Genomic DNA, 55,829 nt, shown 5'->3' on the forward strand with positions numbered 1-55,829 from the left:
GTCGTCCGGGACCGGCTCGACCCACGTCTCCTCGGGGAGCACCTGGCCCAGGTTCTCGGCCTCCGGCGCCTGCGGTCCGCCGAGGCCCATAGGGCGCTCGCGCCGCTTGCGCGCGCCGAGCGCGTCGAAGCACACGTTCGTCGCGATGCGGTAGAGCCAGGAGCGAAGCGACGAGCGACCTTCGAACCGGTCGTAGGAGCGCCACGCGCGCAGGAACGCCTCCTGCACGGCGTCCTCGGCCTCGAACGACGAGCCGAGCATGCGGTAGCAGTACCCCGTGATCTCCCGGCGGTGTCCGGCGAGGACCGCATCGAGGTCGTCGCGGTCCGGCAGGGGCACGGGGGCGGACGCGCTCGGTTCCGGGTGGAGGCTCGTGGGGGTGGCGAGGTCGGTCATGGTGCTGCCTCTCAGGACTCGATGGTCTCGACGTTCGCGAGGGGTGCCTGCGGGTGGACGCGAGATGCTGCGATCACGCGCGCGGGACCAGAGGAGTGGCCCACCTCACACACGCTACCGCTGCCCTCCGACACGGCACAGGGGGTCAGCGGTCAGTCGTCGAGGTCGAGCTCGAACCACACGGTCTTGCCCGGGGCGCCGTCGAGGGCGTCGACGCCCCAGCGCGAAGCGCAGCGCTCGAGGAACTGCACACCCCGGCCGCCCGTCTCGTCCGGGCGAGGGGACCGGAGCCGGGGGAGGGTCGCCGAGCCGTCCCGCACCGCGACGCGCAGCACGCGGTGCCCCACCTCCAGCTCGGCCTCGACCGGCGCCGCGCCGTGCTGCACGGCGTTGGTCAGCACCTCGCTCGTGAGGAGCATGGCGATGCGGCGGACCGCGGGCGAGACGTCGCAGCTCTCGAGGACGTCGTCCACCCAGCGGCGGGAGGGTCCGATCGCCGACGACACGTGCTCGACCTGCCGCGTCAGGACCGACGGCCGTCCCGGGCCCGGCGGGCGCGCGACCGTGTGCCGCACGCGCAGCGCGAGGACGGCGACGTCGTCGCGCTGGTCGGACACGAGCCGGCGCACGAGGGCGTCGGGGAGCGCGGACGTCGCGGTGGCCGTGTGCTCGGCGAGGGCGGCACGCACGGCGGCGAGCCGCTCCGCGTACGAGGTCCCGCGCCGCTCGACGAGGCCGTCTGTGTAGAGGAGGAGCGTGTCGCCGTGCACGAGGTGGGCGCGGTGGTCGTGTCGCGTGGTCCCCGGCAGCACGCCGAGCATGAGGTCGGCGGGCGCGTCGAGGGTCTCGACGCTGCCGTCGGCCCGCAGCACGAGCGGGGCGGGATGCCCGGCGTTGGACCACGTGACGTCGAACCCGTGCGGAGTGCGGTCGAGCCGCACGACGACCGCCGTCCCGCTCGAGTGCAGCGCGAGACCACGGTTCGCACGGTCCAGGAGCCGGAGCAGGACCGCGGGCGGCTCGTCCTGGCACCACGCGAACGTGCGCAGCATCGAGCGGAGCTGGCCCATCTGGGCCGCGGCCCGCATGTCGTGGCCCGTGACGTCACCGATCATGAGGACGCACGCGTCGTCGTCGAGGACGACCGCGTCGTACCAGTCGCCGCCGACCTGGTCGGTGCGGGTCGCCGACGCGTAGGTAGCGGCCAGCTCCGCGGTGCGCACCGACGGGAGCTCGGTCAGCATCGCCGCCTGGAGCGTCGTCGCGACACGGTGCCGCTCCTCCAGGAGCCGCACGCGGTCGAGCGCGTGCGCCACGTACGACGCGATCGCGGTCTTCGTCTGCACCGCGTCGTCGTCGAACTCGCGCGCCGTCTCCCAGGCCAGGGTGACGACGCCGAGCAGCCGTTCTCCCGCGAGCACGGGCAGGAACGCGCGGGCCTCGACGTCGTCTGCCGCGATGAGGGCCGCGGCCTCGGGCAGCCGCGCGGCGTACTGGGCGTGGTCGCGGAAGAACAGGGGCTCGCGCGTGCGGGCGGCGATCGACGCGCCCCGCTCCGCGTCGACGCGCATCCGGCGGAACGACGCCGGGACGCCCGGCTCCAGGTGATCCAGCGTCGTGTACTCGAGCCGGGTGCCGCTCGCGTCGAGCAGGGCGAGGCCCGCGTAGCGCGCGCCGATCCCGGTGCCGACCGCCGAGAGCCGCTCGGCGACGTCGCGCACCGAGGTCGCGGCGGCGAACGACTCGGAGAGCTCCAGCAGGAGGCGGGACCGCCGGTTGGCCGCGAGCGCGACGCGCTGCATGCGCTTCGCCCGCGCCCGGGCGAGCCGGAGCCGCAGCTCGGACGTGCATGCGGACGCGAGGTCGGCGAGGGTCGCGAGGTCCTCGTCGGACCAGGGGCGCGGCCGTCCGTCGAACGCGCACAGCGACCCGACGGCGCGGCCGTGCGGGTCGAAGATCGGGAAGCCGGCGTAGGACACGACGCCGATGTCGTCGACCGCGCGGAGCGCGGCGAGGTGCGGGACGACCCGTGCGTCCTCGACCACGAGCGGTCGCGCGTCGCTCGTGACGAACTGGCAGAACGTGTGGCTCAGGGGCGTGCGACGTTGGGACTGGTACGGCTCGGGCAGACCGAGCGCGCCGGGCAGCACCGCCTCGTCGTCGAGGACCAGCGTGACCAGCGCCGACGGCACCCCGAGCTGCCGACGCACGAGGCGCGCGAAACGGTCGAACGACTCGTCCGCCACCGGCTCGGCGAGCCCCGCCTGCGCGAGCTCGTGGATCGCCTGGGCGTCGGTCATGGTCCAGTATCACCAGGACGAGGCCGGTCAAACAGTGCAAGCCGCGCCAGCCGGGCGCGGCGAAGGGGTGAAATCGGGAAGAAGGGAACGCCGGGTGGGGGCGCTGCGTGTACCGCTCGTGACACCACGACACGACGGCGGGCGCGGACCCGTGCTCGACGCGCTGCGCGTGGAGGTCGCGGGCCTCGACAGTCCGCTGGACGCTCCCGACCTGCTCACACCGGGCCTCGAGGCGCGCGGCATCGCCGACCCGTGGTCGTCCGACGTCCGGCCGACGGGCGAGGGTCCCCAGGCCGACGCGTGGCGACGGTGCCTGCTCGACGCCACGGACGTCGGCGCGTGCGGCCGCTCCTGAGGCCGGCGGTCACGTGCCCCCGCGCGCCCGGAGGTCTGTGATGGCGTGCTCGGCGCCGTGCGCGTCGAGGTAGGTGCCGCCGCGGACCTCGGGGACGAGGGCGCCGTCGGGCGAGGCCGCGAAGCGGTGGACGAGCGGGTGCCCGGTGGGCACGTCGAGGTCCTGGACCTCCTCGGGCGTGAGGTCGTCCACGAGCACGGACAGCGCGCGCAGCGAGTTGCCGTGCCCGACGACGAGGACCGCCTCGCCCCGGGCGAGGGCCGCGCGGGTCTCGGCCCAGAAGGGGCGCAGCCGCTCGACGACGTCCGCGAGCGACTCGGCGTCGGGGCGCAGGGCGGCGCGCGCGGCGTCGGGCAGGCGCAGCAGGGTGTCGTCGACGAGCGGGCGCGCGGGGTCGTCCGGCGCGAGCGGCGGCGGGCGGTGCAGGTAGGAGCGGCGGTAGCGCCAGTAGGCCGCCTCGCCGTAGTCGCGGCGGACGACGTCGCGCGGCTTGTCCGTGAACGCGCCGTAGTGGCGCTCGACGAGGCGCCACTCGACGGCGAGCGGGGGCGGGCCGGGTAGCGCGTCGGCGACGATCGCGGCCGTCGTCGAGGCGCGCACCAGCGGGGACGTCACGACCCGGCGCGGCGCCAGGGCGGGTTCGCGCGCGACGGCGTCGGCGAGCAGGCGGGCCGCGCGCGCGGCCTCCGCGACCCCGACGTCCGAGAGCGGCACGTCGAGGAGTCCGGTGAAGCGGTCGCCCGCGTTGAACGTGCTCTGGCCGTGGCGCACGAGCACGAGAGTGCCGACTGTCCCGCCGTCCGACGGTCCGGTCGACGCCCTCGGCGACCGGTCGGACGACGAGCCCATCGCGTCAGACCTCGAGCAGCCCGCGCTGGTGCGCGAGCGAGACGGCCTCGGCGCGACCGGACGCGCCGAGCTTGGCCAGGACGTTGGACACGTGCACGCTCACCGTCTTCGCGGAGATGAACAGGCGCTCGCCGATCTGCCGGTTGGTCAGGCCCTGCGCGACGAGCAGCAGGACCTCCTCCTCGCGCTCGGTGAGCACCGCCGTCGTGGACCGCCGGACTCCGGGCAGGTCGAGCCGGCCGCGGCGCCCCAGCGCGCGCACCGCCTCCGCCAGCGGGGCCGCGCCCATCGACTCCGCCTCCTCGAGCGCCTGCGCCGCCTCGATCTCGGCCGCGTTGCGGTCGCCTGCCCCGAGCAGCGCCTGTGCCCAGCGGAAGCGCGAGCGCGCCACCTCGTACCGGTAGCCGTAGTCGAAGAGGCGTGTCGTCTCCTCCCACAGCGCCGGGTCGTCCTCGCCCGTGAGCCGCGAGTGCTCGGCCGCGGCACGCGCGAGCCAGGCGCGCCCCTCGGGCCCCAGGCGACCGCCGCGGGGTCGGCCGCGCTCCGCCGTCGTGCGCGCCGCCTCCAGCAGCTCGTCGCCGCGCGCGACGAGCGCCGCGACCTGCCCGGCACCGGCTGCGCCCTGGAGGCGCGCCGCGTCGGCGGCGTCGGCGAGCGCGGCGAGCGCGAGCGCCGAGATCCAGATGCGGCCGAGGAAGTAGTCGCTCCACGTGCGGCCCAGGTGGTCCACGAGCTCGACGGCGAGCGCGACCGCCTCCTCGTCGCGCCCCGCCCACGTGAGCGCGTCGATCGAGCAGCCGCCGGAGATGAGCGCGATCTGCCCGTCCCGGAACCAGTCCCGCCGCAGGGCCGTGCCCCGGGCGAGCGCGTCGTCGTCGCCGCGCGCCACCGCCGCGTAGAGCTGCACGCAGGAGAGCTGCGGGGCGGACCCCTCCGGCATGGTCTCCCCAGTGGTCTCGGTGGGCGTGAGGTCGCCGAGCACGTAGCGCACGAGGTCGCGGAACAGGCGCAGCTCCACGCCGTACGCGCTCCAGCCGAGCCCGGTCGCGCGCGCCCGGTCGAGGCCGTCGGCCGTCACCTGCAGCGCCTCGTCGATGCGGCCCGCGTAGTAGCGGTTGGCCGCGATGTTGTACCAGCAGCGCAGCTCGGTGAGGATGTCGCCCGCCTCGACGGCGCGCTCCCTGGCCTGGGCGAGCAGCACCGCGGCCCGGTCGTCGTCCGCGACCTCGAGGATCGCCATCGTGGTGAGCACGTCGGCCTCGACGTCGGGGGCGTCGAGCCGGTGCGCGACGTCCAGCGCCTGGGCGGCGACCTCCGCGGCGAGCTCGTCGAGGTCGGCGTTCATCGCGGCGCGCGCCCGCATCGCGAGCGTCCACGCGCGATCGAGCGACGGCGGCTCCTCCGGGAGCACGGCCAGCGCAGCCTCGGTGTGGGCGAGGGTCTCCTCGACCTCCTCCGTGCCGAGCAGGTAGCGGGACAGCACGTGGCGCAGCGACGCCTGGCGCATCGGGTCGCTGGCCGTCCCCTCGACGACCTTCCGGGCGAGCGCGACCGCGCGGTCCGGCTCGCCCGCGCGGCTCGCCGCCCCGGCCGCGGCGAGCGCGACGGTGACGCGGTCCTCGCCGAGGAGGTCCGCGGAGTCGGGCACCGCCTGCCAGAGCGCGAGCACCTGCTCGAGGTGCCGCAGCTCCTCCGCGGGCGCGAGCACGCGCGCGGCCTTGCGGGCGGCGGCGCGCGACGCCGTCAGGGCGGCCGGGAGGTCGTGCGCCGCGAGCGCGTGGTGCGCGCGCAACGCGTGGGACCCGAGCGTGGCGTCGTCGTCGAGCGCGGCGAGGTACGCGCGGTGCACGCCCACGCGCTCGCCCGGCAGCAGGTCGGACGCGACGGCCTCGGCGAGCAGCGCGTGACGGAACACGACCGTGTCGCGCGCGCCGTCGCCCTCGACCGCGAGGACGTGGTGCGCGATCGCCTCGCGCAGCGCCGCGTCGAACGAGCGCCCGGTGGCCGTCTCGCCGTCCACGGCGTCTCGCGCGAGCGCGGCGCGCAGGAGCGGCTCGCTCACCTGGCGCCCGGATACCGACGCAACCCGGACGAGGTGCTGCACGGCCGGGTCGAGCACCTCGAGGCGGGCGCGCAGGACGTCCGCGAGGGACCAGGGCAGCTCGTCGTCGAGGCCCGACTCGACGAGCTCCTCGGCGAAGTACGCGTTGCCCTCGGAGCGCGTCCGGACGGACTCGAACGCGTCGGGCAGCAGGGGAGCGCCCGCGAGCGCGGTGGTGAACTCGCGCAGCTCGCCCTCCGTGAAGGGCGAGAGCTGCACGTGCTCGACGCGCGGGTGTCGCAGCAGCTCCGCGAGCACCGGGCGCAGGGGGTGGCGGCGGTGCAGGTCGTCCGCGCGGTAGCTCGCGACGACGAGCACGTGCTCGGCGCGCAGGCGCGCGACCACGAAGCGCAGGACGTCGCGGCTCGACGGGTCCGCCCAGTGCAGGTCCTCGACGACGAGCACGAGCGGGGCCTCGGCCGTCCCCGACGCGGCGAGCGCGGCCGCGACGCTCTCGAAGAGCTGGAGGCGCTCGCCCTGGCTCTGCTCGTCGTCCGCCGGCGTGCCGGCGTCGAGCAGGCGCGCGAGCGCGGGCCGTGCGGCCACGGTCTCGTCGACCGCGGGGTGCTGGGCGCGCAGCGTCGTCAGCGCCTCGGAGAAGGGGAGGTAGGGGAGGCCGACCTCGCCGAGGTCGACGCAGTGGCTCCAGACGACGGTCGCCCCGCTCCCGGCGGCCAGCTCGGCCGCGCGCGTGAGGAGGCGGGTCTTGCCGACCCCCGCGTCCGCGCCCACGAGCACCACTCCCGGCTCGCCCCGGCGCGCGCGCTCGACCGCCGCGGAGAGCGCGTCGAGCTCGGCGGCGCGAGCCACGAAGGGCGCGCGCGAGGAGGGGCGTGGCACGGCTCCCATCCTCGCAGCGTGCACCGACACGTGACCAGCGGATAGGCCACGGGAGCCCCCGCCGGACACGACGACGCCGCCGACGAGACGGTTCTCGTCGACGGCGTCGGGCGGCGCGGTCACCGCGCCGGGCGGTCGTGGCGCTGACGGCGTCCCCGCCACCAGTGCAGCAGCGAGGGCTCGTCGTGCCGGAAGTCGTCACGCAGGCGCTGCGTGCGGTAGGTGAGATCCGCCTCGAAGGTCGGATCGAACTGTGCGCTCATGGTCGTCCCCGTCTCTGCAGGCACCCTGCCTGTCCGACACTCACGTTCGTCCTGAGCACCGGGCCGTCGCATCGGACGACCGCGCACGGTTCGGGGGAGGGTGCCTTAGGCGGTGCCCGTCCGCGACCCTGAGGCGTCTGAGGTGGGCCGTCGCGACTAAGGCACCCGGACCGCCCGTCGACGCTCGCTCCCGAAATCCGGTGGACGGCATCGACCCGTGGGGACTATCACCAGGGGCATGACGACCCTTGCGCCCTCCTCGTTCGACGTCCGGCCGCTGGAGCAGGAGGACCGCGACCGGGCCCTGGACGTCGTGTGGCGGGCGTTCGGGTGGGGGTACCGGCAGGACTCCGCCGACGACGTCTTCGCCGGCCGGTCGATCGAGGCCGACCGCACCCTCGTCGCGGTCGGCGGCCCGGGCGGGGACGTCGTCGGGACCGCGAGCGCCTACTCGCTGCGGATGACGATGCCCGGCGGGGGTCTGCTGCCCGTCGCGGGAGTGTGGATGGTGACCGTCGCCCCGACGCACCGCCGGCGCGGGGTCATGACGGCGATGATGCGCCGCCAGCTCGCCGACCTCGCGGCCGGGGGCGAGGCGGTGGCCGCGCTCTGGGCGACGGAGGCCGGTGTGTACGGACGCCACGGCTACGGGATCGCGTCGTGGCGCCAGCCCGTCGAGGTCGACCTCTCGCGCGCGGCGTTCACTCCGCACGCCCGCGATCTCGCGGCGCGGTCGTCGGCCCGCCTGCACCTGATGTCGCTGACGAGCGCTCTGCCCCACCTGGCCGCAGTCCACGACGACCTCCTGGGCTCGCGGCCCGGGACGCTCGCGCGCGACGCGGACCGGTGGCAGTTCCTCCTCGGCGGTGGTGACGGGAGGGCGCCGGCCGAGATCGTCGTCGCCCTCGGGCCCGACGGGCCCACCGGGTACGCGGCGTACCGGGTCCGCGAGGGGAAGCCCGGGCTGGTGCCGGCGGGCGTCGTCGCCGTCCAGGAGGTGAGCGCCACGGACCCGGCCACCCACGCACAGCTCTGGCGCTACCTGCTCGACCTCGACCTCATGAGCACGCTGGCGTGCGAGTCGCGCCCCGTGCCGGACCCGCTGGCGCACCTGCTCGCCGACCACCGGCGGATGCACACGCGGCTCGACGAGGCACTGTGGGTCCGCGTCGTCGACGTCGAGCGCGCGCTCGCCGCGCGTGCCTTCGCCGCGCCCGTCGACGTCGTCCTCGAGGTCGCCGACGACGTGGTTCCCGCCAACGCCGGGCGGTGGCACGTCGTCGTCGGCGAGGCGGGCGGCACCGCCGTCGTGCGCCGGACCGACGCGCGGCCCGACCTCTCGCTGGACGTCGCCGACCTGGGAGCGGCCCACCTGGGCGCCACGCCGCTGCACGTCCTCGCGCTGGCCGGGCGCGTCGTCGAGCACACGCCCGGCGCGGTCGCCGCCGCGTCGGCGGCCTGGTCGTGGTCGCCGACCGCGCACACCGCGGAGATCTTCTGAGCCGTCCCGTCCGCCGGACGTGACCGGGGTCACTCCTCCCGTTGCCAACGGCCGGGGCCCGGCGCAGACTGGACGGAGGACCGGACCCGCCTGTGGGGGTGACCTCGTGACCGACACCTACGACATGCTGCCGATGCTGGGCCGTGGCAAGCACCGCAACCCGAAGAAGGGCGCGTGCTTCATGGAGCTCGCGTCCTACCTCGCGGGGGAGCGGTGGAGCGACCATCCACGGTGCACGCACCCGCTGCTCGCGATGCTGGCGCGCGCCGTGAACGACCTCACGGTCGACCCGGAGCGCCCCAAGCTCGCGCCGCTCATCCCGTCCGTCATCGGGCTGACGAGCGACGACCCGCACTGGGACGTGCGTATCTCGCTGCGCGCCGCGGTCGCAGCGCTGCCGATCGCCCCGGCGGACCGGCAGCAGACGCTCGCCGTCGCGATCATCGGCGCCGAGAAGATGCTCGACGTCCTCGACGACCGCCCCGCGGGCACGCTCAGCGCCGAGTCGGCTGACGCGCTCGCGAGCTGTCCGCGCACGGCACGCTGGGCGCAGCGGTTCTGCGAGGGCGCGCGGCTGCGGCCGAGCCGGTTCGTGCGCGACGCCGCGCCGAGCATCATCTCCGCGGCGGTGCAGGGCATCGCCGAGGCGTGCGTGCCCGACCCGGACGAACGGCTGCGCGCGCTGCTCGCCGCGACGATCGACGACTGCCGGGCCTGGGACGACGCCGAGCCCGCGCCGGCGCTCGACCCCGAGTCGTGGGCACCCGTCGTGCGGCCGTCCGCCGTCGGGACCCGGTGAGCCGCCGGTGAGCGTCACGGGGGACGGGCTCGACGAGAGCCTGGGCGCGCAGCTCTGGGCCGCCGTCGACCCGGCCGTCCCGCCCAGCGGCACCGGCTGCGCGGAGTGCGACGCGGACGGCGGGTGGTGGGTCCACCTGCGCCGGTGCGCGACGTGCGGCCACGTGGGGTGCTGCGACACGTCGCCGGCCCAGCACGCGACGGCGCACTTCCAGGAGACCGGTCACCGCCTCATGCGCTCGTTCGAGCCCGGCGAGGACTGGTACTGGGACTACGAGACGTCGCAGGTGCTCGACGGCCCGCACCTCGCGGCGCCGCTCTCGCGCCCTCCGGAGCAGGGATCGCCCGCGCCGGCCGACCGCGTTCCGTCCGACTGGACGTCCCTCATCCACCGCTGACGACCTCGCCCGTCGCCGAACCCGGGGTCGCTCCTCACCTGAGCCGTCGTGTGAGGAGCGACGCCCGGGTTCGGCGTATCTCGGGACCGCGAGGCCCGGTCGGTGATGTGGTGTGCTGTTACCTGTTGTCTTTTTCTGGTGGAAGTTGTTTGATTCTGGGGAGACGTCGTGCGGTGCGCCAAGGAGGGTGACCGCCGGACACGGGTGCCCGGTATGCCGCCGCGTCGGAGCAGTCCCTGGATTCACTCGACGAGGAGGAAGCACGGATGCAGTCCATGACAGCGGTAGCACCCCCACGGGGCAGACCGGCGAGGATGGTCGCCGCGGCGCTGGCTGCCGCACTCACGGTCCCCTTGGCCGTGGCGACGGCGGTCGGGGCGACCGCGACGCCGGCGGCCACGACCACGGACGAGGCGGGCGCGCAGGACGTGGCGGCCCAGGACCTCGCGCTCGACAACGGCCTCAAGGGCGAGTACTTCCTGTCCGGCGGCCCCGGCTGGCCGCTCACCGACCTCAAGGCCACGATCCCCGACCAGCGGATCGAGTTCCCCAACCTGGTCCCGACGTTCGCGGAGCTCACGGGCCGCGGCGAGCGCACGTCAGCGCGCTGGACGGGCCAGATCACGCCCGACTTCAGCGAGGCGTACACGTTCTCCGCGATCGGCGACAACGGCTTCCGGCTGTGGATCGACGACCAGCTCGTCATCGACCACTGGGTCGACGACTGGGACGTCGAGCAGACCTCCGCCCCGGTCCAGCTCCAGGCGGGCCAGGAGTACTCGTTCCGCATGGAGATGTTCCAGAACACGGGTGGCGCGCACCTCCGGTTGCGGTGGCAGAGCCCGTCGCAGGAACGTGAGATCGTGCCGACCGACGCGTTCACCTACCCCGACGACTTCGTCGTCTTCCCCGCGCAGGCCGCGCTCGAGAGCGACGGCACGAGCCTCAACGTGACGTTCCAGGGCGCGGCGGGCGGCGTCGACGAGAGCCTCGTCGACCACCTCAAGGTCCAGGTGGACCAGCTCGCGTGGCCCGTCGCGCAGGTCGCGGCGCAGGGCGACGTCCTGGGCATCACGCTCGCCGAGCCCGTCGACCGCGCGTCGACCGCGCGCCTCGTCTACGACGGCGAGGGCGACCTCACGGTCGGCGGGGAGAAGGTCGGCGCGCTCAACCTGCCGGTCACCAACGGGTCCGACTTCCGGATCCAGACCCCGTGGGCCGACGACTTCGACCCCACCAACCCCCTGCCGGAGTACCCGCGCCCGCAGCTCACGCGCGACGCGTGGCAGAACCTCAACGGCGTCTGGCAGTTCGAGGCGGCGGAGTCCGACGACGCCGTGCCGAGCGGCCGCGACCTCGACGAGGAGATCGTCGTCCCGTACGCGGTCGAGTCCGCGCTCTCGGGCATCGAGCGCCGCGAGGACGACATGTTCTACCGCCGCACCTTCGAGGTGCCGCAGGACTGGGCGGTCGGCAGCGACAACCGCCTGCGCGTCAACTTCGGCGCGGTCGACTACCTCGCCACCGTGTACGTCAACGGCACCGAGGTCGGCACCCACCGCGGCGGGTACGAGTCGTTCTCCGTGGACGTCACCGACGCGCTCGTCGAGGGCTCCGAGCAGGAGCTCGTGGTGCGCGCCGTCGACACGACGGACGGCAGCAACCAGGCCGTCGGCAAGCAGACGCTCAACCCGGGCGGCATCTTCTACACCCCGACGTCGGGCATCTGGCAGACGGTGTGGATGGAGCCGGTCCCGACCGCGGCGATCGACGCCGTCGTCACGACGCCCGACGTCGAGGCCGGCGTCCTCGCGGTGACCGTGCAGTCGGCCTCCGCGTCCGACGACGCCGAGGTGACCGCCGTCGTGCGGGACGCCGAGGGCACCGAGGTCGGCACCGTCACCGGCGCTGCGAACGAGCTGCTCGCGGTCGAGATCCCGGACGCGCACCTGTGGTCGCCCGAGGACCCGTACCTCTACGACGTCGACGTCACCCTCACCGACGGCGAGGGCCAGACGACGAGCACCGACACGGTGGCCTCCTACGCGGGCATGCGCTCGATCGAGGTCGCCGAGGTGGACGGCGTCCAGCGCATCCTGCTGAACGGCGAGAAGACGTTCCTCATGTCGACGCTCGACCAGGGTTACTGGCCGGACGGCATCTACACGCCCGCGTCCGACGAGGCGTACGTGTTCGACCTCCAAGCCCACAAGGACCTCGGGTTCAACACGGTGCGCAAGCACATCAAGGTCGAGCCGGCCCGCTGGTACTACCACGCCGACACGCTGGGTCTCATGGTCTGGCAGGACATCCCGAGCGGCTGGTTCAACAACGGCGACACGAACCCGGCGTCCCGCGTCTTCTGGGAGCAGGAGATGAAGGACGTCATCGACCAGCACCGGTCGGTGCCGTCGATCGTCGGGTGGGTGACCTTCAACGAGGGCTGGGGCGAGTGGAACCTCGGCGACACGGCGCGGATCGGCAACACGATCGACGAGTACGACCCGAGCCGCATCCTCAACACGCACTCCGGCTACAACTGCTGCGCGTCCAAGGGTGACTCCAAGACGGGCGACATCATCGACTGGCACCAGTACACCGGCCCGGCCCTGCCGAAGCCGGACGCCACGCGCGCCGCGATCGACGGCGAGCACGGCGGCTTCTCGATGAGCGTCCCGGGCCACATGTGGCCGGGCGTGTCCGCCAACCCATACGGCGGCGTCGCGAACAGCGAGGCGCTGACCGACGCGTACGTGCAGAACACGGAGAAGCTCGTGCGGCCGGCGCAGTGCTACCTGTCCGGCTCGGTGTACACGGAGATCTCCGACGTCGAGAACGAGCTCAATGGCTTCTACACGTACGACCGCCGCGTGCTCAAGATGGACGCCGCGCGCGTCAAGGACGTCAACGAGCGGGTCGTCGCGGCGGCGAAGCAGGGCTCCGCGCCCGTCGACCCGGGCACCCCGGGCCTGACCGGCACGGGCCGCTGGTCGTTCGACGAGGGCCAGGGCACCACGGCGGCCGACGGCGTCGGCGACCACGCGGCGTCGGGCACGGGCACGTGGGTCGCCGGTCACGGCGACAGCGGGTCCGCGATCAAGCTCAACGGCACGAACCAGTCGTTCACGACCGAGGGGCCCGTCGTCGACACGACCGGCTCGTACACGATCTCTGCGTGGGCGCAGCTCGACAAGACGCCTGGCGGCGCGTGGTCGACGATCGTCGGCCAGGACTCGTCGCTCGGCTCGAGCGCGTTCTACCTCCAGTACGGCGGCGGCGGCCGGTGGGCCTTCTCCTACGAGGGGGAGCCGCGGGCGGAGTACGTCGTGCAGCCCGTGCTGGGCGACTGGTACCACGTCGTGGGCGTCCGCGACGCGGCCGACCAGAAGCTCAAGCTCTACGTCAACGGTGAGCTCGTCGGCCAGTCCGACGTGTGCGGCGGCACCACGCCGTCCGGCCCGCTGACGATCGGGCGCGGGCAGTGGAGCGGCAACCCCGTCGACTACTGGCCGGGCACGATCGACGACGTGCGCGTCTTCGACCGGGCGCTGTCCGACGCCGAGATCGCCCAGGTCTACGCCGGCGACGACGGCGAGGAGCCGACGCTCGACGTGACGGTCACCGCGCAGACGCGCTGCCTCGCGGGCAAGGCCTACGTGGCCGTGCGCGCGACGAACGGCGAGGACGTCCCCGTGGACGTCACCCTCGCCACGCCGTTCGGGACCAAGGCGTTCACCGCCGTGGCCCCGGGGGCGAACGCGTACCAGTCGTTCGCGGTGCGCGGCACGTCCATCGAGGCGGGCGAGGCGACCGTCACCGCGACGGCCACGGTCGACGGCGAGCCGGTCTCCACGGAGGTCGTCGCGCCGTACGACGCGACCACCTGCGGCTGAGCCGCGAGCCCTGACAGCAGACGCCAGGCCCGCCCCGTCCGGTTCTCCGGGCGGGGCGGGCCCGGGTTGTCGCGCGCGGGTTACGACGGTGGGGCCCGGGTGGTCGTGGCGCGGTGGTTCCACGCGGCGATGGCGCTGTCGAGACGTGCCCGGGCGGCGACGTAGTGGATGAGATCGATGGGCGCGTCGTGGTCGACGACCGAGATGACGCCTTCCATCTCACGTTGGGAAGCGTCGATCTCGCCGACCAGGTCGGTGGAGCGTCGTGGTGGGGTCTCGCGGTCGTCGGTCATGGGGTGCGAGCCGCGTGCGCTAGAGGCGGTGTGCGAGGCGTCGGCGGAGCTGGTGGATGCGGAGGGTGCCGACGACCAGGGCGACGATCCCGACGCCGATCCCCGCGATGAGCAGGGCCAGGGCCAGGGGGACGGAGCCTTGCCAGCCGAGGAACGAGACGAGCACGAGCTGGGTGTTCTGGAGCATGAACACGATGAGCGCGACCAGGACGAGGGCGGCGACACAGAGGCCGACCCAGGTGGCTCCGGTGCGCGTGCGGGGAGTCCTGGTCGGGTTCCCGGAGGTGCGCGAGACGGGGTCTGGCCGCGTCACGCGCGCGGTCGCAGCGGGCTCGCCGTTGGTGGCGGAGCTGAGCGGGGTGGTGGCCATGGTGGCCTCCTAGCGGTTCCGGGCCCGCGCACCTCGGTGGGGGCACGTTCGCCGCGGATGCCCTCACAGTACGCCTCGTACCTGGGAGCCAACCTGGGAGCGGCTGTGCGCGTGACGCCTCGATCCCTACCGGCCCAGGCTGGCGGCCAGGGGGCAGGAGAACGGTTCGCGCGCGCGTCCGGGGACGTCGTTGAGGTACTGGACGACGATCCGGTAGGAGGTGAAGAACCCGACCTCGGTGTAGGTCACGCCGAGCTGGGAGCAGTACTCGCGCACGAGGGGCTGGACGCGCTTCAGGTTCGGGCGCGGCATGCTGGGGAACAGATGGTGCTCGACCTGGCGGTTGAGACCGCCCATGAAGAAGTCGACGACCGGACCGCCGCGGATGTTGCGGGACATGAGGACCTGGCGGCGCAGGAAGTCGACGTCCGCGGTCGCCGGGACGATCGGCATGCCCTTGTGGTTCGGGGCGAACGCGCCCCCGAGCAGGATGCCGAAGACCGCGAGCTGCACGGCCAGGAACGCCGCCGCGACGGTCGGGGGGAGCAGGAGGCCCAGCACCACCAGGTAGAGCGCGAGCCGCACGAGCAGGACCGGGACCTCCACGCCACGGTGCGGCACGGACCGGCGCCCGAGCACCCGGCGCACGCTCGCGACGTGCAGGTGGAGGCCCTCCAGGGCGAGCAGGGGGAAGAAGTACCAGCCCTGCCGGCGTGCCAGCCACCCTCTCCAGCCGTGCCTGCTCGCCATGACCGCGGGCGTGAACGCGATCACGCCCGGTGAGATGTCGGGGTCGTGGCCCTCCTGGTTCGGGGCGGCGTGGTGGGCGTCGTGCTTTGCGGTCCACCAGGCGTGGCTGAGCCCGACGAGCGCGTTCGCGATGATGCGTGCGGTCCAGTCGTTCCAGGCGCGGGACCGGAACACCTGCCGGTGGGAGCTGTCGTGGCCCAGGAACGCGAGCTGGGCGAGCACGAGGGCGAGCACCACGGCCAGCAGGAGCTGCCACCAGGTGTCGCCCACGAGGACGATCCCCGCCCAGACGGCGCCGAACGCGGCGACGGTCAGGACGAGCCGGGTCCAGTAGTAGCCGTACCGCCGGCGCAGCAGGCCGGACTCGCGCACGATCTTCGCCAGCACCGAGTAGTCCCGAGCCGTCGATCGGGCCGCAGGCCGCACGCGGCCCGTCAACGCCAGGGGCTGCCGCGCCTCACTCGAAGCGGACACGGTCGGCCTCGGCCTTCACGCTCGCCGTGCGCAGCACCTCGGCCGCGCGCCACTCGGCCAGCTCGTCGGCCTTGCGCGTCCGCTCGTTCGTGATCGTCTCCTCGACGTCGCGCAGAACCGTCGCGATCTCGTGGGCCAGCCCACCGGAAAGCATGGCGAGGTTCGTGTTCTCGATGAGCAGGCGCCGGTCCTCCACCCGGAGGACGATGCCCGGATACCCGCGGTCGGCGAGCAGCGCGGTGACGGCGGGGAGCTCGAGCAACGCTTGCTCCGGACCAGACACCCGGCGGGAGAACACAGCGGTCACGGTGTACAGCTGGGGCTCGGCCTCGGTGCCGAGCTCGCGCGGCAGCGCGGTGTCCAGGACCCCCCGCAACTCCAGCGCGGTGTCCTGCACCCGCCCGAAAGAGGTGGGGGTAGGGGTGGTGGTGCTCATGGCGTCGTCCGATCCTCGGAACCGGCGGGCCGGCTCGCGTCCGCTGCCGTCGCGGCAGTCGGTGAGGCGCCAGGCGCCCCACTCAAGGAGATCGGTTCATCCTCCAGGTCGGGTTCATAACCCCCGTCATCGTCCCACCGCGCACCCGAGGTCTCCTCGTCCGGGGCATCCATCTCGCCCGGCGTCCGAGAGCCATCTCGATCGGCGTCACGTGGGCCGATCCGGCGATCAACCACACTTCGACACTACACCGGCAAGGGTTGCTCGCAGCGTGCGCCAGGGTCGTCGAGCAGCGAGTGGGAGGATGGGCAGATGGCGCTGACCGAGTTCCTGCTCGCCCGGATCGACGAGGACGAAGCAGCGTGCGCGAGCCTCGAGGACGAGTCGGGGCCACCGACGCCGTGGTCACGGTCGCGGCTGCTGACCGAGTGCGCGGTGAGACGGCGCATCATCACCCTCGCGTACGAGGCCACCGGGTACGACATGACCGCCGACCTCGAGCGGGGCAGCAACGACCGCGCCGAGAGCGGCATCGCCTTCGTCGGCGACCGCATCCTGCGGGCACTCGCCACGCCCTACGCCCAGCACCCGGACTTCGACCCTGCCTGGCGCACCTGACGACTCACCCACCGACCCCGACCCCCTTCGCGTGGCGAGCGGGCCCCGCACGGCGCATCGTCGGTAGCGCGGCCACGTGTCGCGGGGAATGCCGGTCGTGAAGCAGCCCGCTACCGGCGTGCCTCCCGACCCGGACGACGTACCGCGACCGCCAAGGGTCGAGAAGACAAGCCGAGAGCGTGGTCCGCCATGACCGTCATCGAGAAGTGGATCACCGTCGACTGCCCAGGCTGCGGCGGCCCCGCTCGTGCCCGCGTGCTGCACATCGTCGCCTGGGGATCGATCCCGGGAACCCGGATCCCGCACCGGGTCAGCATCCTGTGCCAGTACCACTGCTCGGTCACTCGTGACGAGGCGGCATCGGCCGTGCTGGTCTGCCCCGAGTGTCGGTCGCACGTCGCCTCGGTGTGATGTCCAGGGGGGTTGGTCAGCCAGCTGACCAACCCCCCTGAACACCACACCTAGGCCGCGAAGGTCGCCCACACGGTCTTGACCGTATCGGTGCGGTACCACCCGACGTCCAGCGAGAGCTGGCGGGCCATGTGGAGACCGACGCCGCCGGCACCGGGGATGCGGCGCCCGGCGTAGACCGGCTCGTGCGAGACGTCGTGGTCGGCGACCTCGAGGAGGAACCGGTCGTCGGTGCGGGCGAGCCGCACGATCGTCGGCGGCAGCCCGTGACGCAGTGCGTTGGTCGCGAGCTCCGACGCGATGAGGACGAGCGTGTCAGGGGTGGCGGACAGCCGCCCGGTCGTGACCACGCCCTCTGCCTCCAGGGCCTGGACCACTCCGGAACGGAGGGCCGAGAGCCCCTGGGTCGTGCTCAGCACCCACTCCCGGACGGGGCGGTAGCCCTCAGGCGGGTGGGAGGTGGTGAGCTCGTCGTCGTCGGTCGGGACGGCGATGGTCGGCAGGTCGTCCATGGAGCCCCCCGGTCGGTCGGTGCCCGTCAGGCGTTGCGTCGGTTCCCCTTGGTGACCGCGCCGTAGATCCCGAGCGTGATCAGCGAGCCGAGGATCGCGAGGAGCCAGGTCCGGAAGTCGCCGAGGTCACCCAGCGCCGTGCCGAAGAAGACCGAGCCGAGCCACCCACCGAGCAGCGCCCCGAGGATGCCCAGCAGGATCGTGATGATCAGCGAGCCCGTCTGCTTCCCCGGCAGCACCGCACGCGCGATGAGACCGGCGACGAGACCGAGGACGATGTACGCGAGCCAACCCATGGATTTCTCCTTTTTGTCTGCTGTGCGAGTTTTGCCCCCAGATCTGCCAGCATGGCAGGGACCGTCGCGGCTCGCACGCGGACGGCCCTCGCCGCTACGACGCGTCGGGCAGGCCCGTCGCCACGGGGGGATCGCCGGCCGTCGTGCGGAAGGAGTCGAGCCAGCGGTCGAACTCCGCCGCGATCTCGTCCGGGTGCATGCGCAGCGTCTCGGCAGGGCTGCGGGACTCGCGTCCGGCGACATAAAGCTGTCGGACCATCTCGGTCGTGGGTGTCCACGCTCTCATCGGGTGTCCTGTCCAGGGGTGGCGGGAGGGGGAACGCGCTGCTCAGCCGGCCGAGCGCTCGAGCGGAGGGTCAGGCTCCGGGGCCTCCGCCGCGGTCTCGACGAGCTCGACGAGATCGAGCGCCCCGCTGAACTCGAGCAGCTGGAGCACGTGCCCCGGCGTGCGCAGGAGCCGGGGGCGGTACCCCGTCCGCGTCCCCATGAGGACGAGGTGGAGTCCACCGGAGTCCATGAACGTGACCCGCGAGAGGTCGATGGTCCACGGTCGCTGGCCGATCGCCGCGGCGAGGCGCTCCTTGACCGCGTGGGCGACGGAGAAGTCGATCTCTCCCCACATCACCCAGTGCCGCGCGTCGTCCTCGACCTGGACGCCTCCGGTCACTCCGTCCTCCATCGTGGAAGGTCTCCCGTCTCGTGAGCGGGACGACGATACGTGCGACTCGGGTCGCTCGCCCCCTGGGGCCGCCCTGCCGTTCGTCCGATGCCCGGGGCGGTCGCGTCGTCGACCCCGGCGGCGCCGTCCTCACCCCCTCCGAGCCCCGCGCCGCAGGCGCCTGAGGACGACCGGCCCCGCGCCCCGATCAGGGCGTCGTGGCGCCGGCGACGTTCACCAGCCACCCGACCCCGAACCGGTCGGTGAGCATGCCGAACTCGTCTCCCCACGGCGCGGTCTCCATCGCCATGACCTCCTGCGCGCCGTCGGACAGCGCCGTGAACCAGGCGTGCAGGCGCTCGCGGTCCTCCGGTGCGCCGAAGAGCGCCACCGACGCGTGGTCGGTGAGCGTCGTCCCCGGCGGCACGTCGGACGCCATGAGCGTCCCGACGCCCTCGATCTCGAGCTGGGAGTGCATGACCTTCTTCGCCTGCGCCGGGTCGTCCACCGGGCCGATCGAGTCGTAGGTGCTGACGTCCGGCGCGACGCCGAACACGGTGCCGTAGAACTCGACGGCCGCGCGGGCGTCGCCGTCGAAGTTCAGGTAGGGGCTGAGCTGAACGGCCATGATGGCCTCCTCGTCGAGATGGACCTGACTCCTGTGTGGACGGTCCGGCGCGGCCGGACTGAGCGGTCCCCACCGTCGACCTCGGGTCTCGCGTCGCGGAGGCGCCGGCCGGCGGGCGGCGCCCGTCGGCTAGGGTGTGCGCGGCCCGACGGCGCGGCCACCGGACCGCGGGCGGCTCACCCGCGTGCGGCCCACGGACCGACGAACGCGACAGGGGGACCGGGCGTGCAGCACAACCTCGTCCACGTCTTCGACGTGACGGGCGCGGACCCCGCGCTGCTCGACGACGACCCGACCGTCCGCGGGTGCCTCGACGCGATCGTCCGGCACGCGGGCATGACGCCGCTCGGCGAGGCGTCGCACCGGTTCGAGCCCCAGGGAACCAGCGTCGTGATCCTGCTCGCCGAGTCGCACCTCGCCGTGCACACGTGGCCCGAGCACGGGACCGCCTACGTGACCCTCACGACCTGCCGGGCCCCGGCGTCGGCCACGTTCACCGACGACGTGCGCGCCCTGCTCGCCGACGCGCTGGGCGCGGCCGACGTCGCCGTGCGGAGCCTCGTGTGACCCGGACCCGTCCCCGGCTCGCGCTGCGCGTGGGCGAGGACCTCGTCGGTGCGCCGCCCCACCGCGCGACGCCGCGCGCCGTCGCCGTCCTGTCGACCGTGCACGGCGGCACGACGTTCACGTGGGAGGAGTGGCAGCTCCTCGCCCACGACGGCTCGGACGTCTGGGTCGAGTACGACCACGACACCCGCGACGTCACGCTCCTGCACCCGACCGAGGCGTGGCCGCCGGTCGTCGACCTCTCGGGGCTGCACACCGGGCGCACCCTGGGCCTGCGCCTCGACGGGCGGCAGCACTCGCTCGTCGTGCGCGAGCGCGGCACCGGCCGGGTCGAGCACGTCGAGGGGCAGTTCGCCGAGCCGTTCGTCGTGGGGCAGCAGGTCGAGTACGTCGACCTCTCGGCCCACGGGACGATCGTCTCGATCGAGCGCACGACCGGCCCGCTCGGTCCCGTGACCGCCGTCTACCGCGGACGGCGCATCGACGCCGCGGAGCAGCGTCGCCTCTTCGGGCGCCGCGTCGCGCCGCGCACGCTCCCGGGGGGCCGGTTCGTGGCCTTCGCGGTCGCCGCGGTCGTGCTCGTCGGGCTCGCCGCCTCGTGCACGGCGCGTGCCGCGACGGGTGACGGGGCGTGCACGCCCCGCACCGTCGAGACCGTCGCACCGTCCGGCGAGGTGACCACCACCGAGCAGAGCGGCACGTGCGTGCGCCGCTCCGTGTACGGCGGCGGGGGCGGAGGGCTCGGCAAGTGACCCGCTCGCCCGTCGAACCCCTCGTCGAACCCGTACGCCCGACCGCCCGTCCCACGACCTGACCCCGGGAGACACCGTGATCGCAACCGCCGCCCCGCTGGCGTTCCTCTGGTCCTTCTTCTCGACCATCCTGTACTCGGCGCTCGGCATCGTCCTGCTGCTGGTCACGCTCGTGGTCGCGAACAAGGTGTTCCGCCTCAACCTGCACCGCGAGCTCGTCGACGAGCACAACGTCGCGTTCGGCGTGATGATCGCGGGCCTCGCCGTCGCGATCGGCCTCATCATCGCGGGGACGATCAGCTCCTGACCGTGCTCGACCAGCAGGCGCTCCCGCCCGGCCGACCGCCCGAGGCCGCCGCGGACGGCTCGGGCGACGTCGCGCCCCCGGCCGGGCGGTCCGGCCGAGCGCGCCCGATGGACCGTCCGACGGTCTTCGCCGCCGCGCTGCTCGTCGCGGTCGGCGGCCTCGTCTACGAGCTCATCCTCGGGACGGCGGCCTCGTACCTGTTCGGCGACTCCGTCGTCGCGTTCTCCGTCGCGACCGGGCTCACGCTGTTCGGCATGGGCCTCGGCTCGCTCCTCGCGCCGCGCCTCCAGCGCACCGCGGGGCTGAGCTTCGTCCGCAACGAGCTCGTGCTCTCGCTCCTCGGCGGGACGTCGGTGCTCGCGCTGTTCTGGGCGTACGCGTCGACCGAGCTCGCGTGGGTCGTGTTCGTCGTGCTGTCGCTCGCGATCGGCACGGCGATCGGCGTCGAGATCCCGCTCCTCGTCGCGGTCCTCAAGGAGCAGGGGAGCGAGGGCTCCGTCTCGCTGCTGTCGAAGGTGCTCGCGCTCGACTACTTCGGGGCGCTCGCGGCCTCGCTCCTGTTCCCTTTCCTCCTGCTCCCGTACCTCGGGCTCGTCCGCACAGCGTTCGCGGTCGCGGTGCTCAACGTCGCCGTCGCCGCGTTCATGCTCGCGCGCATGGGCCACCCGCCGCGGTGGACCGCGCTCGCCGCCGTGACGCTCACGGTGCTCCTCGCGGGGTTCGCTGCGTCGTCGTGGCTCGAGACGCGTATCAGCGCGGGGATGTACCAGGACCCGGTCGTGGCGCAGGAGCGCAGCGCCTACCAGCAGGTCGTCGTCACGGAGTACCGCGGCGACACGCGCCTGTACCTCGACAACCAGCTCCAGTTCTCGTCCGTCGACGAGGCTCGCTACCACGAGACCCTCGCGCACGCGGCGATGACGTCCGTCGCCGCGCCCGCGTCCGTCGCGATCCTCGGCGGCGGCGACGGCCTCCTGGCGCGCGAGGTGCTGCGGTACGACTCGGTGCAGGAGGTCACGCTCGTCGACCTCGACCCCGCAGTGACCGACCTCGCGCGCGACAACCGGCTGCTCACCGACCTCAACGAGCACGCGCTCGACGACCCGGGCGTGAGGGTCGTCAACGCCGACGCCTTCCGGTGGGTCGAGGACACGCCGCAGACGTTCGACGTCGTGCTGGTCGACCTCGTCGACCCGTCGACCGAGCGCGTCGCCAAGCTGTACTCGCAGGAGTTCTACGGCATGGTCGCCGCGCACCTGCGGCCGGGCGGCGCGTTCGCGACCCAGGCGACGTCCACCTACTTCACGCCCGACGCGTTCTGGCAGGTCGTGTCCACCGTCCGCGCCGCGGCCCCCGACCGTGCCGTCGTGCCGCTCACGGTCAACGTCCCGTCGTTCGGCGAGTGGGGCTTCGCGCTCTCCCTCCCCGGAGGCGGGGCGGCACCCGGGGCCGGGGAGCCCGACGACGTCCCCGGGCTCTTCGCGCGCACGCCGCTCCCCGCGGGCCTGCGGTTCCACGACGCGGCGTCGCTCGCCGCGACCACGCACCTGCCCGCCGACAACCCGCCGCGCGACCTGCCGCCGTCGACCCTGCTCTCCCCGACCGTGCAGCGCACGTACCAGGAGGACATGCGCGCCTGGCGCTACTGAGCGGGGTGCGCCACCGCCTCCAGGGCGTCGAGCGCCGCGAACGGGTCGCCCGGGCGGGCCGGGTCGGGGCTCGTCGCCACGAGCACGACGCTCGACACCCCGCCCGCGCCGAGCTCGGCGAGCCGGGCGCGGAAGGCGTCCGGGGGTCCGACGACGGCGAGCGCGTCGACCCACGCGTCCGGCATCGCGGCGGCGAACGCCTCGGGGGTGTCGCTCGCGTCGCGCAGGGCGCGGAAGTCGTCGGCGAACGGCAGCGGGTCGATCTGCGCCGACCAGTCGGCCTCGCCCAGGACGGCGAGGTGGGGCCGGACGATCGCACGGGCGGTGGCGACGTCGTCGTGCACCGCGCCGAGCGAGAACGCGACGACGCGGTGCTCCGCCGGGGCGGCGTCGCCCGCGCTCGCCCGCCCGGCGTCGATCGCGGCACGCGCGACGGCGAGGTACTCCGGGGTCACGGGCATGTCGAGGATCGTCCCGTCGGCGACGCGGCCCGAGACCTCGAGCGAGCGCGGGCCGCGCACCCCGGCGAGCACCGGCGGCGGTGAGGCGGGCGGCGCGTGCAGCGCGACGTCGTCGACCGTCACGTACCGGCCGGAGACGGTGACGCGCTCGCCGTGCAGCAGCGCGCGCACGGCCGACGTCGTCTCCTCGAGCATCGCGAGCGGGCTCGCGGGCCAGACGCCGATCTGCCGCATCCACGCGGGCATGCCGTGCCCGAGGCCCAGGTGCAGACGGCCGGGGTGCAGCGCGGCGAGGGTCGCGACCTCCATCGCGGCGGTCGACGGCGCGCGCGTCGCGGCGGGGAGGATCCCGATGCCGACGGTGAGGCGCTGCGTCGCGGCGAGGACGGTCGCGGCCTGCGCGATCCCGCCGTGGAACGTCAGGTCCTCGACGACCCACACCTCGTCGAGGCCCACCTCCTCGGCGCGGCGCGCGAACGCCACGATCTGGTCGGCGGGCAGCTCGCGCGGCAGGATCACGCCGAGCGCGGGGGTCGTCGAGGTCGCCATACCGCGACCGTACTCTGACAGCGCTCCCACCTGCGAGGTCGCCCGGACGACCGCCCGGAAAGCCCTGGCCTCGCCCGGGGGGTGGCGCCTACCGTCGAGGCATGACCGCGCTCGACGACGACGCCCTGGCCGCCCTCGACACCCACCTGCGAGCGGCGGCCGACGCCGACGCGTTCTCCGGCGTCGTGCGGATCGAGCGTGACGGCGACCCGCTGTTCGAGCGCGCGTACGGCGTCGCGTCGCGCCGGTGGGGCGTGCCCGTCCGCACGAGCACGCGGTTCGACGTCGCGTCCGTGACCAAGCTGTTCACCGCCGTCGCGGTGCTCCAGCAGGTCGGGGAGGGGCGGCTCGGGCTCGACGACCGCATCCACGACCACGTCGACCTCGCCGGCACGACGGTCCCGCGCGAGGTGACGCTCCGGCACCTGCTCACCCACACGTCCGGCATCGCGGACGACGCCGACGAGGAGGCGGGCGAGTCGTACGAGGCGCTGTGGGTCGACCGGCCGAGCTACTCCGTGACGCGGACGGCCGACTTCCTCCCCGGCTTCGTCCACAAGGAGCCGAACTTCCCGCCGGGGGAGGGGTGCCGGTACTGCAACGTCGGCTTCGTGCTCGCCGGGCTCGCGCTGGAGACCGTCACCGGGACCACGTACCGCGAGTACGTACGCGAGCACGTCTTCGCGCGGGCAGGCATGGACCGCTCCGGGTTCTTCCGCATGGACGAGGCCGAGCCCGACGTCGCGGAGGGCTGGGAGCCCGTCCACGAGGGCCCGGAGGACGAGGGGCCCGTCACCGGATGGCGGCAGAACATCTACTCGTACCCGCCCGTCGGCTCGCCCGACGGCGGCGCGCACGTCACCGCGCACGACCTCGCCCGGTTCTGGGCCGCGGTCCGCGGCGGCGAGCTCCTGCCGCCCGACCTCACGCGCGCGTTCCTCACCCCGCAGGTCAAGCACGACGACGGCGACACGGACGAGACGGACGGCAAGGACGCTGAAGGCGTGGAGCGGGCTGCGAGCGTGCACTACGGGTTCGGGCTCGAGTTCGAGCTCCTCGCCGACGGGTCCGTGCGCTCCGCGTACAAGGAGGGGATCAACACCGGGTCGAGCGCGATGCTGCGCCACTACCCGGGCGCGGGCGGATCCGGCCCGGACGCTCTCCCGCCGGCCGGGGCGCCCGGGGTGACGGTCGTCGTCGTCTCCAACGGCGAGGCAGGCGCCTGGGACCCGGTCCGACGGATCGACGCGCTCCTCATGGGGTGAGCGAGGGACAGCCCGGACACGACGCGTGGCGTGCAAACGTTGGTCGCCATTCGGCGTAACCTTCCGGGGTGACGAGTCGAGGACACCAGCCGCCGGTGCTGTCGGACGTGGCACAGCTCGCCGGAGTGAGCATCTCGACCGTCTCGAGGGTGCTCACGGGGCGTACCCCCGTGAGCCCTCGGCTCAGGGACAAGGTGCAGGCGGCGGTCTCGGAGCTCGGCTACCGGCCCAACGCGGCGGCACAGACGCTCGTCAGCGGACGTCGCTCGACGGTGGCGGTCCTCGCGAGGAACACGCTGCGGTACGGCTACGCCGCCACCCTCCAGGGCATCGAGGAGGCCGCGCGGGCGGCGGGGTACGTGGTGTCGATCGCCGTCGTGGAGTCCGAGGCGCCGCGCGACCTCGATCGCGCGGTCGACCTCGTCCTGTCGCAGTCCCTGGCGGGAGCGATCGTCGTGGAGTTCGACTCGCTCGGCGTGCGCACGCTCGAGTCGTTGCCGGACGCGCTGCCCGTCGTCGCGGCGGCCGGTGCCCGGCGCCGGCCGGGTCCGCGACCGCACGCGTTCCTCGACGACCAGGCGGGAGGCGAGGAGGCGACGCGCTACCTCCTGGGACTGGGGCACCGCACCGTGCACCATGTGGCGATCCCGTCGACACGTCCGCGCAGCGGTCGGACCTGGGGCTGGCGTCGTGCGCTCGAGAGCGCGGGCGTCGAACGGCCCGACGTGCTCCAGGCGAGCTATGACCCGGACTCCGGGTACGAGGCCGGGCTGGTGCTCGCGGCAGACCCGGCCGTCACCGCCGTGCTGTGCGGCAACGACGAGCTCGCCATCGGCGTCATGCGCGCACTCACGGAGCAGGGTCGGCGCGTGCCCGAGGACGTCAGCGTGGTCGGCTTCGACGACCAGCCGTTCGCGCGCATGTGGAGCCCGCCCCTCACCACGGTCGCCCAGGACTTCGTCGACCTCGGACGCCGGACGTTCGGGATGCTCGCGCGCTGGGTGGAGACGGGCGAGCGCCCGGAGGACAGCGCTGCCAGGCCGGAGCTGGTCGTCCGCGAGAGCGCTGCGCCGCCGCGCGCCTGACGCCGTGCCACCCGGCGCCTGACGCCGCCCCGCCGCGCGCAGTCGCCCGGCGGACGCGCCGCCGCCCCTCGCTCCCGAGGAGCATTTTCTGACCAACGTTTGCAGAACGCGGGATGTGTGCGCTAACTTCTGACCAACGTTTGCAGGAACCCGCGCTGGTGCGGGGCGACGAGGGAGTGCGCGTACGTGGTGAGCACAACGGTGGCCGAGGACGTCCGGGACGCGGACGGGACCCATGCCTGGCCTCGAGTGGTGCGTCTGGCGGCGGCGGGTGCGGCCGTCGTCCTCCTCCTCCCCGAGGACGGTCTCCCCGAGGTGCTGCACTGGGGCGCCGACATCGGGGACAGCCCGGAGGACCTCGAGGACCTGGAGCGGGCGACGCGCCCGGTGCTCGCGACGAACGGCGTCGACCGCGGCGTGCGCGTCGCTCTGCTGCCGGAGTCCTGGACGGGCTGGACCGGGACGCCGGGTCTCTCCGGTCACCGGGCCGGTGCGAGCTGGTCGCCTCGGTTCCGTCCGACGCGGATCGACGTGGACGAGCGCGAGCAGGGCGGCTCGGTCGTCGTCCAGGCGCACGACGCGACCGCGGGCCTGCGCCTCGGGCTGGAGCTGGAGCTCCTTCCCGCGGGTCTGCTCCGGCTGCGCGGGCGGGTGACCAACGTCGCGGACCGGCCGTACACCCTCGACGGCCTGCGCCTCGCCCTGCCGGTCCCCACGAAGGCGGACGAGCTCCTCGACCTCGCCGGGCGCTGGGCGAAGGAGCGGGTCCCGCAGCGCTCCCCGTTCGTCGTCGGCTCCCACGTCCGCGAGGGCCGGCACGGCCGGACCGGCGCGGACGCGGCGACGGTGCTCGTCGCGGGCGAGCCCGGCTTCGGCTTCGAGTCGGGAGAGGCGTGGGGGGTCCACGTGGCCTTCAGCGGCAACCACGTCGTGTCCGCCGAGCGGACCTTCGACGGGCGCAGGCTCCTCCTGGGCGGCGAGCTGCTGCTGCCCGGCGAGGTCGAGCTCGCCCCGGAGGAGTCGTACACGGGACCGTGGATCTACGCGAGCCACGCGGACGGGCTGGACGCGCTCGCCGCGCGGTTCCACGACCACCTGCGCGCGCGCCCCCAGCACCCCCGCTCCGCACGGCCGGTCGTCATGAACGTGTGGGAGGCCGTCTACTTCCACCACGACCTCGACCGGCTCAAGCAGCTTGCCGACCTTGCCGCGGAGGTGGGGGTAGAGCGGTTCGTGCTCGATGACGGGTGGTTCGGCGGGCGTCGTGACGACGCCACCGGCCTCGGCGACTGGACCGTCTCCGAGGAGGTCTGGGGCGACGGGCGCTTCACCGAGCTCGTCCGGCACGTCAAGGGGCTCGGGATGGAGTTCGGGCTCTGGTTCGAGCCCGAGATGGTGAACGCCGACTCCGACCTCGCCCGGCGGCACCCCGAGTGGATCCTCCAGGTCGAGGGCCGGCTCCCCGTCGAGGCGCGTCACCAGCAGGTGCTCGACCTGTCGCACCCGGGGGCGTACGAACACGTGCTGTCCAGCGTCGTCGCCGTCGTCCGCGAGCACGGGGTCGACTTCGTCAAGTGGGACCACAACCGCGACCTCGTCGACGCAGGGTCGACGCGCACCGGCCGCGCCGGGGTCCACGAGCAGACGCTCGCGGCGTACCGCCTCATCGACGAGATCCGGGCGCAGTGCCCGGGGCTGGAGATCGAGTCCTGCTCGTCCGGCGGCGCCCGGGTCGACCTCGAGATCCTCGAGCGGACCGATCGGGTGTGGGCGTCGGACTGCATCGACGCCCACGAGCGCCAGCAGATCCAGCGGTGGACGGCGCAGCTCCTGCCGCCCGAGCTGGTCGGCAGCCACGTCGGGGCGGACCGGGCGCACACGACGGGCCGCCGTCTCGACCTCTCGTTCCGCGCCGCGACCGCGGTCTTCGGGCACTTCGGCATCGAGTGGGACCTCTCGGAGGCCGGCGAGGCGGAGCGCGCGGAGCTCGCCGGCTGGGTCGACTACTACAAGCAGGTGCGGCACCTCGTGCACACGGGACGCGTGGTGCGCCGGTCGCTCGAGGGCGGTGACCTGTGGCTCCACGGCGCGGTGAGCCCGGACCGCACGGAGGCGCTGTACGGGCTCACGCTCCGCGAGCGCCACGTCACCTGGCCCGTGGGCCGGGTACGGCTGCCCGGCCTGGACCCTGACGCGACGTACCTCGTCCGCCCGTCCGGCCCGGCCGTCGTCCGGGTCGACGACCCGCGCACCGCCCCCACCTGGTGGGCGGACGGACTACGGCTGAGCGGCGCGGCGCTCGGCTCCGTCGGGATCAGCGTCCCGGCGCTCGACCCGGACCAGGCGGTGCTGATCCACGTGGAGGTGGAGAGATGAGCACGGAGACGAGCACGCGGCCGGCAGCCCCGGCCCGGGCGGCGCGGCGGCGGTCGCAGGAGGTGCGGAACCTCCCGGCGGCGCTGCTGTTCGTGCTGCCCGCAGGCATCGGGTTCCTCGTGTTCTTCCTGTGGCCGACGCTCCGGGGGATCTGGCTGAGCTTCACCGACTCGACGGCGTTCAACACGGGCGGCTTCGTCGGGCTGGAGAACTACCAGCGGATGATCGCGGACCCGGTCTTCTGGAACGCCTTCAAGGTGACCATCTGGTACGTCCTGCTCAACATCGGGATCCAGACCGTGCTCGCCGTGGTGGTGGCGGTGCTCATGCACCGGCTCACGCAGTCCATGGCGATCCGCGGCATCATCCTCACCCCGTACCTCGTGTCCAACGTCGTCGCGGCGATGCTCTTCCTGATGCTGCTCGACTACCAGCTCGGGTTCGTGAACGAGCTGGTCGAGACGCTCGGCGGCGACCGCATCATGTTCTTCGGCAACCAGTCCCTCGTGATCCCCACGATCGCCCTGGTGAACGTCTGGCGGCACCTCGGGTACACGGCGCTGCTGCTCTTCGCCGGGCTGCAGACGATCCCGGAGAACCTCTACGAGGCGGGCCGCGTGGACGGCGCGTCCGAGCTGCGCATGTTCCGCTCGATCACGATGCCGCTCCTGCGTCCCTACCTGGGCCTCGTGCTCATCGTCACGATGATCGGCTCGTTCCAGGTCTTCGACACGGTGTCGGTCGCGACCCAGGGCGGGCCGGCGAACGCCTCGAACGTCATCCAGTACTACATCTACCAGGTCGCCTTCAGCCGCGGGTACGACTTCGGGTACGCGTCGGCCATGTCGGTCGCTCTGCTCGTGGTGCTCGCCGTGATCGCGGTCGTCCAGTTCCGGCTCACCCGGGCCAACCAGAACGACATGGCGTGAGGTTCCGATGACCACCACCGCTCCTGCACCCGTCGCGGCACCGCCCGGACAGGCCCCCACCGAGGCGACGACGCGTCGTCGCCGGCCCCGGACCACCCCGGGCCGTGTCCTCGGCTGGGTCGTGCTCGTGCTCCTCATGATCGTGACGATCTTCCCGTTCTACTGGATGTTGCGGACGGCGCTGTCCACCAACGCGGCACTCCCCGGAGGCGCCGCCGACCCGCTGCCCGTCGGGTTCAGCTGGGAGGGCTTCCGCCGCGCGCTCGGGCTCGCCACGGCGCAGGAGTCGCTCGCCGACGGCGGGTCCGGCGCCTCGATGGACTTCCCGCGGTACCTGCTGAACTCCGTCGTCGTCGCGACGCTCGTCACCGTGTGCCAGGTCTTCTTCTCCGCGATGGCCGCGTACGCGTTCGCGCGGCTGCGGTGGCCCGGGCGAGACGTCGTCTACGCGGTCTTCCTCGCCGGGCTGATGGTCCCGACCATCTTCACGCTCCTGCCGAACTTCCTCCTGGTGCGCGACCTCGGCCTGCTCGACACGCTGCCGGGGATCGCGCTCCCGACGATGCTCATGACCCCGTTCGCGGTGTTCTTCCTCCGGCAGTTCTTCGCCGGGATCAGCTTCGAGATCGAGGAGGCCGCGAAGCTCGACGGCGCCGGCCGGTTCAGGACGTTCTTCACGATCGTCCTGCCCATGGCGTCGCCCGCCGTGGTGACCCTCGCGGTCCTCACGTACATCACGGCGTGGAACGACTATCTGTGGCCGCTGCTCGTGAGCCAGTCCGACGACTCACGAGTGCTCACCCTCGCGCTGGGGATCTTCCGGGCGCAGTCCCCCCAGGCGTCTCCGGACTGGGCCGGCCTGATGGCGGCGACGCTGCTCGCTGCGCTGCCGATGCTCCTGCTCTTCCTCGCGTTCGCGAAGAGGATCGTCAACTCGATCGGCTTCACGGGAATCAAGTAGCCGCTCGTCACCAGGGGGCTCACGGGTACGGCGGCCGTCGGACCCGACAACCATTCCGCACCATCGACGCGGATGTCTGCGAAAGGGAACAACGATGCGCAAGTCTGTCCACGTCGCGGTGGCAGGATCCCTGGTCCTCGCCCTCGGCGCCTGCTCCTCGGGAGGCGGCTCGGGCTCGGGCGGCTCCGGCGACGAGATCTCCTACTGGCTCTGGGACTCGAACCAGGTGCCCGCCTACCAGGCGTGCGCCGCGGCGTTCTCGGAGGAGAACCCGGACGTCTCGGTCAAGATCGAGCAGTTCGCCTGGGACGACTACTGGACGAAGCTCACGGCCTCGTTCGTCGGCGGCTCGGGCCCGGACGTCTTCGTGGACCACCTCTCGAAGTACGGCGAGTTCGCCTCGCAGGGCCAGATCGTCGCCCTCGACGAGCTGGTCGAGAAGGACTCGGTGGACACCACGATCTACGCCGAGGGTCTCATCGACCCGTGGCGGTACGCCGACGGCTCGCTGTACGGCCTCCCGAAGGACTGGGACACGACGGCCTTCTTCTACAACGAGGCGCTCGTCGCCGACGCCGGCTACACGGCGGACGACCTGTGGGCGGCCGACTGGAACCCGGACGACGGCGGCACGTTCGAGCAGATCGTCGCGCACCTCACGGTGGACGCGAACGGTGTGCGTGGTGACGAGGCCGGGTTCGACAAGTCGAACGTCGCGGTCTACGGCCTGGGCATCAACCCGAACTTCGAGGAGACGGGCCAGATGCAGTGGGCCAACTTCACGGGCTCGCTGGACTGGGACTACCTCGACGAGAACCCGTGGGGTACGCGCTACAACTTCGACGACCCGGAGTTCCAGAAGGCGGTCGACTGGTTCTACGGCCTCGCGGACAAGGGCTACGCGCCCGCGGCAGGGGTGTTCTCCGAGGAGACGCTGACCCAGGTGGGTTCCGGGAAGGTCGCCATGGGCACCAACGGCTCCTGGGCGACCGGGACCTTCAAGGCGCTCGAGGGCGTCGAGGTCGGTATCGCGCCCGGGCCGGTCGGTCCGACGGGTGACCGCGCGTCCGTGTTCAACGGGGTCGCCGACTCGATCAGCGCGTCGTCGAAGAAGCTGGACGCGGCCTGGGAGTGGGTCCAGTTCCTCGGCTCCAGCGCGTGCCAGGACATCGTCGCCGAGCACGCCGTCGTCTTCCCCGCGATCCCGGAGTCCGCGGACAAGGCGCTGGCCGCGTTCGAGGCGAAGGGCTGGGACGTCTCGGCGTTCTTCAGCTACCGCGAGGAGGGTCGCACGTTCCTCCCGCCGATCACGGTCCGCGCCGGCGAGGTGAACGCCATCGCGTCGGTCGCGTTCGAGGACATCGCTCTCGGCAACAAGGACGCGTCGTCCCTGACGGAGGCGAACGAGCAGATCAACGCGGTCCTGGCGGACTGAGCACCAGCACGGACGGTGGGCGCGGCGCCCCGTGCCGCGCCCACCGTCCGCTCGGGGCGGTCGCACCGGCCGTCCCCCGGTTTCGACAGCACGAAGGAGTGTGGACAGATGCAAGGCAAGAGAACGGACGGCGGGCGCACGGTGCTCCGCCGGCTCACGGCAGGACTGACTGCGTCCCTGGTCGCCGCTACCGGAGCGGTGACCGTGCTGCCCGGTGCAGCGGCCGCCGAGGACGTCGAGGTCCTCGCGGTCGACCTGTCGGCGTCGACGGGCGCGGTGCAGGGCGGAGCGTCAGGCATGCTCTACGGCCTGGGCGACGACGGCGTGCCCACCGACGCGATCATCGCGGGTGCGCACCCGACGAACGTCACCCAGAAGGCGCCCCACGGGGCCCAGCACCCCAACGGGGATCCGCTCGACGTCGAGCGCTCGCTGTTCGAGAACGGGGGCGACTACCTGATGGTGAACATCCAGGACTACTACCCCGACTGGGCCTACAACGGCGGCAAGCGCCCCGAGGACTTCGACACCTACCTCGACATCGTCCGCACCGTCGTGACGAGCATCGTCGAGGAGTCGGACTACCCCGAGCGGTACGTCTTCACGCCGTTCAACGAGCCCGACGGCATCAACTGGTACGGCGACTGGAACGTCATGCGGGACACCTTCCTCGCTGACTGGAAGGCCGCGTACGAGACCATCAAGGAGATCTACCCGGAGGCGAAGATCGCCGGGCCGGGTGACGCCTGGTGGCACGGGACCAGCACCCGGCAGATCCTCACCTACGCCAAGGCGAACGACGTCCTGCCGGACATGTGGACCTGGCACGAGCTCGGTGTCGAGAACCTCGCCACGTTCCGCTCGCACCTCGCGGAGTTCCGTCAGATCGAGCGGGAGGTCGGGGTCGGCCCGCTCCCGGTGAACATCACCGAGTACGCGATGCGTCGTGACATGGGCGTCCCGGGCCAGCTGGTGCAGTGGATCTCGATGTTCGAGGACGAGAAGGTCGACGCGCAGACGGCGTACTGGACGTTCGCGGGCAACCTCAACGACAACATGGCCAAGAACAACGGCGCGAACGGTGCCTGGTGGCTGCTGAAGTGGTACGGCGACCTCACGGGCGAGACCGTGGAGCTCACGCCGCCGGCGCTGAACAAGGTCGACACGCTGCAGGGCATCGCGGCCCTGGACGAGGAGAAGCGCCAGGCGACGGTCCTGTTCGGCGGTGGCTCCAAGGACGTCCGCCTCGACGTGTCGGGGATCGACGCCGAGGTGCTCGGCGACGAGGTCGACGTCCAGGTGCGGCGTGCGGAGTTCACCGGGCAGGAGGGCGAGGCGCTGGCGCCGCCGGTCGTGGTGGCCGAGCGCGTCGCGGTGGTCGACGGTGCGGTGCAGGTCGTGGTCCCGAACCGCGACCGTCACTCGGCGTACCAGGTCGTGGTGACGCCGGTCCTCGACGAGGCGCCGGTCGTCGACGCCACGTGGAGGCAGCGCGTCGAGGCGGAGTCGACCCGGCTGTCCGGTCTGACCGTGGTGGACCGTCCGGCCGGGGACGCGTGGACGTTCGCGGCCTCGGGTGCCAAGGACGTGCGCGGCTTCACGTCGGCGGGGGCGTCGGCGTCGTGGACGGTCGACGTCCCGACGACGGGCACGTACCGCCTGGGTGTCATCGCAGGAGTGAACGGGCCGAACGTGGGGCCCGGCTCGCACGCGCTGTTCGTCGACGGAGCCCAGGCGGGCACGATCCGCTACGAGGCCGGGTTCTCGGACTCCTACCGCGGCAAGGCCGAGGTCCTGGTGGAGCTCCAGGCGGGCGCGCGCGAGCTGTCGGTGCGGGCGAGCGCCGACGGGTCCACGGTCCTCCCGGGCGCGAACGTGACCCTCGACCGGTTCGACCTTGAGCGCGTCGACGGTCCGGACACCTCGACCTACCCGGCGAACCTCGCCCGCCTGTCCGGTGCGACGGTCTCCTACGACGCCGGCACGGCCGGGCGCGTGGAGGTCGCGGGTGACGGCTCGGCGACGTTCTACGTGGCCGCTCGCGAGACGGGGTACTACGACGTGGCGCTGGACTACTCGGCGGACACGGCGACCACGGTGGGCCTGCGGCTCAACGGTCGTGAGGTGGCCGGTCTCGCGGCGGACGCCGCGGGCGAGCGCACCTCGACGGCCCGGGTGCACCTCGCGAAGGGCATCACGGAGCTTACGGTCACCTCGCCCGAGGGCATCGCGCTCGGGTCGCTGACCACCACGCGGGCCGCCGAGTCGGACGCGACGGTCACGACGGTCGAGGCCGAGGACGTGCTCCAGCTCGCGGGTGGTGCACGCCTGGAGTCGGTGTCGCAGCCGACCGACGTGTCGGGACGGCAGGTCTCCTGGCTGGGCGGCAGCGCGCAGAGCGTCGCCGTGTGGCCGCGCGCCGAGGGTGTGGGCGCGGGTCAGTACGACCTCGTGGTGCGGTACGCGAACGCGGAGAAGAACACCGGGCACGCGTACAACACCGACGTCATCACGCGCTTCCTCGACGTGAGCGAGGCCGGGGCCGGCACCACGCGCGGCGCCTTCCGGCACAACTACTCGTGGAAGGGCTTCTGGACCCACACGGTCGCCCTGGACCTGACCACGGACGACGGCGCCCTGACGCTGGGCAACGCGACGGGCTGGGCCCCGAACCTGGACACGCTCGCCCTGGCGCCGCTCGTGCTGGACGTGACCAACTCCGGTGCCTCCGCTGGCGTCGCGCTGGACGTCCAGGTCCAGCCGCGCTGCCTGGCCGGCAAGGCCTACCTCGCGGTACGCGCGACGAACCAGGAGCAGTCCGCCGTCGACATCTCGGTCGCCACGGCGTTCGGCACCCGCGAGTTCGCCGCGGTCGGCCCCGAGCGCTCCGGCTACCAGTCGTTCGCCACGCGCGCGGCCCGGCTCGAGGCGGGCAGCGTCACGGTGACGGGCGCGACGGACGGGCGTGACGGTCGGTACGACGTCGCGTACGACGCGCTCGACTGCGACTGACCGGCCGGCTCCCCGGCGTCAGCCACGTCGCTCGGGCCTCGCGCATGAACGAGGCGAGGCCCGAGCGGCGGGCTCCAGTCGGCTGCGCGTCCAGCACCCCGATACCAGGCACGACAGCACCGTCGAGGAGGCCGCCATGACGACCGACCGGCGACCCGCCCCCGTGCAGGGGGAGCAGAGCAGCGAGCGGCTGCTCGGGACGGTGCGCAGGGAACGCATCGCCACGGCCGTGCGCGTCCGTGGCGTCGTCACGGTCGCCGACCTGGTCCGTGACCTCGGGGTGTCCGACATGACCGTCCGCCGGGATCTCGCGGTCCTCGCGGACCGTGGCGTGCTGCACAGGGTGCACGGGGGCGCGACGTCCGCCCGCGGCCCGTTCTCGGCGCTGGGTGCGCGCCCGAGCGTCCCCCGCACGAGCAACGACGCGCGCGCCGAGGCCGCGGTGCGGCTGATCGAGCCCGGCGGAGTCGTCGCGCTCGGGCCCGGACCGGCCACCAGGCTCCTCGCGGAACGCATCGTGGCAGACCCGCGGCTGCGGCCCCTCACCGTCCTGACGAGCTCCACGGCGGTCGCGCGCGTGGTGGACACGGCGAGAGACGGCCGGCTGACGGCGATCCTCTCCGGCGGCACGCGCACCGCGTCCGACGCGCTCGTCGGCCCGCTGGCACGGCGGGCGTTCGGCTCGCTCCCCAGCACGCTCGCGTTCGTCGACGTCTTCCGGATCTCCTCCGCCACCGGGTTGGCGGACCGGGGCCGCGAGGAGGCCGACGTCAGCCGGGCGATGGTGCGCAGCGCGGCCCGGGTCGTGGTCCTCGCAGGCCGTGCGGCCTGGCGCCCTGGGGGACGGCACCCGTTCGCGGTGCTGGACGAGGTCGACGTCCTCGTCACGGACGACTCGGCGCCCGCCGCCGAGCGCGAGCGGGCCGGGTCCGCCGTCGGGCACCTGCTGGTAGCCCGTACCGACCGCGCCCGGCACGCTCGACCCGACCCCGTCCGCGGATGAGCCGGCCGGGCGGGGAGCTCCGTGCTCCTGGTGTCGCCGACCGCCCGAGCGGGACCGGGGAGCTCTGGCTGGGGGCGGGCCGGCCTGCGCTCGGTCTCGCCTGGTCGGCGGGCACACCGGTGCGCGCGCGGGCGGGCCGCCCCAGTTCGTCCGGGGGTACCGCGTTGCAGCCGCTCGTCGAACTGCTCGCCGTCGGTCACGGGCGGGTGCGCAACAACCTCCGCACCACGGCGACCGCCGTCGGGTCCCGGCTGAGGTACGTGCGCCACGACGACGACCAGGACGGTCCGTGGCGGTGCGTGCGCGTGGTCCAGCGGGACCCCGTCTCCAACCTCGAGGTGGAGTCGGTCCTGAGGGTGCGCCGCGGCGGTGCGTCCGTGCGGGTGAGCACCCGGGTGCGCAACCGGGGTGAGGGCGTCGTCCACGTCCAGGCGGTGTCGTCGATGATGCTGGGCTCCCCGGTGGGCGACGCGGCCGTGGAGGACGTCGACGCGATCGAGGGAGCGAGCGAGTGGCTCGGTGAGAACCGGTGGACCACGACGCCGCTGCGGTCCCAGACGGCGCTCCCGTGGCTGGACCTCGGCGCGCACGGGCCGCAGGACGGCCGTGGCGCCCGCGCCTTGGTGAGCAGGGGCGCGTGGTCGTCGGGCGAGCACGTCCCGGCGGGCGTGCTCGTCGCACGCACGACGGGGTGCGCCGTCGCCTGGCAGGTGGAGCACGACGGGCCGTGGCGCGTCGAGCTCGACGAGCGCGTCGCGCCCGACGGAAGCCCCATGCTCGTCCTGGGCCTGCTCGGCCCGACCGACGCCGACCACGCCTGGCTCCGGTCGTTGGCACCGGGGGAGGAGCTCACCGCGATCCCCGTGTCCCTGGCCTTCTCGGACGAGGGCTGGCAGGGCGCGGTCGCGGAGATGACGCGCCACCGGCGGGCGTCCCGGGGCCCGGCCCGGGCACCGGGAGCCGTCGTGTTCAACGACTACATGAACACGCTCATGGGCGATCCGACGACCGAGCGGCTGCTGCCGCTCGTCGACGCGGCTGCGCGCGCGGAGGCCGACTACTTCTGCATCGACGCCGGGTGGTACGCGGACGGGGACGACTGGTGGGACGCCGTCGGGGCGTGGACGCCGTCCCACGCCCGATTCCCCGGCGGTGGGCTACGCCGCGTCCTGGACCACGTCCGCGCCGCGGGGCTGCGGCCGGGCCTGTGGCTCGAGCCGGAGGTCGTCGGCGTGCGCAGCCCGCTCGCCCGGTCCCTTCCGCCCGAGGCGTTCCTGCAGCGACGCGGTGTGCGGGTCGTCGAGCACGGCCGACACCTGCTCGACCTGCGGCACCCTGCGTCGCGCGCCCACCTCGACGAGGTGGTCGACCGCCTCGTCACGGACCTCGGCGTCGAGTACCTCAAGCTCGACCACAACGTCACGCCGGGGGCGGGGACGGACCTCGCCGCCGACAGCCCGGGCGACGGACTGCTCCAGCACGCACGCGCCCATCACGCGTGGCTCGACGCGCTGCTCGCGCGGCACCCTCGGCTCGTGCTGGAGAACTGCGCCTCGGGCGCGATGCGTGCGGACCAGTCGCTGCTCGGACGCACCGAGCTCCAGTCCACGTCGGACCAGCAGAACGCCCTCCTGTACCCGCCGATCGCCGCAGGAGCCCTCATGTCCGTCCTCCCGGAGCAGGCCGCGAACTGGGCGTACCCGCAGCCCGGGATGAGCGACGAGGAGGCGGTCTTCACCCTCGTCACCGGGCTGTCGGGACGGCTGTACCTGTCGGGGCACCTCGACCGGACGAGCGATCGATGCCTCGCGCTCGTCGCGGAGGCCGTGCGCGCGTCGCGCGCGTGGGACGACGCGGCACGCGCGAGCGTCCCGGTGTGGCCCCTGGGACTGCCCGCGTGGGACGACGAGTGGGTCGTGGTCGGGCGGTCGTCGGCGACCGAGACGGTGGTCGCCGCCTGGTACCGCGGCGAGGGCGAGGGCACGGTCACGCTCGACCTCCCGTGCACGCACGTCGAGGTCGCCTTTCCCGCGCGGCAGCCGCGGCCCTGGAGCATCGAGGTCACGAACGACGGCGTCCGGCTGCGCACCGGTGGCGCGGGCCCGAGCGCGCGCCTGCTGCGCGCCGTCCACGAGTCCTCCACAGTCTCTCGATCCCCCGCGCCCCCGCGCCCGTGGGGGCTCACGTAAGGTCGTGGACCATGCCCGCCGGACTGCTCCTCGCCCTGCCCGCCGCCCCGACGGCAGAGCCGGCCCTCGACGGCGTCGCCGGGTGGGCCGTGAATCTCATGGAGACGCTCGGCCCGGTCGGCGCCGCCATCGCGATCGCGCTCGAGAACCTGTTCCCGCCCCTGCCGAGCGAGGTCATCCTGCCCCTCGCGGGCTTCACCGCGAGCCAGGGCAGCTTCGGCCTCGTCGAGGCCATCCTGTGGACGACGGCCGGGTCGATCGTCGGGGCACTGGCCCTGTACCTCGTCGGGGCGCTCGTCGGGCGCGAGCGCACGCGCTGGATCGCGGAGCGGCTGCCGCTCGTCAAGGTCGCGGACGTCGACCGCACCGAGCAGTTCTTCCTCAAGCACGGCGGCGCGACCGTCTTCTTCGGCCGCTTCATCCCGATCTTCCGCAGCCTCATCTCGATCCCGGCCGGGGTCGAGCGCATGCCGCTGTGGAAGTTCACCGCGCTCACCGCCGCGGGCAGCGCGGTGTGGAACACGATCTTCGTCTACGCCGGGTACGCGCTCGGCGAGCAGTGGCACGTCGTGGAGGAGTACGCCGGCGTGCTCCAGAAGGTCGTCATCGCGGTCGTCGCGGCCGCGGTCGTGTGGTTCGTCGTGACGCGCGTCTGGCGCTGGGTGCACGACGACGAGCGACCCGCCCACGCGCGCGGCGGACGGTCGTCGTCGCCCGCGCGCGACGACGCCTGATGCTCCCCGCCTGCTGACGGACGCGACGCCAAGCCTCGGGCGCGCGTCGTCGTCGCGTCCCGAGGTCGGCCGCCCGCGCGGTCGGGCCGGGCCTGACGGATGATCGGAGCGTGCCCGACGAGACCCCCCGCCCGAGCGCGCCGCCGAGCCAGTTCCCGAGCGCGTCGTCCGGCGCGTCCCGGGACGCGCCGGACGCCGCGCTCGTCGCGACGGGGCGGCACTCCCCGCTCGCGGCCCAGCGGCACCGCGTCCGGGTGCGCCGGGTCGCCGCGACCGTCGTCGTGGTGCTCGCGGTCCTCTCGCTCGCGGGCCTCGTGGCGCGCCGGCTCTGGGTCCACCTGACGGTCTTCCAGGACTTCCTCCCGGGCGTCGAGGCGAGCAGCCGCGCGTCGAGCATCCTGCTCGCGGCCGTCGTCCTGCTCCTCACGGCGCGCGGCCTGCGCAACGGCCACCGGCTGTCGTGGATCGTGACGTGCGCGGTGCTCGGCCTGACGGCCGTCGCGCACCTGCTGCACCATCGCCACGCGCTGCCTGCGGTCGTCGTGCTGCTCGCCGTCGGGTGGCTGCTCACGCAGTGGCGCGCGTTCCCCGTCCTGCCCACGCGGCGCGCGGTGCGTCGGGCGGTGCTGCTCCTCGTCGCGATCGGGGTCGCGCTCGTCCTCGTCGTGGTCGCGGTCGCCGTGGTGCTCGCGGCGCGCGACGCGGGCGACGCCGAGCTCGAGACGGCGGCCCGCGCGCTCGCCGCGGTCGCGACGGTGCTCAACCTCGTGCTCGTGGTGCTCGTGCTCTGGTGGCTGCTCTCGCCGCGGTCGCCCAGGCCCGCGACGCCGGCGGAGCACCTCGCCGAGCGGGAGAAGGCGCGCGCGGTCGTCGCCGCGCACGGGGGCGGCACGCTCGACTACTTCGCCCTGCGCGACGACAAGGACTGGTTCTTCGTCGGACACGGCGTCGTCGCGCACTCGGTCCGCAACGGCGTGTGCCTCGTCTCTCCCGACCCGGTCTGCCCGCCGGCCGAGCGCGAGCTCGTCTGGGCGGAGTTCCTCGACCACGTGGGGCGCAACGGGTGGAAGGTCGCGGTCGTCGCGGCGGGGGAGCCGTGGCTGCCCGTGTACGAGGCGTCGGGCCTGCTGCCCGTCTACCTCGGCGACGAGGCGACCGTCGACTGCCCGTCGTTCACCCTCGAGGGCAAGGCCCACAAGTCGCTGCGCCAGGCCGTGAACCGCGTGGCGCGCGCCGGCTACACGACGACCTTCCACGACCCGACGTCCCTCGACCCCGTGCTGCGCGACGAGATCGCCGCGATGAGCGACGAGTCCCGGCGCGGCGAGGACGAGCGCGGGTTCTCCATGACGCTCTCGCGCCTGTTCGACCCGCACGACGCCGGCCTCATGCTCTCCGTCACCCGGTCGGCCGAGGGACGCGTGGACGCGTTCTGCCAGTGGGTGCCCGCGAGCGACATCGACGGCTGGTCGCTCGACGTCATGCGCCGCCGCCTCGACGTCCCCGACCTGCCGAACGGCCTCGTGGACGCGACGATCGTCGCGACCATCGCGGAGCTCGTCGCGCGGGGCCAGCGCGGGCTGGGGCTCAACTTCGCCGTCCTGCGCGAGCTCATGGACGGCGAGCGCGACTCGCGGCTCGACCAGCTCGTGCGGCCGGTCGTCAAGAAGTTCTCCGAGGGCACGCAGGTGGAGACGCTCGCGACGTTCAACGACAAGTTCGACCCGGGCTGGACGCACCGCTACGTCGTGCTCGACTCGGCGGAGCAGGCCGCGGCGCAGGCGCTCGTCATGGCCGGGGCGGAGGGGGTCACGGAGATCCCCGTGATCGGCCGGTTCCTGCGCGGGGTGGGTGCCGCGCCGTCGGAGCCCGCTCCCGGTGCCGCGACGCGCGGGACCGCCGACGGGGCGGCTCCGTGATCCTGTCCCTGCTCGCCGCCGTCGCCGCGAGCGTCCTGTACGCGGTGAGCACGATCATGCAGGCCGTCGCGACGCGGCGCGCCCACGGCCTCGCGGCCGTCGCGCAGCCGCTCGTCATCGGCGGGCTCGTGGTCGACGGCGTCGCCTGGCTCCTCTCGCTGCTCGCCCTCGACCACCTCCCGCTGTTCGTCGTGCAGGCCGTCGTCGCGGCCTCGCTCGTCGTCGTCGTCCTGCTCGCGCGGCTCGTGCTCGGCGCGACGCTGCGCCGCACGGACCTCGTGGCGATGGGCGTCGTGGTGGTCGGGCTCGTCGTGCTCGCGCTCGCCGCGGGGGAGCAGCCCGCGACGCACCCGCCGGCGGGGTTCGCGACGTGGGTCAACGTCGCCGGGGCCGCCGTCGCCGTGGGTACGGCCGCCGCCTACCGGCGCGGGCACCCCGTCCTCCTCGCCGTGCTCGGCGGCCTCGGCTACTCGGTCGCCGCGGTCGCGGCGCGCGGCGCCCACGCGTCCGGCGACCTGCTCGACACGGTGCTCCAGCCGCTCGCCGTCGCGATCGTCCTCGGCGGCGTCGCGGGCGCGCTCGCCTACCTGCGCGCGCTCGAGCGCGGCGCCGTGGGCACGGTCGCCGCGACCGTGTCCGTCCTCGAGGTGCTCGTCCCCGGGATCGTCGGGCTCGCGGTGCTCGGCGACGTCGTGCGGTCGGGCTGGGCGGTTCCCGCCGTCGTCGCGACGCTCGCCGCGGTCGGCGGCTGCGTCGTCCTCGCGACGAGCCCGGCGAACGCCGCCGCGGAGGAGTCGGCCCCTGCTGCCGCGACCCCGGAGACGACCTAGGGTGGGCCGGGTCGACCCGCCGAACCCGGGGTCGCTCCCCACCCGGGCGACCTCCCGAGGAGCCGTCCCGGGTTCGGCACCGAGGCAGGAGCACGATGCGCACACCCCTGGACGTCCTCACGCTCGACGAACTGCGCCGTCGGACGTCGGTGAAGTGGCGGGCGTTCGAGCCTGACGTGCTGCCGCTGTTCGTCGCGGAGATGGACGTCGCGCCGTGCGAGGCGGTGGTCGACGCCGTGACCGCGGCCCTGCGCGCGGGCGACACCGGGTACGACGTCGGCACCGCCTACGGCGACGCGTACGCGCGGTTCGCGGAGCGTCGGTGGGGCTGGTCGTTCGACGCCTCGACGTCACGGACCCTTCCCGACGTGATGCTCGCGATCGTCGAGGTGCTGCGCGTGCTCACGGCCCCGGGGGACGCTGTCGTCGTGAACCCGCCGGTCTACCCGCCGTTCTACGGCTTCACCGCGAACGAGGGACGGCGGGTCGTCGACGCCCCGCTCGGCGCCGAGGGGCGGCTCGACCTCGACGCGCTCGAGCGTGCGTTCGCCGACGCGACGGGCGTCGCCGCGAACGGGAGCGGCCCCGGGAGCGGGCGCCGCGCCGTCTGGCTCGTGTGCAACCCGCAGAACCCCACCGGGACGACGCACACGCACGCCGAGCTCGAGGCCGGGCTCGCCCTCGCCGGCCGGTACGGGGTACGCGTCGTCGCGGACGAGATCCACGCGCCGCTCACCCGCCCCGGGCTCGACGGACGCCCCGCGACGACCCACACGCCGCTCCTCGCCGTCCCGGGGTCGGAGCACGCCGTGGCGATCGTCTCGGCGTCCAAGGCCTGGAACCTCCCGGGCCTCAAGGCCGCCGCCGCGGTCGCCGGACCGGGTGCCGCCGACGACCTGCGGCGGATCCCCGAGGAGGCGAGCCACGGCGTGCAGCACGTGTCGGTGCTGGCGCACGTCGCGGCGCTCGACCACGGCGAGGCGTGGCTCGACGCCGTCCTCGCGGGCGTCGAGCGCAACGCGTGGCTCCTCGCCGACCTCCTCGCGGAGCACCTGCCGCAGGTCGGCTACCGCCCCGGAGAGGCGACCTACCTCGCGTGGCTCGACTGTCGAGGGATCGACGACGTTCCCTCCTCCGACGGCGTCCCGGCGCCTGCGCAGGACCCGCGCGGCTGGTTCCTCGACCGGGCGCGGGTCGCGCTGGAGGACGGGCGCCGGTTCGGCCCCGGCGGCGCGGGGCACGTGCGCCTCAACCTCGCGACCGGCGTCGACGTCCTCACGGAGGCGGTCGAGCGCATGGGGGAGTCGGTGCGCGCGGCGGTCTGATCGCGACGTGCCGGCCGCCGGGACGCAAGCACCCGATGACTCCGCGCCGCCCGACCGGTCGGCACACCGACCGACGACCCACCACCCTCCGGAGGACCGCATGCCGTTCGATCCCGTCGCCCTCGACCGCACCTTCACCGCGCCCGTCGGCGTCGACGTCAAGGGCGACACCTGGCCCTGCGTCGAGGTGCCCGACGCGCGGGAGATCTTCGGCTCGCTCCGGTCCGTGCGGGTCGACGCGACCGTCGACGACGTGCCCCTGCGGAACGTCGGGCTGATGCCGACCGGCTCCGGCGGCCTGATGCTGTCGCTCAACGCGGCCGTGCGCAAGCGCCTCGGCAAGGACGTCGGCGACACCGTCACCGTCCGTCTCGAGCGCCGCCTGAGCTGAGGCAAGGCCGCCCCGGCCACGCCCCGCACGGCGCCGACCCAGCGGGTCGCCGGGTCGCACGGGATGGGCAGTGCTCCCCATCGCGGCGGACGTCCGTGCCGCGTAGCGTCGGCGTGCGACCGTCCAGACGCGGCTGTCGACACGTGCGCGTGAGAGGACACGCGCGGGTGCGGGGAGGAGACGGCATGAGCGGCATGTGGGGCGCCGACGTCCGGGCGCTGCGCGCGCTCGCGTCGACCCTGCGCGGGGGTGCGGACGCCCTACGGCTCCACCGCGCGCAGGTGACGTCCGTCGTCGACGCCGCGACCCGGTGGGAGGGCCCCGACGCCGCGGAGTTCCGCAACGACTGGGCGTCGAGCCTCGGCCCCTCGCTGGCCACCACCGCGACGCTCCTCGACGCCGCGGCGGACCAGCTCGCCGCCGACGCCGACCAGCAGGAGTCCGCGAGCAGCGACGGCGGTGGTGCCCCGGGTGGACCGGGTGGCGGTCCGACGTCGGGCCCCGGCAGCCAGCAGCCCACCGTCCCCACACCCACCCCGGGCGAGTACGCCGCGATGGACGCGAGCGAGCGCGCGGAGTGGCTCGAGAACGCGACGGACGCCCAGATCGCCGCGCTCTACGCGCAGCTCGTGCGGCTCGGCGTCGACCCCGACTCCCCGGGGTTCTCCGACCTCGCCGTCGCGCACTGGACCCGCGTCGCCGCGGGCGAGGCGGGCTTCGACTTCGCCGACTGGGACCCGTCCGCCGGGGCGTCGGCCAACCGCGAGATCATCGAGGGCGTCTACACGTACTACGGCGAGCTCTACCTCGACCACCCGTGGATGCAGTGGGCCGGCATGGCGGCGATGATCGGGCCGTCGTTCGCCGCCGGGTTCTTCGACCTCGACATGATGCGGCAGCTCGCGCAGGGCGTCGCGAGCGGCGCCCAGGCCCTCCCGCCCGGCGTGGACCGTGCGGCGCTCGAGGCGATCGCGACCATGTCCGACGCCGAGCTCGGGTTCTACGAGAACCAGTTCCTCTCGATGCAGCGCGAGATCTTCGTCGACCAGGCCGTCATGCACGAGGCGTACCTGAACGGCGGCATGGAGGAGATGGAGCGGCTGCTCGAGGCCGGCGTCATCGACGACGCCGCCTACCAGGCGTGGGCGGACATCGAGGCCGGGCGGGGCGGCGACGCGCAGGCGCTCGCGGACGGCAACACCGCGCTGCTGTGGCGCGAGCAGAACCAGATCATCGCCGACGACTGGCAGACCATGCGAGGCCACCCCGTCACGGGCGAGGCGTTCACCTACCTCATGACGCTCGTCGGGGAGCCGTCCATCCCGGGCGCGGGCACGTACGCGCAGTACGACCCCTTCACGGTGAGCGTCGAGACGCCCGGCCCGGAGAACCTCGGCATCCCGTTCACGGGCATCTCGTTCGACAACCCCGTCCAGGGGACCGTGACGGTCGAGACGCCGCTCCCGGGCGGCAACATCGCCGACCAGGGGACCCGCTGGGAGTACATCTCGAACGACACGCTGCCCGCCTACCAGCAGCTCATCACGCAGGACCCGGACCGGGCGGCGCAGATCATCGGCACCGACGTGTCCGACCGGATCGACGACTACCGGCTCACGAACCCCGCACGCATCGGTCGCATCCTTGACAGACTGACCGAGTGGGACGTGGACGTGGACCAGTGAGCCGGCTCGGCGGGGGCGGGCGGCGACGGGCGGCGGCTCGGGCCGCGGTCGTCGTGCTCGCCGGGTCGATCGTCCTGACGGGGTGCACCGTGACGTTCAACGGCCCGGACGACGCGACCACGGGCCCGGGCGGGACGAGCACGGCGACCGGCGGGACGTCGTCGGGCGGCGAGGCCGGGACGACGACGATCGACGACATCGAGAGGGGTGAGCCCATGCGCTGGGACGTGAGCAGGCCGATCACCGCGGAGTCTGTGGGGCTGGGCGAGTCGCAGGCCGTCGTGCAGGTGCCCGACGGGGCGGCGCAGGTCGAGCTGACCCTCCCCGACGGGACGTGGTCGACGACTGCCGAGGAGCTGACCATCCAGCCGCGCCGCGGCTACGTGAGCACGATCAACGTGTTCCGCACCCTGTCCGGCGGGCAGGCGGTCCACGACCAGCTCGTCGCCGACGCGGACGTCCTCGGCTTCCCCCGGTCGCAGGTCGACCGGTGGCTCGACGAGCTGCCCGCGTCGCTCGACGCGTCGCGCGCGGGCGGGACGCGCGAGCGGACCGGGATCAACGGCTCGAACGGCGACGTCGTGACCTCCGTGCAGATCAGCCACGAGCCCGGGCCGGGAGGCGACGAGAGCATCCGCCTCTGGTACGCGATCAGCCCGGTCGCCCCGGACTGACCACGCGGGAGGCGAAGGTCCACCGACCAGCGGCTCACCGGCGGTCAGGAGCCGGGCGACCACTGCGGTGACGAGAAGGAGACGGAGATGCTCCCGTCGAGGAAGGTCTCGAGCGTCGTCGTGTAGCCGTCGGGGGATCTCTCGAAGGTCTCGGCACCGTCGCCGACCCGCCCCGTAGGCTCCCACCCCCGCGAGACGAGCGCGTCGCGCAGCCGACGGGTCTCGGCTCGAAAGCCGTTCGGGCGGTCGGCCTCGACGTCGACGACCGCGATCCCGGGGCCGTCGGTGTCGCACCAGATCTCCCCCGGGGAACCGCCCTCGGTGGTGAGGTCGCGTGCGAGCTCCTCGAGTGCCGAGCCGTACGCGGCGACCGCACGCTCGCACGCCTCGTCGCCGCTCGTGCCGCAGCCGGCGAGGCAGGCCGCCACGGCGGTCGTCAGGAGGGTCACCACGGCACTTCGCGCTCTCATGGCGGTCATTCTGGACCTGTCGGCCAGGCCGGGGCGTCGCACGGACGTGAAGAAGCCGGGGACGAACCGGGCCGGTTCGTCCCGAGCGTCCGGGACGTCCGAGGGGTGAGGTAGCGTCCCTCCCGTCCCGAACGGCACGGAGCAGGGGAGCAGCAAGTGAGCAGCGTCGCGCACGACCACGGCCGGACGACCACGCAGGGCCGGCCGCGCCGCCGGCACCGGGCCGTGCGCTGGGCGAGCGCCGCAGTGCTCGCCCCCGTGCTGGCCCTGCCGCTCGCCGCGTGCACGCCGGACCGCCCGGAGGCGGCGGACGCCGCGGCGGCGCTCGCGCAGGCGATCGAGGCGGGCGACGTGAGCGGGCTGGAGTTCCGCAACGGCGCGGCGAAGGACGTCCAGGCACACCTCGAGGCGGTGCTCGAGCCGCTCGGGCCGTACGAGCGCACCGTCGAGGTCTCGCAGGTGGACGTCGTCGAGGAGGGCGACGACGCGGGCGACCGCGCGACGGCGACGCTCGCCTACCGCTGGGAGGTCGCGGGCGAGCAGGCCTGGGAGTACACGACGACGGCCGAGCTGTCGTTCGCCGAGGCCGCCGACGGGGAGGACGGGCCCGGGGCGTGGGACATCGTGTGGGAGCCGGACGTGCTCGTCCCCGAGCTCGGCCAGGGCGACCGGATCGCGGTGAACCGCGTGCCCGCCGTGCGTGCGGGCATCCTGGGCGCCGACGACGTCCCGATCGTCCAGGACCGGCCGGTCTACCGGATCGGCGTCGACAAGACCCTCGTCGCCTCTGGCGCCTGGGACCGCGCCGCGCGCGAGCTCGCCGCGGTCGTCGGGCTCGACCCGGAGGAGTACGCGCAGCGTGTCGCGGGCGCGGGGGAGAAGGCGTTCGTCGAGGCGATAACGGTCCGCACCGAGGACACGGCAGGCGTGGACGTGGACGCAGCGCGCGCTGTCGACGGCGTCCGCGTGGTCGACGACGAGCTCCCGCTCGCGCCGACGCGTGAGTTCGCGCGCCCGATCCTCGGGCGCGTGGGGGACGCGACGGCGGAGATCGTCGAGGAGTCCGAGGGGGCGATCTCCGCGGGCGACCAGGTCGGTCTCTCGGGCCTCCAGCGCCAGTACGACGAGCAGCTCCGCGGTGTCCCGGGCCTGTCCATCGAGGTCGTGCCGGGTGAGGGCGACGCCGACGGCGAGGTGACCGAGGTCTTCTCGGTGGACCCGGTGGACGGCATCCCGCTGAGCACGACCCTCCGGCCGGACATGCAGGTCGCGGCCGAGGCGGTGCTGGCCGGGCAGGGGCCGAGCGCGATCGTCGCGATCCAGCCCTCGACGGGTGCGGTGCTGGCCGCGGCGAGCTCGACGGCGGGCGAGGGGCTCTCGACCGCGACGACCGGCCAGTACGCCCCGGGCTCCACGTTCAAGGTCGCGACGACGCTCGCGATGCTGCGCGCGGGGCTCACGCCCGACACGACCGTCGCGTGCCCGCCCACGATCTCCGTGGACGGCCGGGAGTTCCAGAACGTCCCGGGCTACCCGACGGGCGCGCTCGGCGACGTCCCGCTGCGCACCGCGTTCGCCAACTCCTGCAACACCGCGATGATCGGGCAGCGGGACACGGTGACGCAGCAGGCGCTGCACGACGCCGCGGCGTCGCTCGGGCTGGGCGTGGAGTCCGAGCTGGGCGCGCCCGCGTTCTTCGGCGACGTCCCCACCGACTCGCAGGGCACCGAGCACGCCGCGTCGATGATCGGGCAGGGCAAGGTCCAGGCCTCGCCGCTCGCGATGGCGACGGTCGCGGCGAGCGTCGCCGCCGGGCACACGGTGTCGCCGGTGCTGGTCCACCCGGACGTGCAGACCGTCGCCGACGAGGAGCCGGCAAGCACCCTCACCGAGGAGGAGGCGACGACGCTGCGCGGGCTCATGCGCGCCGTCGTCACCGAGGGCTCGGCGTCGATCCTCCAAGACCTGCCGGGCGAGCCCGGCGCCAAGACGGGCACCGCCCAGTACGGCGACGGCAGCCAGTCCCACGCCTGGATGATCGCGACCCAGGGCGACCTCGCGGTCGCCGTGTTCGTCGAGACCGGCGACGGTGGCGCCGTCACCGCGGGCCCCCTGATGCACGCGTTCCTCGACGCGCCCAACGGCTGACCTCGCGAGACGGCGGCCTCGGGCATCCGGACCGGGACCCGGGAAGAAGGAGGTGCCGGGCATCGCTGTCTCGGCCGGTGGTCGCGAAATCGCGGCGGACGGACGGCGGGGAATAGGTTCCACGGTCGGGCCGTTGGGGACTACCGGGTATGATCGGTTGCCGCGGGCGTCCGTCTGCCCGCTTTCCAGCGAGAACCCACCGTTCCGGGAGAACCTCCGTGTTCGTCAGCGTGCCTGCCTGGCAGCTCACCCAGCGCCGCGACGTCGACCTCCGTCGAGTCGCCAGCGCGCTGTGTCGCTGACCCCCCGTCGCCGCTGACGCCACTCCGCCTCCGCACACCCGTCAGGATCACGGGTCGCCTCGCGACCTGAGCCGCTGACGCGCGTGGCGCGCCCCCTCCGTCAGGACCCCAGGTCACTCTGTGCCCTGCGCCATGGCCCTGGGCCGCGCTGCTGCCGGCGCCCCGCGACGACGTCCCGAGCCCCTCTCCCGAGAGCGGGCGCTCGTGCGCCCGCGTCACCCCCCGAAAGGTCCCCTGTGTCCTCGACCCCCTCGTCGGCCGTCTCGAAGGCCGACCCGCAGCAGGCGAGCCAGGCCCCGGCCTCGGCGCCCGCGAAGAAGAAGCGCCGGTTCCCCTCGTTCAGCGTCCAGATCCTGCTCGGCCTCGCGGTCGGCGTCGGCCTCGGTGCGGTCGCCCTCGCCATGGGTCCGCAGGACGCGGCCGGCGAGGTCCCCAACGGCCTGACGACGACGCTCGACACGATCGGCTCGTCGTTCGTCACGCTGCTCAAGGCCGTCGTGCCGCCGCTCATCTTCACCGCGATCGTCGCGTCGATCGCGAACCTGCGCACCGTCACCAACGCCGCGCGCCTCGCCGGCCAGACGCTGCTGTGGTTCGCCATCACCGCCGCGATCTCCGTGGCCGTGGGCATCGGCCTGGGCCTGCTGTTCAACCCCGGCCAGAACGCCTCGGTGTCCGTCGACGACGCCTACGAGGCCGGCCGCACCGGCACGTGGCTCGACTTCCTCACCGGCCTCATCCCGGGCAACGTGCTGGGCCTCGGGGCGTCGACCCGCCTGACGACCGGTGACGACGGTGCGCTCACGGGTGCCGCCGAGACGTCGGTGAACTTCAACGTCCTGCAGATCCTCGTCGTCGCGCTGGTCATCGGCATCGCGGCGCTCAAGTCGGGCAAGAAGGCGGACCCGTTCCTCGCGTTCAACCGCTCCGCGCTCGCGATCGTGCAGAAGGTCCTGTGGTGGATCATCCGCCTCGCACCGATCGGCACCGCCGGCCTCATCGGCTACGCCATCGCGGCGTACGGCTGGACGTCGCTCGCGTCGCTCGCGTGGTTCGCCGTCGCGATCTACGTCGGCCTCGCGGTCGTGCTGTTCGTCGTCTACCCGATCCTGCTGCGCACCAACGGCCTGAAGATCTCGAGCTACTTCAAGGGCGCGTGGCCCGCGATCCAGCTCGCGTTCGTCTCCCGCTCCTCGATCGGCACGCTGCCCGTGACGCAGCGCGTGACGGAGCGCAACCTCGGCGTCCCGAGCGAGTACGCGTCGTTCGCCGTGCCGCTGGCCGCGACCACCAAGATGGACGGTTGCGCCTCGATCTACCCGGCCATCTCGGCGATCTTCGTCGCGCAGATCTTCGGCATCGACCTGTCGATCACCGACTACCTGCTCATCGCCTTCGTGTCCGTCGTCGGCTCCGCCGCGACCGCGGGCCTCACCGGTGCGATCGTCATGCTGACCCTCACGCTCTCGACCGTGGGCCTGCCGCTCGCGGGCGTGGGACTGCTCCTCGCGATCGACCCGATCCTCGACATGGGCCGCACCGCGGTGAACGTCGCGGGCCAGGCGCTCGTCCCGACGATCGTGGCCAAGCGCGAGGGCATCCTCGACCTCGAGCAGTACGAGGCCGCCACGGCCGAGGACCTCTTCGTGGACGAGGACGACGCGTCGTCCGAGACGACCACCGAGGCGGCGACGTCCGAGACCGGGGAGTCCGCGCCGTCGGGCGAGAAGGAGCCGGTAGGCGCCCCCGCCTGACGCCGACCACGCGCTCACGCGCTGTCGAACACGACCTGGGTGCCGTTATCCACGCGATAACGGCACCCATGTCGTTCTCGGCGTCAGGGCTGGGGGCGATCCTCGCGCAGGACCGTGAGGCGGGAGCGGTACTCCTGCTCGTCGATCTCGCCGCGTGCGTACCTCTCGCCGAGGATCGTGACCGGGTCGGGGCCGGCGGTGCGCCACGCGCCGGGGCCGCCCGGGCCCCAGCCGCGACGCGCGCGGCGGGCGATCAGGAAGATCACGGACGCGAACAGCAGGAACCACAGCAGCGGGAAGACGAACCACCACGGGCCGGGCCCCCAGCCGGCGTGCGCGACGTGCGCGACGGCCTCCGTGGGGACCACGGCGGCCCCGGTGAGTGCGGTGAGCATGACGACCTCCGGTGTCGGTGCGCCCCGCCGGTCGGCGAGGGCGGCCGCGATCCGGCCGCACCTCCAGGCTTCCCGTCGCCCGACGCCGCGTCGTCACCCGCGCGTGCCGAGCTCGCTCGTCCCGTGGTGCCGGTCGGGACGACGTCGCGTGGACCGACGGCAGGGTGACGGTCAGCCCGCCCAGCCCGGGCGCACGATCCCGGACTCGTAGGCCGCGACGACGAGCTGCGCGCGGTCGCGCGCACCGACCTTGGCCATGACCCGCGACACGTGCGTCTTGACCGTCGACTCCGACAGGTAGAGCGTCCCCGCGATCTCGTCGTTCGAGAGCCCGCCCGCGACCTCGACGAGCACCTCGCGCTCGCGTGGCGTGAGCTCGTCGACGCCGCGCACCGGCCCGACGGCGCGCGTCGCGTCCGCGACCCGGGACAGCAGGCGCCGGGTCACCGTGGGGGAGAGCAGCGCGTCGCCGCGCGCCGCGACCCGTACCGCCCGGACGAGGTCGACGGGCTCGGTGTCCTTGACGAGGAACCCGCTCGCGCCCCCGCGGATCGCGTCGGTCACGTACTCGTCGAGCTCGAACGTCGTGACGACCACGACGTGCACGTGCGCGGCCGCACGGTCGGCGACGATCCGCCGGGTCGCCTCGAGCCCGTCGAGCCCGGGCATCCGGATGTCCATGAGCACGACGTCGGGCAGGTGCTCCAGCGCGAGCCGGACGGCGTCGTCCCCGGTCGCGGCCTCGGCGACGACGCGCATGTCGTCCTCGGAGTCGATGAGCGCACGGAAGCCGCCGCGCACGAGTGCCTGGTCGTCGGCCAGCACGACGTCGATCATGGTGCCTCCTCGCGCCCGGGCGGAGCCTCGTCGGACCGCCCGGTGGTGCTCGGCCGGGGCGTGGTGCCCGGCCAGGGAAAGACTGCCCGCACGCGGAAGCCGCGTCCAGCGGTGCCGGCGCCTGGTCCTGGTCCCGGAGCCGGGCCAGGCACCGGCCCCGCCGTGAGCGACCCGCCGACGCTCTCCACGCGCTCGCGCATGCCGCGCAGGCCGTAGCCGGGCTTGGGGTCCGAGGACTCCGACGTCCCGTCGTCCGTGACGGTCACCGTCACGAGACGCGGACCCCGGTCCTGGCGAGCCTCCGCGTCGGCCGGCCGCGTGCCGTCGGCCCGCTGCGTCCCGCTGTCGGCGTCCACGCGGACGTCGACGTGCGTCGCGCCGTGCGCGTGCCGTCGTACGTTCGTCAGGGCCTCCTGCACCACGCGGTAGACGACCCCGGCGAGCCGGTCGGGCAGCCCGGCGGCCCCCGGGTCCACGGCGATCGCGACGGTGAGCCCGCCTCCCTCCGCCTGCCGCACGAGCCGGGGGAGCGCGGCGAGGTCCCACGTCGGGGCGAGCGGGGCGCCGTCGACGACCAGGTCGTGCGTCACGACCGCGTCCGTGCGCGACTCCGCCCGGACGACACCGAGCACGGCTCGGACCTCGTCGAGGGCCTCCGTGCTCGTCGCACGGATCGCGGTGAGGGCGCTGCGTGCCTGCTCCGGGTCCCGGTCGAGGAGGTGGAGCCCGACGCCCGCCTGCACCGTGATCGCAGAGAGCGAGTGCGCGAGGACGTCGTGGACCTCGCGCGCGATGCGCAGGCGCTCGTCCGCGACGGCCGTGCGTTCGCGCTCGGCGCGCGCGACCTGCTCGGCCTCGCGCGCGGCGGCGATGCGGGCGGACCGGTCGCGGATCGCGCCCGCGACGAGCAGCACGACGACGGTCCAGGCCGTCCCGCCGAGGAGCGTCGCCCGCGGCGGTGCGTCGGGACGCAGCGCCGCGGCCGCAACGACGGTCCCCGCGAGGAGCACCGCCCCGCCCCACGCCACGCGCCGCGCGCGCTCCGCGGGTCCGCTGAGCAGCACCCCCACGAGCACGCCGACAGGCCCCGCGAGCGCCGGTCCCCACGCGTACCCGGCGACGAGGAAGACGCCGACCGCCGCGACGGACACCGCGACGGCGACGACAGGGCGCGGAACGAGGAGCACGAGCGCGAGCGGCGACACGAGGAGCAGCGTGACGGCGGCGAGGTCGAGGGGCCGCGCGCCCGGCTGCCCGTGCGTCGCGCCGACCGACCCGGCGACCGAGACCACCGCGAGCACCACGGCGAGGAACGCCCGGGGGCGGCGACGGTCGAGCGGGCCCATGCGTCGCACGCTACGCCGCGCTCGGCCGGGCCGCGTCCGACCGGGGTGCCGGGCGGCGTCGTCCCAGGGTGCCGTGCGCCGGCTCACCGCCCTCGAGCGATCCGGTCCGCCCGAGGTGTCACACGCGAGGCCCCGCCGGTGTCTCATGCCCGACACCCCGTCGGCACGACACGGGCACGACACGAGACACGCAGGAGGAGACATGACGACACGAGTGCCGCCCACCGAGGTCACCGGGCTCTACGGCTCCCTGGTCAAGCGCGCGACGCGCTCGATGTTCGGCGAGGTGCCGGAGTCGATCGGCGTGCTGTGGCACCACGCCGCGGTCTTCAAGGACCTCATGGGCGTGGGCCGGAAGTCCGAGAAGTGGGACCGGCTGGACCCGAACCTGGCGACGTTCGCGCAGATGGCGTCGGCCGCGACGGTCGGCTGCGAGTTCTGCCTCGACCTCCACTACTTCCGGTCGCGCAACGAGGGCCTGGACGAGGTGAAGGCCCGCGAGGTGCCCCGCTGGCGCGAGTCGGCGCTGTTCACGCCCGTCGAGCGGCGGGTCATGGAGTACGCGGAGGGGATGAGCCAGACCCCGCCCGCGGTGACGGACGAGCTGTCGGCCGCGCTGCTCGACGACCTCGGTCCGTCCGGGCTCGTCGAGCTCGCGGCCCGGGTGGGCCTGATGAACGCCACGGCGCGGTCGAACGTCGCGCTCGGCATCCGGTCCGAGCAGTTCGCGGCGTCGTGCGGCCTGCCGCCCCTCGCGCCCCGGTCCGTCGCGGCGGCGCCGGCCGTAGGGTCGGACGCATGAGCGACGACCCCTTCGTCCGCCACCGCAGCCTGCTCTTCACCGTCGCGTACGAGCTCCTCGGCTCGGCCGCCGACGCGGAGGACGTCGTCCAGGAGACGTGGCTGCGGTGGGCGGACGTCGACCACGCGCAGGTGCGCGACGCGCGCCCCTACCTCGTCCGGATCGTCACGCGCCAGTCGCTCAACCGGCTGCGGACCCTGGCGCGGCGCCGGGAGGACTACGTGGGCGAGTGGCTGCCCGAGCCGCTCCTCACGAGCCCCGACGTGGCCGAGGACGTCGAGCTGGCGGAGAGCGTCTCCATGGCGATGCTCACGGTGCTCGAGACGCTCGGCCCCACGGAGCGCGCGGTGTTCGTGCTGCGCGAGGTGTTCGACGTGCCGTTCGACGAGATCGCCGAGGCGGTCGGCAAGTCGCCGGCCGCCGTGCGGCAGGTCGCGCACCGTGCGCGGGGCCACGTCGCCGCGCGGCGCCCGCGCGTCCGGGTCGACCGGACCGAGCAGGAACGGGTGGTCGAGCGGTTCCTCGACTCCCTCCTCACGGGCGACCTCCAGGGCCTCCTGGACGTCCTCGCGCCCGACGTCGTCGCGGTGGCCGACGGCGGCGGCCTCGCTCGCGCGGCGCGCAAGCCGATCGTGGGCGCCGAGCGCGTCGCCGCGTACCTCGTCGGTGGTCTGCGCACGACGCGCGGCGAGATCACCGCGACGCCGGTGTGGATCAACGGCGCGCCGGGGCTGCGCATCGCGCTGGACGGCGAGCTCGCGACGGCGGTCGCCGTCACCGTGGTGGACGGGCGCATCACGCACCTGTTCGCCGTCGCCAACCCGAGCAAGCTGGAGCGCGTCGACGCCCAGGCGGCGCTCTCCCGGTAGCGGTCGCGGCGGGACTGCACCTGCCAGTACGTCCTCGGCATCGGGGCCGGCGACGTCACCGACGTCCTCACCAACACCGTCGGTGGCCTCGTCGGCATGGGCCTCGCCTGGCTCGCCCTGCGTCTGCTGGCTCCGCCGTCTACCCGGTCGGTTCGCGCACCGCGGCGAGCACGACGGGGTCGGCGCACCCGCGCGCGAAGCCCGCGATCCGACGGTCGACGTCGCGCCCGAGCGCCCACGAGCCGACGCGCTCCGCGAGCGGGGCGAGCCAGCGGGGGCGGCACCGGAAGGAGTAGCGCCACGTCGCGCGTGTGCCGCCGGACGGGTCGGGGGCGAACCGCCACCCACCCGCGAGGTTCTCGAAGAACCACGAGCCACGGACCATGCGCATCCCGACGTTCGTCGGCGGGTTGTAGGAGACGTACTCGCTCACCATGGACAGCCCGCTGCGGTGCCGGGTGAAGGTGCGCACGCCCTTCGCGGGTGCGGTGGCGCCGTCGAGGAAGTGCTGCCGCCGGATGAACGGGTCCCAGCGCAGACGGACGTCGCCGGTCGTCTGGGAGACGGCGAACGCCGTCGCGGTGTCGACGGGGACCACGAGCGAGGACTCGACCACGGGCATGGTCGGATGCTCCCACGGTCGCCGTCGCCGCGCTCCGCGCCGGGAGTCCGGGTCATCCGTCACGGGTCATGGGACCGGACGCGCGAACGGCCCGCCCCTCGGGAGGGACGGGCCGCCCGGACCGCGGCGCGGGAGGGTCAGGACGCGAAGGCGTACCCGGCCTCGGTGCACTGCGCACGGAAGGCGTCGAGGGCCTCCTGCTGCGTCGACGTGTCGATCGTCGCGCCCTGCACGGCAGCCTCGAACGGGGCCTTGATCTCGTTGAGGTTCTCCTGGAGCTCGGGGTCCGCGAAGTTCTGGACCGCGGCGAGGCGCTCGCGGGTGGTGAAGATCGCGGCGGCGGCGGTCTCGTCCTCGGGCGTCTCGAGCAGCGGCGTCGTCTCGGTGACGAGGCGCTCGGCGGAGTACTCGCCGCCGTAGAACATGCCGCACGTGGTGGTCACGGCGACGACGGCGGGTGTCACCTCGGGGGTCGCCTCGGTCGCGGTCGTGGTCTCGGGGGTTGCCGCATCGTCGCTCGCCGGGTCGGTCGGCGAGGCGCAGGACGCCAGCAGGAGGGCACAGGAGAGCGCCGCGGTAGCGGCAAGGAACTTACGCATGCTAACGATTTCACACTCTCGCGCACGCGGGACGCAAGGAGATTCGCGGACGGTGGCCTCCGGAACGGCGGGATTCCGCGGCTCTCGGGGCAACCTTGTGCCCAGCGTCACAACCTTCCAGGACGGAGGTCCCGGTCAGGGGACGTCGAGGACGACCTTGCCCCGGACGTGCCCGTCGGTGACGAGCCGCAGGGCCTCGGCCGCCTCCGCCAGGGGGAACCGGGCCGAGACCTCGGCCCGGAGACGTCCGTCCTCCGCGAGCGCGAGCACCTCGTCGAGGGCCCCCTTCGCGTCGACCTTGTCGACAACGCCTGCGGCGCGCGACACGTCGGACCCGACGATCGTCACCGCGCTCGGTGGGTCGTCGGGCGTGGCGGGGGCCAGGTCCTCGCCCAGCAGGGCGACGGTCGCGGCGACCGTGTCCGCGGAGCCCACGAGGTCGACGAC

Annotated in this window: 54 protein-coding genes (2 of these 54 cut by a window edge); 32 read left to right on the forward strand and 22 right to left on the reverse strand. The window is 73.8% G+C overall.

What is annotated here, in order from left to right; translation table 11 throughout:
- Together AC6CH9_RS16100 and AC6CH9_RS16105 are read right to left on the reverse strand one after the other, a co-directional pair.
- Window positions 1-396, reverse strand: the start of a protein-coding gene (locus tag AC6CH9_RS16100) for a sigma-70 family RNA polymerase sigma factor (RefSeq protein ID WP_498155802.1). Its footprint begins 681 nt before the window's first position; the window shows 396 of its 1,077 coding nt (coding positions 1-396); it begins with the start codon at window positions 394-396; its stop codon lies beyond the left edge, outside the window.
- Between the two features lie 152 nt (window positions 397-548).
- Window positions 549-2,696, reverse strand: coding sequence for a SpoIIE family protein phosphatase (locus AC6CH9_RS16105; RefSeq protein ID WP_498155803.1), 2,148 nt, complete (start codon window positions 2,694-2,696; stop codon window positions 549-551).
- 118 nt (window positions 2,697-2,814) lie between these two features.
- On the opposite strand from AC6CH9_RS16105, the gene AC6CH9_RS16110 reads away from it, so the two are divergent.
- Complete coding sequence (locus AC6CH9_RS16110; RefSeq protein ID WP_498155804.1) at window positions 2,815-3,051, forward strand: hypothetical protein; 237 nt, start codon at window positions 2,815-2,817, stop codon at window positions 3,049-3,051.
- 9 nt (window positions 3,052-3,060) lie between these two features.
- On the opposite strand, the gene AC6CH9_RS16115 is transcribed toward AC6CH9_RS16110, so the two are convergent.
- The 3 genes from AC6CH9_RS16115 to AC6CH9_RS16125 all read right to left on the reverse strand — a co-directional run bounded on the left by AC6CH9_RS16115 (window position 3,061) and on the right by AC6CH9_RS16125 (window position 7,104).
- Complete coding sequence (locus tag AC6CH9_RS16115; protein WP_498155805.1) at window positions 3,061-3,822, reverse strand: 2,3-bisphosphoglycerate-dependent phosphoglycerate mutase; 762 nt, start codon at window positions 3,820-3,822, stop codon at window positions 3,061-3,063.
- 82 nt (window positions 3,823-3,904) lie between these two features.
- Window positions 3,905-6,841 carry a helix-turn-helix transcriptional regulator gene (locus AC6CH9_RS16120; RefSeq protein WP_498155806.1) on the reverse strand — a complete coding sequence of 979 codons (2,937 nt, stop codon included), beginning with the start codon at window positions 6,839-6,841 and terminating at the stop codon, window positions 3,905-3,907.
- 119 nt (window positions 6,842-6,960) lie between these two features.
- The gene (locus AC6CH9_RS16125) at window positions 6,961-7,104 is read right to left on the reverse strand and encodes a hypothetical protein (RefSeq protein ID WP_156186302.1); all 144 of its coding nucleotides are present in this window, start codon (window positions 7,102-7,104) and stop codon (window positions 6,961-6,963) included.
- Window positions 7,105-7,342: 238 nt separating this feature from the next.
- Here AC6CH9_RS16125 and AC6CH9_RS16130 point away from each other — a divergent pair, with 238 nt between their 5' ends.
- From AC6CH9_RS16130 to AC6CH9_RS16145, 4 genes are all read left to right on the forward strand, one after another.
- Complete coding sequence (locus tag AC6CH9_RS16130) at window positions 7,343-8,605, forward strand: GNAT family N-acetyltransferase (RefSeq protein ID WP_498155807.1); 1,263 nt, start codon at window positions 7,343-7,345, stop codon at window positions 8,603-8,605.
- 106 nt (window positions 8,606-8,711) lie between these two features.
- Window positions 8,712-9,404, forward strand: coding sequence for a hypothetical protein (locus AC6CH9_RS16135; protein WP_253691315.1), 693 nt, complete (start codon window positions 8,712-8,714; stop codon window positions 9,402-9,404).
- A gap of 7 nt (window positions 9,405-9,411) precedes the next feature.
- A complete protein-coding gene (locus AC6CH9_RS16140) occupies window positions 9,412-9,801 on the forward strand; it encodes a UBP-type zinc finger domain-containing protein (protein WP_498155808.1) in 390 nt (129 codons plus the stop codon).
- Window positions 9,802-10,115: 314 nt separating this feature from the next.
- On the forward strand, window positions 10,116-13,694 hold the full coding sequence (locus AC6CH9_RS16145; RefSeq protein WP_498155809.1) for a LamG-like jellyroll fold domain-containing protein: 3,579 nt from the start codon (window positions 10,116-10,118) through the stop codon (window positions 13,692-13,694).
- Window positions 13,695-13,774: 80 nt separating this feature from the next.
- Here the strand turns inward: AC6CH9_RS16145 and AC6CH9_RS16150 are convergent, their stop codons facing one another.
- The 4 genes from AC6CH9_RS16150 to AC6CH9_RS16165 all read right to left on the reverse strand — a co-directional run bounded on the left by AC6CH9_RS16150 (window position 13,775) and on the right by AC6CH9_RS16165 (window position 16,017).
- The gene (locus AC6CH9_RS16150) at window positions 13,775-13,987 is read right to left on the reverse strand and encodes a hypothetical protein (protein WP_144425395.1); all 213 of its coding nucleotides are present in this window, start codon (window positions 13,985-13,987) and stop codon (window positions 13,775-13,777) included.
- Between the two features lie 19 nt (window positions 13,988-14,006).
- Entirely contained in the window at window positions 14,007-14,357 is a 351-nt protein-coding gene (locus AC6CH9_RS16155) for a LapA family protein (protein ID WP_053369162.1), read from the reverse strand.
- 126 nt (window positions 14,358-14,483) lie between these two features.
- The gene (locus tag AC6CH9_RS16160; protein WP_498155810.1) at window positions 14,484-15,494 is read right to left on the reverse strand and encodes a fatty acid desaturase family protein; all 1,011 of its coding nucleotides are present in this window, start codon (window positions 15,492-15,494) and stop codon (window positions 14,484-14,486) included.
- Between the two features lie 70 nt (window positions 15,495-15,564).
- Entirely contained in the window at window positions 15,565-16,017 is a 453-nt protein-coding gene (locus AC6CH9_RS16165; protein WP_144425396.1) for a hypothetical protein, read from the reverse strand.
- A gap of 312 nt (window positions 16,018-16,329) precedes the next feature.
- Here AC6CH9_RS16165 and AC6CH9_RS16170 point away from each other — a divergent pair, with 312 nt between their 5' ends.
- Together AC6CH9_RS16170 and AC6CH9_RS16175 are read left to right on the forward strand one after the other, a co-directional pair.
- On the forward strand, window positions 16,330-16,635 hold the full coding sequence (locus AC6CH9_RS16170) for a DUF6221 family protein (protein ID WP_498155811.1): 306 nt from the start codon (window positions 16,330-16,332) through the stop codon (window positions 16,633-16,635).
- Window positions 16,636-16,824: 189 nt separating this feature from the next.
- Window positions 16,825-17,046 (forward strand): hypothetical protein, encoded by a 222-nt coding sequence (locus tag AC6CH9_RS16175; RefSeq protein WP_053369166.1) that lies wholly within the window; start codon window positions 16,825-16,827, stop codon window positions 17,044-17,046.
- 50 nt (window positions 17,047-17,096) lie between these two features.
- Here the strand turns inward: AC6CH9_RS16175 and AC6CH9_RS16180 are convergent, their stop codons facing one another.
- The 5 genes from AC6CH9_RS16180 to AC6CH9_RS16200 form a co-directional block, all read right to left on the reverse strand.
- Complete coding sequence (locus AC6CH9_RS16180; RefSeq protein WP_053369167.1) at window positions 17,097-17,558, reverse strand: ATP-binding protein; 462 nt, start codon at window positions 17,556-17,558, stop codon at window positions 17,097-17,099.
- A gap of 26 nt (window positions 17,559-17,584) precedes the next feature.
- Entirely contained in the window at window positions 17,585-17,854 is a 270-nt protein-coding gene (locus AC6CH9_RS16185; protein WP_053369168.1) for a GlsB/YeaQ/YmgE family stress response membrane protein, read from the reverse strand.
- Window positions 17,855-17,948: 94 nt separating this feature from the next.
- Window positions 17,949-18,140 (reverse strand): hypothetical protein, encoded by a 192-nt coding sequence (locus AC6CH9_RS16190; RefSeq protein ID WP_498155812.1) that lies wholly within the window; start codon window positions 18,138-18,140, stop codon window positions 17,949-17,951.
- 42 nt (window positions 18,141-18,182) lie between these two features.
- Window positions 18,183-18,521, reverse strand: coding sequence for an STAS domain-containing protein (locus AC6CH9_RS16195; RefSeq protein ID WP_498155813.1), 339 nt, complete (start codon window positions 18,519-18,521; stop codon window positions 18,183-18,185).
- A 199-nt stretch (window positions 18,522-18,720) separates the two neighbouring features.
- Window positions 18,721-19,140, reverse strand: coding sequence for a VOC family protein (locus AC6CH9_RS16200; RefSeq protein ID WP_498155814.1), 420 nt, complete (start codon window positions 19,138-19,140; stop codon window positions 18,721-18,723).
- Window positions 19,141-19,365: 225 nt separating this feature from the next.
- On the opposite strand from AC6CH9_RS16200, the gene AC6CH9_RS16205 reads away from it, so the two are divergent.
- The 4 genes from AC6CH9_RS16205 to AC6CH9_RS16220 all read left to right on the forward strand — a co-directional run bounded on the left by AC6CH9_RS16205 (window position 19,366) and on the right by AC6CH9_RS16220 (window position 22,415).
- The gene (locus AC6CH9_RS16205; protein ID WP_498155815.1) at window positions 19,366-19,707 is read left to right on the forward strand and encodes an S-adenosylmethionine decarboxylase family protein; all 342 of its coding nucleotides are present in this window, start codon (window positions 19,366-19,368) and stop codon (window positions 19,705-19,707) included.
- Window positions 19,704-20,459 carry a hypothetical protein gene (locus AC6CH9_RS16210; RefSeq protein WP_498155816.1) on the forward strand — a complete coding sequence of 252 codons (756 nt, stop codon included), beginning with the start codon at window positions 19,704-19,706 and terminating at the stop codon, window positions 20,457-20,459. The genes AC6CH9_RS16205 and AC6CH9_RS16210 overlap by 4 nt, the downstream gene beginning before the upstream one ends.
- A gap of 76 nt (window positions 20,460-20,535) precedes the next feature.
- The gene (locus AC6CH9_RS16215) at window positions 20,536-20,766 is read left to right on the forward strand and encodes a DUF350 domain-containing protein (protein WP_087470639.1); all 231 of its coding nucleotides are present in this window, start codon (window positions 20,536-20,538) and stop codon (window positions 20,764-20,766) included.
- A 2-nt stretch (window positions 20,767-20,768) separates the two neighbouring features.
- On the forward strand, window positions 20,769-22,415 hold the full coding sequence (locus AC6CH9_RS16220; protein ID WP_498155817.1) for a polyamine aminopropyltransferase: 1,647 nt from the start codon (window positions 20,769-20,771) through the stop codon (window positions 22,413-22,415).
- Here the strand turns inward: AC6CH9_RS16220 and AC6CH9_RS16225 are convergent.
- Window positions 22,409-23,425, reverse strand: coding sequence for an LLM class flavin-dependent oxidoreductase (locus tag AC6CH9_RS16225; protein ID WP_498155818.1), 1,017 nt, complete (start codon window positions 23,423-23,425; stop codon window positions 22,409-22,411). The two genes, AC6CH9_RS16220 and AC6CH9_RS16225, sit on opposite strands and share 7 nt — an antisense overlap.
- A gap of 101 nt (window positions 23,426-23,526) precedes the next feature.
- Between AC6CH9_RS16225 and AC6CH9_RS16230 the strand changes: the two genes are divergently transcribed.
- The 16 genes from AC6CH9_RS16230 to AC6CH9_RS16305 all read left to right on the forward strand — a co-directional run bounded on the left by AC6CH9_RS16230 (window position 23,527) and on the right by AC6CH9_RS16305 (window position 45,238).
- The gene (locus AC6CH9_RS16230; protein WP_498155819.1) at window positions 23,527-24,690 is read left to right on the forward strand and encodes a serine hydrolase domain-containing protein; all 1,164 of its coding nucleotides are present in this window, start codon (window positions 23,527-23,529) and stop codon (window positions 24,688-24,690) included.
- Between the two features lie 68 nt (window positions 24,691-24,758).
- Entirely contained in the window at window positions 24,759-25,775 is a 1,017-nt protein-coding gene (locus AC6CH9_RS16235) for a LacI family DNA-binding transcriptional regulator (protein WP_336726201.1), read from the forward strand.
- Window positions 25,776-25,961: 186 nt separating this feature from the next.
- Entirely contained in the window at window positions 25,962-28,151 is a 2,190-nt protein-coding gene (locus tag AC6CH9_RS16240; protein WP_498155820.1) for an alpha-galactosidase, read from the forward strand.
- Window positions 28,148-29,080 carry a carbohydrate ABC transporter permease gene (locus AC6CH9_RS16245; RefSeq protein WP_498155821.1) on the forward strand — a complete coding sequence of 311 codons (933 nt, stop codon included), beginning with the start codon at window positions 28,148-28,150 and terminating at the stop codon, window positions 29,078-29,080. The genes AC6CH9_RS16240 and AC6CH9_RS16245 overlap by 4 nt, the downstream gene beginning before the upstream one ends.
- A gap of 7 nt (window positions 29,081-29,087) precedes the next feature.
- Entirely contained in the window at window positions 29,088-30,041 is a 954-nt protein-coding gene (locus AC6CH9_RS16250) for a carbohydrate ABC transporter permease (protein ID WP_498155822.1), read from the forward strand.
- 94 nt (window positions 30,042-30,135) lie between these two features.
- A complete protein-coding gene (locus AC6CH9_RS16255; protein WP_498155823.1) occupies window positions 30,136-31,476 on the forward strand; it encodes an ABC transporter substrate-binding protein in 1,341 nt (446 codons plus the stop codon).
- Window positions 31,477-31,584: 108 nt separating this feature from the next.
- Entirely contained in the window at window positions 31,585-34,488 is a 2,904-nt protein-coding gene (locus tag AC6CH9_RS16260) for a hypothetical protein (protein ID WP_498155824.1), read from the forward strand.
- 136 nt (window positions 34,489-34,624) lie between these two features.
- The gene (locus tag AC6CH9_RS16265) at window positions 34,625-35,491 is read left to right on the forward strand and encodes a DeoR/GlpR family DNA-binding transcription regulator (protein ID WP_498155825.1); all 867 of its coding nucleotides are present in this window, start codon (window positions 34,625-34,627) and stop codon (window positions 35,489-35,491) included.
- Window positions 35,492-35,655: 164 nt separating this feature from the next.
- Window positions 35,656-37,680: a glycoside hydrolase family 36 protein gene (locus AC6CH9_RS16270; RefSeq protein WP_498155826.1), complete on the forward strand. Its 2,025-nt coding sequence runs from the start codon at window positions 35,656-35,658 to the stop codon at window positions 37,678-37,680.
- A gap of 11 nt (window positions 37,681-37,691) precedes the next feature.
- Window positions 37,692-38,414 carry a DedA family protein gene (locus AC6CH9_RS16275; protein ID WP_498155827.1) on the forward strand — a complete coding sequence of 241 codons (723 nt, stop codon included), beginning with the start codon at window positions 37,692-37,694 and terminating at the stop codon, window positions 38,412-38,414.
- A gap of 110 nt (window positions 38,415-38,524) precedes the next feature.
- Window positions 38,525-40,333: a bifunctional lysylphosphatidylglycerol flippase/synthetase MprF gene (locus AC6CH9_RS16280; protein WP_498155828.1), complete on the forward strand. Its 1,809-nt coding sequence runs from the start codon at window positions 38,525-38,527 to the stop codon at window positions 40,331-40,333.
- On the forward strand, window positions 40,330-41,163 hold the full coding sequence (locus AC6CH9_RS16285; RefSeq protein ID WP_498155829.1) for a hypothetical protein: 834 nt from the start codon (window positions 40,330-40,332) through the stop codon (window positions 41,161-41,163). Before AC6CH9_RS16280 ends, AC6CH9_RS16285 begins: the two co-directional genes overlap by 4 nt.
- Window positions 41,164-41,258: 95 nt before the next feature.
- A complete protein-coding gene (locus tag AC6CH9_RS16290; protein ID WP_498155830.1) occupies window positions 41,259-42,488 on the forward strand; it encodes a MalY/PatB family protein in 1,230 nt (409 codons plus the stop codon).
- A 100-nt stretch (window positions 42,489-42,588) separates the two neighbouring features.
- Window positions 42,589-42,879 carry a DUF1905 domain-containing protein gene (locus tag AC6CH9_RS16295; protein ID WP_498155831.1) on the forward strand — a complete coding sequence of 97 codons (291 nt, stop codon included), beginning with the start codon at window positions 42,589-42,591 and terminating at the stop codon, window positions 42,877-42,879.
- A gap of 185 nt (window positions 42,880-43,064) precedes the next feature.
- Complete coding sequence (locus AC6CH9_RS16300; RefSeq protein ID WP_498155832.1) at window positions 43,065-44,564, forward strand: WXG100 family type VII secretion target; 1,500 nt, start codon at window positions 43,065-43,067, stop codon at window positions 44,562-44,564.
- Entirely contained in the window at window positions 44,561-45,238 is a 678-nt protein-coding gene (locus tag AC6CH9_RS16305) for a hypothetical protein (protein WP_498155833.1), read from the forward strand. Before AC6CH9_RS16300 ends, AC6CH9_RS16305 begins: the two co-directional genes overlap by 4 nt.
- 44 nt (window positions 45,239-45,282) lie before the next feature.
- Here the strand turns inward: AC6CH9_RS16305 and AC6CH9_RS16310 are convergent, their stop codons facing one another.
- Window positions 45,283-45,708, reverse strand: a complete 426-nt coding sequence (locus tag AC6CH9_RS16310) for a hypothetical protein (RefSeq protein WP_498155834.1) — start codon at window positions 45,706-45,708, stop codon at window positions 45,283-45,285.
- A gap of 156 nt (window positions 45,709-45,864) precedes the next feature.
- Here AC6CH9_RS16310 and AC6CH9_RS16315 point away from each other — a divergent pair, with 156 nt between their 5' ends.
- From AC6CH9_RS16315 to AC6CH9_RS16325, 3 genes are all read left to right on the forward strand, one after another.
- Window positions 45,865-47,856 (forward strand): penicillin-binding transpeptidase domain-containing protein, encoded by a 1,992-nt coding sequence (locus AC6CH9_RS16315; protein WP_498155835.1) that lies wholly within the window; start codon window positions 45,865-45,867, stop codon window positions 47,854-47,856.
- Window positions 47,857-48,005: 149 nt separating this feature from the next.
- Window positions 48,006-48,158, forward strand: a complete 153-nt coding sequence (locus tag AC6CH9_RS16320; protein WP_498155836.1) for a putative leader peptide — start codon at window positions 48,006-48,008, stop codon at window positions 48,156-48,158.
- A gap of 236 nt (window positions 48,159-48,394) precedes the next feature.
- Window positions 48,395-49,912 (forward strand): dicarboxylate/amino acid:cation symporter, encoded by a 1,518-nt coding sequence (locus tag AC6CH9_RS16325; protein ID WP_498155837.1) that lies wholly within the window; start codon window positions 48,395-48,397, stop codon window positions 49,910-49,912.
- Window positions 49,913-49,995: 83 nt separating this feature from the next.
- On the opposite strand, the gene AC6CH9_RS16330 is transcribed toward AC6CH9_RS16325, so the two are convergent.
- The 3 genes from AC6CH9_RS16330 to AC6CH9_RS16340 all read right to left on the reverse strand — a co-directional run bounded on the left by AC6CH9_RS16330 (window position 49,996) and on the right by AC6CH9_RS16340 (window position 52,490).
- Window positions 49,996-50,307: an SHOCT domain-containing protein gene (locus AC6CH9_RS16330; protein ID WP_498155838.1), complete on the reverse strand. Its 312-nt coding sequence runs from the start codon at window positions 50,305-50,307 to the stop codon at window positions 49,996-49,998.
- Between the two features lie 171 nt (window positions 50,308-50,478).
- Window positions 50,479-51,144, reverse strand: coding sequence for a response regulator (locus AC6CH9_RS16335; RefSeq protein ID WP_498155839.1), 666 nt, complete (start codon window positions 51,142-51,144; stop codon window positions 50,479-50,481).
- Entirely contained in the window at window positions 51,141-52,490 is a 1,350-nt protein-coding gene (locus AC6CH9_RS16340; protein WP_498155840.1) for a sensor histidine kinase, read from the reverse strand. The genes AC6CH9_RS16335 and AC6CH9_RS16340 overlap by 4 nt, the downstream gene beginning before the upstream one ends.
- A gap of 202 nt (window positions 52,491-52,692) precedes the next feature.
- Here AC6CH9_RS16340 and AC6CH9_RS16345 point away from each other — a divergent pair, with 202 nt between their 5' ends.
- A complete protein-coding gene (locus tag AC6CH9_RS16345; protein WP_498155841.1) occupies window positions 52,693-53,292 on the forward strand; it encodes a carboxymuconolactone decarboxylase family protein in 600 nt (199 codons plus the stop codon).
- On the forward strand, window positions 53,289-54,161 hold the full coding sequence (locus AC6CH9_RS16350) for an RNA polymerase sigma-70 factor (protein WP_498155842.1): 873 nt from the start codon (window positions 53,289-53,291) through the stop codon (window positions 54,159-54,161). Before AC6CH9_RS16345 ends, AC6CH9_RS16350 begins: the two co-directional genes overlap by 4 nt.
- 139 nt (window positions 54,162-54,300) lie before the next feature.
- Here the strand turns inward: AC6CH9_RS16350 and AC6CH9_RS16355 are convergent, their stop codons facing one another.
- The 3 genes from AC6CH9_RS16355 to AC6CH9_RS16365 form a co-directional block, all read right to left on the reverse strand.
- Window positions 54,301-54,783: an SRPBCC family protein gene (locus AC6CH9_RS16355; protein ID WP_498155843.1), complete on the reverse strand. Its 483-nt coding sequence runs from the start codon at window positions 54,781-54,783 to the stop codon at window positions 54,301-54,303.
- A 137-nt stretch (window positions 54,784-54,920) separates the two neighbouring features.
- Window positions 54,921-55,382, reverse strand: a complete 462-nt coding sequence (locus AC6CH9_RS16360; protein ID WP_498155844.1) for a hypothetical protein — start codon at window positions 55,380-55,382, stop codon at window positions 54,921-54,923.
- A gap of 135 nt (window positions 55,383-55,517) precedes the next feature.
- Window positions 55,518-55,829, reverse strand: partial view of a quinone oxidoreductase family protein gene (locus AC6CH9_RS16365; protein WP_498155845.1) — the final stretch only. Its footprint extends 618 nt past the window's final position; only the last 312 of its 930 coding nucleotides appear in the window; its start codon lies beyond the right edge, outside the window; the stop codon is at window positions 55,518-55,520.

This window comes from Cellulosimicrobium sp. GQ32 (assembly GCF_059758455.1).

Excerpts from the sequence above, each read along its gene's own strand:
- AC6CH9_RS16105 (WP_498155803.1), bottom strand. The coding sequence starts at position 2,696 with ATGACCGACGCCCAGGCGATCCACGAGCTCGCGCAGGCGGGGCTCGCC.
- AC6CH9_RS16125 (WP_156186302.1), bottom strand. The coding sequence starts at position 7,104 with ATGAGCGCACAGTTCGATCCGACCTTCGAGGCGGATCTCACCTACCGC.
- AC6CH9_RS16130 (WP_498155807.1), top strand. The coding sequence starts at position 7,343 with ATGACGACCCTTGCGCCCTCCTCGTTCGACGTCCGGCCGCTGGAGCAG.
- AC6CH9_RS16145 (WP_498155809.1), top strand. The coding sequence starts at position 10,116 with ATGGTCGCCGCGGCGCTGGCTGCCGCACTCACGGTCCCCTTGGCCGTG.
- AC6CH9_RS16150 (WP_144425395.1), bottom strand. The coding sequence starts at position 13,987 with ATGACCGACGACCGCGAGACCCCACCACGACGCTCCACCGACCTGGTC.
- AC6CH9_RS16155 (WP_053369162.1), bottom strand. The coding sequence starts at position 14,357 with ATGGCCACCACCCCGCTCAGCTCCGCCACCAACGGCGAGCCCGCTGCG.
- AC6CH9_RS16165 (WP_144425396.1), bottom strand. The coding sequence starts at position 16,017 with ATGAGCACCACCACCCCTACCCCCACCTCTTTCGGGCGGGTGCAGGAC.
- AC6CH9_RS16170 (WP_498155811.1), top strand. The coding sequence starts at position 16,330 with ATGGCGCTGACCGAGTTCCTGCTCGCCCGGATCGACGAGGACGAAGCA.
- AC6CH9_RS16175 (WP_053369166.1), top strand. The coding sequence starts at position 16,825 with ATGACCGTCATCGAGAAGTGGATCACCGTCGACTGCCCAGGCTGCGGC.
- AC6CH9_RS16180 (WP_053369167.1), bottom strand. The coding sequence starts at position 17,558 with ATGGACGACCTGCCGACCATCGCCGTCCCGACCGACGACGACGAGCTC.
- AC6CH9_RS16185 (WP_053369168.1), bottom strand. The coding sequence starts at position 17,854 with ATGGGTTGGCTCGCGTACATCGTCCTCGGTCTCGTCGCCGGTCTCATC.
- AC6CH9_RS16190 (WP_498155812.1), bottom strand. The coding sequence starts at position 18,140 with ATGAGAGCGTGGACACCCACGACCGAGATGGTCCGACAGCTTTATGTC.
- AC6CH9_RS16200 (WP_498155814.1), bottom strand. The coding sequence starts at position 19,140 with ATGGCCGTTCAGCTCAGCCCCTACCTGAACTTCGACGGCGACGCCCGC.
- AC6CH9_RS16225 (WP_498155818.1), bottom strand. The coding sequence starts at position 23,425 with ATGGCGACCTCGACGACCCCCGCGCTCGGCGTGATCCTGCCGCGCGAG.
- AC6CH9_RS16230 (WP_498155819.1), top strand. The coding sequence starts at position 23,527 with ATGACCGCGCTCGACGACGACGCCCTGGCCGCCCTCGACACCCACCTG.
- AC6CH9_RS16245 (WP_498155821.1), top strand. The coding sequence starts at position 28,148 with ATGAGCACGGAGACGAGCACGCGGCCGGCAGCCCCGGCCCGGGCGGCG.
- AC6CH9_RS16250 (WP_498155822.1), top strand. The coding sequence starts at position 29,088 with ATGACCACCACCGCTCCTGCACCCGTCGCGGCACCGCCCGGACAGGCC.
- AC6CH9_RS16255 (WP_498155823.1), top strand. The coding sequence starts at position 30,136 with ATGCGCAAGTCTGTCCACGTCGCGGTGGCAGGATCCCTGGTCCTCGCC.
- AC6CH9_RS16260 (WP_498155824.1), top strand. The coding sequence starts at position 31,585 with ATGCAAGGCAAGAGAACGGACGGCGGGCGCACGGTGCTCCGCCGGCTC.
- AC6CH9_RS16265 (WP_498155825.1), top strand. The coding sequence starts at position 34,625 with ATGACGACCGACCGGCGACCCGCCCCCGTGCAGGGGGAGCAGAGCAGC.
- AC6CH9_RS16275 (WP_498155827.1), top strand. The coding sequence starts at position 37,692 with ATGCCCGCCGGACTGCTCCTCGCCCTGCCCGCCGCCCCGACGGCAGAG.
- AC6CH9_RS16290 (WP_498155830.1), top strand. The coding sequence starts at position 41,259 with ATGCGCACACCCCTGGACGTCCTCACGCTCGACGAACTGCGCCGTCGG.
- AC6CH9_RS16295 (WP_498155831.1), top strand. The coding sequence starts at position 42,589 with ATGCCGTTCGATCCCGTCGCCCTCGACCGCACCTTCACCGCGCCCGTC.
- AC6CH9_RS16300 (WP_498155832.1), top strand. The coding sequence starts at position 43,065 with ATGAGCGGCATGTGGGGCGCCGACGTCCGGGCGCTGCGCGCGCTCGCG.
- AC6CH9_RS16310 (WP_498155834.1), bottom strand. The coding sequence starts at position 45,708 with ATGAGAGCGCGAAGTGCCGTGGTGACCCTCCTGACGACCGCCGTGGCG.
- AC6CH9_RS16320 (WP_498155836.1), top strand. The coding sequence starts at position 48,006 with ATGATCGGTTGCCGCGGGCGTCCGTCTGCCCGCTTTCCAGCGAGAACC.
- AC6CH9_RS16330 (WP_498155838.1), bottom strand. The coding sequence starts at position 50,307 with ATGCTCACCGCACTCACCGGGGCCGCCGTGGTCCCCACGGAGGCCGTC.
- AC6CH9_RS16335 (WP_498155839.1), bottom strand. The coding sequence starts at position 51,144 with ATGATCGACGTCGTGCTGGCCGACGACCAGGCACTCGTGCGCGGCGGC.
- AC6CH9_RS16340 (WP_498155840.1), bottom strand. The coding sequence starts at position 52,490 with ATGGGCCCGCTCGACCGTCGCCGCCCCCGGGCGTTCCTCGCCGTGGTG.
- AC6CH9_RS16345 (WP_498155841.1), top strand. The coding sequence starts at position 52,693 with ATGACGACACGAGTGCCGCCCACCGAGGTCACCGGGCTCTACGGCTCC.
- AC6CH9_RS16350 (WP_498155842.1), top strand. The coding sequence starts at position 53,289 with ATGAGCGACGACCCCTTCGTCCGCCACCGCAGCCTGCTCTTCACCGTC.
- AC6CH9_RS16355 (WP_498155843.1), bottom strand. The coding sequence starts at position 54,783 with ATGCCCGTGGTCGAGTCCTCGCTCGTGGTCCCCGTCGACACCGCGACG.
- AC6CH9_RS16360 (WP_498155844.1), bottom strand. The coding sequence starts at position 55,382 with ATGCGTAAGTTCCTTGCCGCTACCGCGGCGCTCTCCTGTGCCCTCCTG.